The organism is Mariniflexile sp. (genome assembly GCF_052728615.1).
This window is the reverse complement of the sequence record NZ_JBFVFE010000009.1, coordinates 1-57,671: the sequence shown is the minus strand read 5'-3', so window position 1 is coordinate 57,671 and position 57,671 is coordinate 1. Positions and strand designations below refer to the sequence as shown.

The window sequence follows — 57,671 nt, the reverse complement described above, 5'->3', positions numbered from 1 at the left end:
GTAATGGGTTTTAATCTTTTCAACACTTGATTCGCATTATTTATTATTTTAACAAACCACTACAGATTAAAGTTTTGATCTAATTGATATAAAGCTTCATCAAAACGATAAAAATAGGCCCCTTTTCTGGATTCGGACATATCTTTCTCGTTAAGCTTTACCAAGTATTCCATTTGGGATACTTTTCTTCTGAAATTTCTTTTATCGATAACTTCGTCCAAAATACCTTCGTAAAGTGCTTGTAACTGGGGTAAGGTAAATTTAGCTGGCAATAAATTAAACGCTATTGGGGAATTTCTAACCCGTCTTCTCAATCTCTTTATGGCAGAATCCACCATGTCTTTATGATCGAAAACAAGTTCTGGCAACTCATCAATAGGAAACCATTTTGCGTTGTACTTGCTTACCTGTTCTTCATTGTACTCCGATTTTAAAATCATGGCACTATAAGTGGTCGAAACAACGCGACCCGAACTGTCTCTATTCGCTTTACCAAAGGTTTTAACCTGTTCCATATAGATGTTCTGCAACCCGGACAAATCATATAGAACCCTATTGGCGGCATCATCTAAATCTTCATCATTGCCTATAAATTCCCCAATTAAGGACCACTTGCCTATTTCGGGTTCAAAACCTCTGTGTATCAGCAATAATTCCAAACGGTTATCATTGAAGCCAAAAATAATACAATCAACAGCCAGTTTTATTTGTTGTATTTCTTTATATTTTCTTATATCGACACTCATGTTTTTAAAGAAATATTTTGGTAGATGACAAAAAACAGCTAGTTGTTATTCAGGTAGTTTATATCATTGGGGCCCTGCCTATCGGCATACCAAAATTAATTCGGCACAAGCACTCCCCTTGAAAAAAAGGGGAAAAATTGAACCCCTCTGCCTAAAGGCATCTCCCCTTGAAAAAAGGGGAGAAATATATATAACGGATTATTTAATTATTGAATTGGTTTATTTATTTCCTTTTTGGTAATCCAATAAAAACTGTGCCAACCCACTATCTGTTAAAGGGTGCTTTAACAAGCCTTTTATGGCCGATAACGGGCCTGTCATCACATCACTTCCTAATTTGGCACAATCAATAATGTGCATGGTGTGGCGCACAGACGCCGCTAAAATTTGGGTTTCGTAACCATAGTTGTCATAGATTAATCTTATTTCTGAAATCAGGTTTAAACCATCGGTAGAAATATCGTCCAGTCTTCCTATAAATGGGGACACATAGGTAGCACCAGCTTTTGCCGCCAATAATGCCTGACCTGCGGAAAACACTAGCGTTACATTGGTTCTGATCCCTTTGTCCGAAAAGTACTTACATGCTTTGATACCATCGGCAATTAATGGTACCTTAACAACAATTTGTGGGTGCAAAGCGGCAAGCATTTCGCCTTCTTTAACCATCCCTTCAAAATCTGTAGAAATAACCTCGGCACTTACATCGCCTTCAACCAAATCACATATTTTTTTATAATGTGTTAAAATATTATCGTAACCCGTAATGCCTTCCTTGGCCATTAACGATGGGTTTGTGGTAACGCCATCCAATACGCCTAAAGCTTGTGCTTCGGCAATATCCTTTAGGTTTGCTGTATCAATAAAAAATTTCATATTGTTTCTATTTAATTTATTAAACTGTTTTTAAATACTCCATTACATTTTGGCATACTTTTTCTCCTGTAAAGCCAAATTTTTCGTCTAAAACACTTGCTGGGGCAGAATATCCAAAATGATCAACACCGAATACTTTACCATTATCGCCAACAAGACCTTCTAAATTAACGGGCAACCCTGCGGTTAAACCATATAGGGGTTTGTTTTTAGGAATGACGCTTTCTTGATACGATTTGGATTGCTGTCTGAACAACCCTTCTGAAATAATGGACGCTATACTTACTTTTAGGTTTTCCCGAGATTCCAACAAGTGTGCTGCTTCTATTAAGGTAGATACTTCTGAGCCATTGGCAATTAATACCACGTCTGGATCATCTGCTTTTTTAACCAAATATCCGCCTTTTTCTGCAGCTAAAGCGTCTTTATATCTTGAAGACCCCATTGCTGGAACATCTTTAATGTTTTGTCTTGAAAGGATTAAACCAGTAGGCGTTTCATTATTTTCCAAAGCCATTTTCCAAGCTACAGAAGTTTCAGCAGAATCTGCAGGACGCATCGCCAAGAAACTGTTTTTACCACTATGGTTCTTCAATTTTTCCAATAATCTGATTTGGGCTTCTTGCTCAACAGGTTGGTGCGTTGGCCCATCTTCTCCTACTCTAAACGCATCATGGGTCCATACAAACTTTACTGGTAATTCTTGAATACCACTTAAACGAATGGCAGGTTTCATATAATCTGAAAACACAAAGAATGTTGCCACCACCGGAATAATGCCACCGTGCAACGCTATACCATTTGCAATGGCTGCCATTGTTAATTCGGCAACACCCGCTTGTAAAAACGACCCTGAAAAATCGCCTTTTTTAAGGGCCTGTGTTTTCTTTAAGAAGCCATCGGTTTTGTCGCTGTTGGATAGATCGGCAGATGACACGATCATGTTCTCTACTTTTCCGGCTAAATACGCCAGCACATTTGAAGAGGCTATCCTTGATGCCACTCCTGGTTTGTGCTCAATAGATTCGAAATCCAAATCTGGAAGCTTTCCTAATAAAAAGAAATCCAATTTACTGGCAAGTGCTCCATTTTCTTTTCTCCAAGCCTTTATTACGGCTTTCTTTTCTGCAGCTTTTGCTGTTTTTTCAGCAATTATTTTTTTATAAAATTCACTAACCTCAGTAAAAATATCAAACGGATTTTCGGTAGTTGCACCTAAATTTAATAAGGTTTTATTGTAATCTGCCCCAGTATGACCAATAGGCTGACCGTGTAATTCGCAATAACCTTCAAACATACTTCCATCTGCAGCCACAGCCCCTTTACCCATAATGGTTTTCCCAATAATTAAAGTCGGTTTTTCGGTTTCGTTATTGGCATCGGTTAAAGCCTTTCTTATCTCATCATGGTTATGTCCATCAATGGTAACTACGTTCCAACCCCAAGCTTCGTACTTCATGGCCGTATTTTCACTGGTTACCTCATCGGTAGCACTTGATAACTGAATGTCGTTGGAATCGTAAAACATGATAAAATTGCTCAAACCTAAATGGCCGGCAATTCTACCGGCACCTTGCGATATTTCTTCCTGTACCCCGCCATCAGAAATAAAACCATATATTTTGTGGTTCATCCAATCCCCAAATCGTGCCTGTAAAAATTTAGCGGCAATAGCAGCCCCCACGCCCATGGTATGACCTTGCCCCAATGGACCGGAAGTGTTTTCAATACCTCTGGCTACATCTACTTCTGGATGCCCAGGCGTAATGGAGCCCCATTGTCTAAAATTAGCAACATCCTCTTTTTCATAATTACCAAAAAGATAGTATTGCGCATACATCAACGTAGATAAATGGCCTGCATCCATAAAAAAGCGGTCCCTAAAAGGCCATTTCATGTCTGATGGGTCAAAATTAAAGAACTCGGAGTATAGAATGTGCATAAAATCCGCACCGCCCATGGGGCCACCTGGATGTCCTGAATTTGCCTTTTCTACCATGGCCACAGCCAATGCCCTAATATTATCTGCGGCTTGTTGATCTAGTTTTTTGTTCATTTTTATTATGGTTAATTTTTAATAGCCAACTGTTTAGCTGGAAAGCATTACACTGATTTTAGAAATAATTTTGCAAAACTACAAAACATTTGCCCTAATGGCTATTTTTAAATGCAATTATATATTTGCAAATATATACAAATAAAATCATAAGTGTATAAAAAACACTTATGATTTCTCACATTTGATTCGTCAAAAAAACAAACCCAATAAACAATAAGTTCAGAAAGAAATAAAAAAGTGCTCCAAAAAACTGAGAAGCTTTTCCTTTATTGTTCGGGCGGGGAGACTCCCTTCGCCTAACTGAAAGTAAACATGATCCGTAAACTTCTGGTCTACAAATTAATGTTTAGAAGAACACAAATACAAAACTGAAGTGTTCTTCATCCCACCATGTTCCCCATTCCCCGGAACTCAATCTACAGGAATATGTCAATCAAGATTTAAAGACCAATATCATTGTCAAGAAACGGGCAATAAACAAAGAACGGTTAAAGGATACCATTAATGCGAATCAAGAATTAAAATATTGTAACTATTAAGCCGAGTGAAAATTGGAATGCGCGCTTAACTTAGGGGCGTTAGCCATGTAGTAGCAAAATGGGCCATGATGATGGATTGGGAGCTTTGGCCCTGACATCTTTGATAAAACAATTGTGCATGTTTGCCATGTTTATTAAATTTCAGGGGTATATCTTTTTTGTTCATTATCGTGTTATTTTATGGAGATAACAGGGCTACGCCCCTTTTTATTTAATTAACGTTTGTATCTACAACGATTTTAGAGCTAACGCCCCTAATATTGTCTTATAAATCGTAATGGGGTTTAATCTTTTAAACACTTGATTCGCATTATTAATGAATTCATGAACAAAAGAAAAGAGATAAACCGCAAGTGAAAAAATATTTCCACCATAAGCACGCCAAATATGCCGCTTAGAGGTAAAATGAAGTATTTCTTTAAATCTATAAGCGTGGATTATTAATTACAATTCAAATATATATTTGAAATCTAAAGGAAATTTAAAGCTAGAATTGATTGTCCATAAAATGATTTTTGAGAAAAATAGAAGTGAATTCTAAAGTCAAATTAAAGTCATTCTAAAGCAAGAAGAAAAACATAGGACATAGAAAATAAAAGCCCACATCTTTTTGAGACATGGGCTTTTGGCACTCAATCAATCAACTTTGAAAACTCAACTAATCATTATCTTCTTTGTCATTTTCTTTCATGATTTCTTTTTTTACAATGTTACCATTTGCATCAATGGCAATTTCCACCATAATCTCTCCTTTTTTAATCTCAAATTCATAGAGCATTCCGTTTTTAGTTTCTGATATTTCAGATTCCTTGATCTTATATCCAGAATAGGCGCTCATTAATGATGATTTCACGTTTTGTGGCATCTCTTTCTCATCAATCTCATGTTCGGTTTCTTTCCAAGTACCATCTTCAAGATAATTTGCCGAATATTCTGTATTGTTCATTTTGAATTCTGCTTCCCATTCGGTAGCATTTTCTTTATCCCATTTTACTTTTTTGGCAGTAGGGAATTTCTTCGCAAAAGCATCCTTGACTTTTTGTGGCACTTGGTCTCCTGTTGATGAGAAGGCGAACATGGCACCAGCTAAAAATGTTCCTAAAATAATCTTTAATGTTTTCATGTTTATCGTTTTATAAATTAATAATGGTATAAATGTAGTACCTAATTCTAAAGTTGATTTTAAGGAAATCTAAAGTATGTTTCATTTAACATTATTTTAATAAAAAGGGCGCATCCCATAAAAGATACGCCCAAATTAAATAGTGAATTATAAGGGAATTTATTTGCTAATTAATCATTATCTTCATTGTCTCCATCTTCGTTATCTTCAGCTTTCTTTTCTTCTTTTTTTACGATGTTGCCATTAGCATCTATTGCAACTTCCATTTCGTTTTCATCTTTTTCAATACCAAATTCATAGACTTTTCCATCGGCAGTTTCAGAATATTCCATTTCTTCAATTTTATAACCCTCAAAATTTGTTTTAAGTGCCTCCATAACTATTTGGGGAACATCTGCCTCTCCTACTTCATATTCTGTCTCGACCCAAGAACCATCTACCATGAAATTTGAAGAATGTTCCTTACCGTTCATCTTAAATTCTGCTTCCCATTCTTTGTCAGATTCCATATCCCATGTTACATTTGTGGCTGTAGGGAATTTTTTTTCGAATGCATCCTTTACTTTTTGAGGTGCTCCATTTTCTTTGTTACAAGAAGTGAAACTCAAGAGTAGTCCTGTTAATGCGAGTAGTGTAATTTTTTTCATGTCATCTTAATTTTAAATTTATTGAATAAAAATAAACTTCAAATCTAAAAATGGTTTAAAGTAGTAAACCTGAAAGTTATTTTTGAAAATTTATCTGAAATATGTGTTCTCCCTGTCCATTAATGATTGAAGGCTGAAAACGATACGACGGCGTAAATCCATAATGCTCACATATTTTTTTCACAATGGCAAGCCCCAAACCGGATGATTGCGCATTGTTTCCTTCCTTATACAATCTAACAAAAAGCTTTTCTGGGTTGTTTAATGGATGCTCTCCACTATTTTTGATTATCAGGGAATCTGAAGTCGTCACAACATCAATATTTTCTTCGTTTTTGGTATATTTAATGGCGTTGGAGACAAGGTTGTTTATTAAAATGTCCGCAAGAAACGGGTCCATCGAAACGGATAACTTACCATTGGAACTATGTGAAATATGATTTATCTCCAACTCTTTGAAGTTTTCAATTTTTTCATTGATGAGGTTGGTAATATTGACCTCTTCAATATTTACGAATTGATTGTTGTCAATTTTGGTAAGTGTGGTTATTCTTTTATTGAGTTGTTTAAGTCTTTGAATATCCTTTTGAATGGATGTAATCTGCTCAAACTGCTTATCATTTATGGCGTGCTCATTGATGATGTTGTCTATTTTTGCCTGAATGATTGCCAGAGGTGTTTGGATTTCGTGGGATACATTTTCCGTAAACTGCTTTAAGTTTTCGTAATCGACCTTTACTTTATCTGTTAAGAGCAAAATTTGACTTTTCAGCTCCGAGAATTCCAATATATCACTATCCACCAAATGGATGGACTTCTGTGATGTCAATGAAAACGTTTTCATCTGTTCCAGGTTATCGAAAAATGGTTTCCAAAGCTGAAGGTTTCTTGCAGTGTTGAAATAAAACAGAAAAATAAATGCAATTACAAATATGGTTATGTTAGAGAACACAATGGCCATTAGAATATCCTCCGACTCAACCACCAAGGTCCTTACGGTAATATGGTAGTTTACATTGTTTATTCTTTTGTAAGTCGAAAGCTCCCTAAAAAGCTCCATTTCATCTTGGGAAGGGTCATAAATTATGGTGTCTTTTAGCACCATGGGCCTTAAGTTTTCAACCGTTTTAACCTCGGCAACAGGTGGCAATGAAAACACCTGTCTGTTTGAATTAAGTGAAGCTTCCACCCGTGCTTCGGTAGAATACAATTCTTCCTCAACTTCATTTTGCAACAAATTTTTGGTATAAAAATACAAAGCAATGGAACTTAATAGTACCAAAACCAATCCTGTTAAAAGGAAGGTTATGGACGTTTTTCTTATGAGTTTTATTTTTTTGGTCACTTGCTAATCTTCTATAAATTTATAACCACTTCCATAAGCCGTCTTGATATATTTTGAACCTTCGGCAGTTAGTTTTTTGCGTAAATTATTGATGTGCACGTAAATAAAATCAAAATTATCCAACAAATCGCTATCGTCTCCCCACAGATGTTCGGCGATAATTTCTTTGGAAAGTACACGCCCTTTGTTCGAGATAAAGAAAACCAACAAATCGTATTCTTTTTTTGTCAATGAGATTGATTTTCCGTCTATGTAAACGGTTCTGGATTTGGTGTCAATTCTTATTTCATTAAATTCAATCAGCTCATCACCACCAAACTTCCCTCTTCTTAAAACTGCGGTTATCCTTGAGTTGAGTTCTGCCAGATGAAACGGTTTTGTGATGTAGTCATCAGCTCCGAGGTCAAGCCCTTCCAATTTATCGTTGAGGGAATTATTGGCAGAGATAATGATGACACCAGACCTTTTATTTTCTTTCCTCAATAGTTTCAAAACATCTATGCCGCTTCCAGTATTCAGGTTAATGTCTAAAATTATAACGTCATAATCATAGATATAAACCTTATCTGAAGCTTCGTGAAAGTCCGAAGCAACTTCACAAACATGACCGTCGCGCTGTAAATACGTAACTATTGATTGTTGTAAATCGATTTCGTCTTCGGCTATTAAGAATTTCATAGTGATAAATTTAAAACAATAAAATTAGTATGTGATTCTAAAGGAATATTAAAGCAAAAAAGAGAATGGCACAAACGAGTTTAAATTTTCTTTAGAATTATGCCATACATTGCTCTCATATAGCAATATTAACCTAACAATACGTGAATAATGGATAACCCTATTGAGCCGAAAATGTTCCTTTCCCAACCCAAAAGGGTGATACCTTTTCTACATTTCAGGAATTTTTACACCCTTTAGGAAGGGGAAAAAGAAAAATTCAGTCTTAATTTTCTTATACGTTATTCACGTTAATAATAGTTATCTATGCAAACATGCAAAATCAGTTAAAAATACTTATTGAAAAATTTAAAATCTATTTATCTCGAAAGTTAGGCAAACACAATGAAAACCTTCCGTATGTCATTATCATTGCGGTTGCGTCAGTCATCGTTTTGGGTACGACGAAACTTTTTACGGAACTTACCGAAAATTTAAAAACCCATTTATTTACCGATCTTGACTTACAAATCAGCAATTATATCATTTCCTACAGAACTCCGGCCCTCACAAAGTATTTTACTTTCGTGACAAATACTGGAGGTGTCTATGGATATCTTATTGTATTGATTATCTGTTTAATAGTATTTTATTTGATTTTTAAAAATTGGAAATACGTTGTCCAATTGACCATCGTTTTAATAGTGTCCTCGTTCTCCAATGTGATACTTAAACAAATTACAAATAGAGCAAGACCGAACGTTGAGCAGCTGGTACCGGTTGAAACATTGAGCTACCCAAGCGGACATGCCATGACAGCCATGGCGTTTTATGGGTTTTTAATCTATTTGTTCTATACTTTCAAAATAAATGCGATATTTAAAACCGGTATCATTGCGTTTTTTATACTACTGATTTTGAGTATAGGTATTAGCCGAATTTATCTTGGTGTGCATTACCCTTCCGATATTTTAGGAGGCTTTATCGCTGGATTTATTTGGGTTATTTTTTCGATACTAATATTGAATGTGTTGAATATTTTCAGAAAGGACCCAAAAACGTAAAATTGTAAATAGCCTACAATTCCGTAAATCTCAAACTGATATTATTCCTTGATAATTTTCAAAATGGTAGGCAAAACAACAAGCAACAACGGTAACGCAAACACCAACCCTCCTATCACGGCAATGGCCAATGGCTGATGAAGCTGTGCGCCTGCACCAATGCCCAGTGCCAAAGGGGTTAGTGCCATGATTGCTGCAAAAGCCGTCATTAATTTAGGGCGCAGTCGTGCTGCAATTGAGTATTCAATTTTTTCAATATGTGAGAGGGATGCATCACTTTCCTGATACTGTCTGTATGTGAATATCGAGTTTTCCCCAATGATGCCTACAATCATAATGATGCCCGTATAACTTCCAACATTTAAGGGTGTTCCCGTTAAGTACAAACCCAATAAAGAGCCCGCAACTCCTAAAACAGCAATTACAATAATGGCCAAAGCGATTTTTATCTTTCTAAATAGAAATAATATCACGATAAACACCAATAATATGGCTGAAATCAATATCATCATCAACTCTTTAAATGCTTTCTGTTGTTCTTTGTAGGCACCGCCATATTCAATGGAATAACCGGCTGGCAGGGACAGATTTTTTGTTAAATGACTTTGAATGTCTTTGAGCGTTGAGCCCAAATCACGATTGTTGAGTCGTGCCGTAATAACACCCATCGATTTTTGGCTTTCCCTATTGATTTCCGCCACACCTTTGCCCATTTCAATAGTCGCTACTTGGTTGATGGGCACACTGGACCCGTTTGGCAATAAAATATCTGTATTTCTAATATCTGAAACAGACGTTTTGAGGGCGTTGGGATAAATAAGACGGATATCTACCAGTTGTTCTTTATCGATCATCGAGCTTACAACGGTGCCTTCAATTTGCGTTTGCAACTGCAATTGGAAATCGGCAACGGTCATCCCAAATTGTGCGAGTATGGGAACATTTGGAATAATCGATAAACTTGGACCCGCCACAATAATTCCATTGTTAACATCGGCTGTACCTTGTACGGTTTCAACTTCTGTGGCAATTCTTTTAGACAATTCTTCTAGTTTGTTGATGTCATTTCCAAAAACCTTGATTTCTATGGGCTGAACGGAACTCATCAAATCACCCAACATATCGCCAATTACCTGGCCAAAATCAATGGTTAACTGTGGTAATTTTTCTTCAATGCGCTTTCGTATTTCGTCTGAAACCTCTGTTGTAGTCTTGTTACGCTTGTCTTTCAGTTTTATTAAATAATCTCCTCGGTTGGGTTCGGTAATAAAAAAACCCATTTGTGTTCCCAATCGTGCTGAATAGGCTTCTACTTCTGGTTGAGTGTCTAAAACACCGTTCACGATTTGCAACATCCTGTCGGTTTCTTCCAAAGTGGTGCCTGACGGACTATAATAGTCCAATACAATACTGCCTTCGTCCATTTCAGGCAAAAATCCTGACGGTAATTTTGAAGGAACAACTATAAGAATAACAACACAAACAAGTAAAAATAAAATCCCTATAATTGGTTTGCCCAATACGCTATGGATCCATTTTGTTTTTGGTTCGTGCTTACGCTCCACCGATTTGTTTTTTGTAAACAAAATGGATAGTACAGGCACTATTAACCAGGTTGCCAAAAAGGAAGCAGATAAGGCGATAATCATACTAAATGCCAGCACTTTAAAGTAAGCCCCCGCAACACCTGTCATTAAAATAAAGGGAATAAAAATGACCAACGTGCTTAAGGAAGACCCCACCATTGCAGGAAATAGATGCGTTATGGCTTCGTGCGCCACCCAAGGCATGGGCTGTTCTGGATGCTCTTCCCTTATTTTATGTATTTGTTCTATGATAATGACCACATCATCTATCATCAAACCAATGGCAGCCGCAACCGCGCCCAAGGTCATAATATTAAATGTGTAGCCAATGGCATCAAGAACAATTAATGTTAAAGACAAGGACACCGGAATGGTAAACAGCACCACCATACTTGCCGAAAACGAACGCAAGAAAAAAATGACCACCAAAAGTGCCAGTACCAAACCAATCCACAGCACATCTTTGATACTGGCAATACTGGTGTTTACAAAATCGGCTTGTTTGTAATAGGGTTTTAACACGACTCCTTTGGGCAGTATTTTTGAGAGTTCGGCAACCTTCTGTTCTATCGTATTATTCACTTCAATAAGGTTGGCATTAGGTTGCTTTATGACCGCAATGATAGGGACGTTTTTACCGTTGGCAAGGATTTTTACATATTGCTTGACTTCGTTGACTTCAATGGCAGCAACATCTTTTAACCGAATCAATCGGTTGGGACTATTTATGATTACCAGGTTTTGTAAATCGTCAATATCATCCACTGCGTTGTCGGTAAGCGTCAAATACATTCTATTAAAATCTGTGATATAGCCATTAGATTGCAATACATTGGAATTGACCACAGCACTTTGAATCGTTGAAATAGAAATCCCCAATGATTTAATAATATCCGGTTTTAAAATAACCTGAAATTCTTTGTCCTTTCCACCTATTACCGCAATGTCCAAAACACCTGGGGTTGCGGCCAAATAGGGCTTCACCTGAAACTTCGCAATCTTCTTTAAATCTACTTGCAACAAGCCTTCGCCTTCCAATGAATAGCCCATAACGGGCAAGATGGACGGATTCATTTTTTCTACGGAAAAGGTAGTGTTTGGCAAAATACTCCCTTGCGACTGATTGATAAAAGATTCAATTTGGGCTTTGGCCGTATTGATATCCATATTCCAATCCAAAAAAACCGAAATTTCGCAACTGCCACGAGAGGTTGTACTGCGTATGTACTGCAAGCCTTCCGTTCTGCGAATGATGTTTTCCAAAGGAATTGTTACCGTAGTCATCATTTTGTCCACAGGTTGCTGTCCTGCATCGGCAATCACCTTAATTTTAGGGAATGTAATATCAGGAAATAAGCCAATCTTTAAATTCTGATAGGTAAAAACACCTCCAATGAGTATCAAAATACCTATGGCGAGTAGTGGGAATTTATAATTGGAATGCAAGTTTTTCATTGTTTCTTTGTACTTACGATGGTTGAATCTTGCATTTGATAAGCACCTTCAGTAATGACCAGGTCATTTACTTTAAGACCTTCGGACTTTACCTGAACAAGTGAATCGTTTTTAAGTAATGGCAGAACTTTCTGCTTTAGCGCAAGCGAATCGTTTACCACTTTCATCACCCAAAATTCTGATAGCAATTCATTGGTTTGCAAAGCTGTTTTGGGAATGGTCATGGCGGTTGCATCTTCTTTGTAAATGGTCCTAACCTGAACATTCAAATTTTCAGGAAGGTTCGCATTTGGCAAAGCAATTAAAAACACCTGCGATTGTGCCACAGGGTCTATGGTAGGTAAGGTTCCTGTTACTTTTGCAGTAAGTACTTCACCATTTTGCAAGATGATTTCGCACGATGAACCTATTTGAATGGCATCTTCATATTCGTAAGGCACATTTACTCGAATGACCAATGATTTTGGTTGAACAACAGTTGCCAATATATCACCCTCGGCAACATAATCGTTTGACGTAATATTTAGTACAGTTAAAACACCTGTAGCATTGCTTCTTACAGTTATTGGACTCACAAACTTTGATAACGAGCTATCTATTTTCACAGCTTCTTTAAGGGCATCCTGCTCTTTAGTTCTAACAGAAGCAAAGGATTGTCCAATACGAATGTCATCGCCAATTTTAAATTTCATCCTAGAAATATAACCAGTGACATTTGAGCGTATATTTTCTTTTTTTTGATATTGCGTAACGCCATTGAACATGAGGTATTCCTTGATATCGTTTTGCTGAACTGCAACTGCGGTTACATTTATGAGTGCTTTTTTTTCTGAAACTATTTCAGCTTTTTTCTTACAAGCATAAAAATTTATGATTATTGACAAAGCGACTATATATTTAAAATATGTTTTTTTCATAATCGATTACCAGTTTATAAAGTTATATTGGCTTTGCAATAACCAATGGTTGGTCTGCATTTGAAGTTTTGTATAGCCGTTTAATTTGTAATTTTGAATGACATTTAAGTAATCCACAATAGATACTTGTCCTTGAACCAATTTCCCTTTGTAGATTTCCAAAACAGTTTCTTGATTTTTCAATTGTTTTTCAAGCATTTGCATTGCTGTTTCCAACGCCTGAATCTGTTGTTCGATACTTTTTAGATTATTGTCAATCTGTACTTTGGAATTCTCTTTATAAAACTCTAAACTTTCTTCTTTTAAAATACTTTGCTGCGCATTGTACTTTCGCTGCTTTCCGTCATAAATCGGAATCGTCAATCGCAGTCCTGCACTTGCTCCAAACTTATGATAGATATTGGGAATCTCCACGGCATTTAAACCCGTATTTGCATAGGCAGAAACTTGTGGCTTATACTGATTTTCAAAAACACGCTGATTGGCAACGATTTGTAAACTATCATTCTCAAATCTTTTCTCATAGAAAAACTGCGAAGGGTTTTGGTTGTCACTAATTTGAGGCGGTTCTAATTGGTCTGTAAATCCAGAAGGAGTACCACTTAAAGTATACAACTGATTAATCGCTGCGGTGAGGTTGGTTTGAATTTGTTGCAATTCCAATTTCTTGCCGTCAATATACAATTGCAACAACAAATAATCACTTTCCATCAAAATAGCGCGATTTACCAATAATTCTACAACCTGTAATCGATTTTCGAGGTCTTTAAGAATTTGTTTTGTAAAGCTCTCTTGCAGCTGTAATTGATATGCCATTATATAGACATCGGTAATATTTTTAATGATATTATGGGTAATTATTTCGGAAGAAAGCGAGATGGTATTGTTTTGGATTTTATTTTGAAACAATAAATTGTCCGTGATGGCTTGATTGAACAAGTTTTTGGTTACATTGATCTGTGCGGCGTACAAACCTCCATTTGTAATACCCACATCATACCCAAAAGCGGTGCTGGAAGGTGTTGTTGTAACGTCTATAATCTTTCCGTTGTTATCAAAATATGGAGCCACCAAAACTTCTGAAGTCGCATTGAGCAAAAAGGCCTTGTTCTGTGCGATTATAATACTGTTTTGGAGTTCTCCGATCTTCAACAGATTTCCGTTTTCCTTTAAAGCGGGCGTATTTTCTTTTGCTTGATTTAGAAAAAAATTGAGATTGTTCCCATGGTCTTGAGAGAAGCCAGATGAGAATATCAAACAGAAACATAGTGTTAGTTGATACGTTTTCACAAACAATACATAAGAATTTATTCAGCGAAAGTAAATGGCGATTCTAAAGACTATCTTAAGGAAGGGAAATATAAGCGGGAGGAAAAATAGTATTTAGGGGATATTTCAGGAAATCAAATTTATTTACTTCCCGATGCAGTATATTACACTACCCTAATTATATGGGATAAGGTGTTGTGTGTAGTACAGATGTGATACAACACATGGTTTTCAAAAGAAACCAAAAGATTATAAAATCTTATAAAATAAAACCTAAAAATTCCATGATGGTCAGAACAAGTCCAAAATTACAGTACCTTTTAACACCTTACACAACTCAATATTGTTAATTACCTCATCAATAAGCATTACTATTTTCGAACTTTTTTTTATTCAAACAAACCTATGATGCCACTATCATTATGCTCATTGAATGGTGGTTGGGTCAAGAGTTTTCGTCTAAAGTGCCATTGACGTTTAAATAATTAATCAATGTCTGCAAAAAGATGATTTGAATCATTCCTAAATTTTTGTTATAAATGAAGTTGGCCATTAGACTATTTACCGTTATAATATCAAGACCTATCACACTTCGAATAAATTTACCCAATGGCGATTCTCCATATTTTCAATATATTCTTCCTTTTTACCAAGACCTTACTGAAATAGGAAAGATATTTCAAAATAAAAAGCAGCCTTTAGTTCAATCCTCAATTGAAATTATCACAGACCTTTTTTCGCATTGGACTTCGCCAAACTGTCTTATACTGATTTGCTAAATTCGTTAAACAATTTTTAGTTCGTCCCCAGAAGAATGTAAATCAATATATTAATCGCACTTAAAACAATTGCCATCCCTTTTGCATATTTGTCAGGCTTCTTCATTTGCTATCCCATCTATAAGTATGGGTAAACTGGTCTTTTTAATAAGCAGTCGAAAGCCCTCATTCTTTTTTTGTGCTTGTATCGGTAAGAAAAAGATAAAAACTAACAGCAATAATAAATACTTCTTCAAAGCTTAAATTTAAACACTCTAAAAAAGGCGTTTTGAAGTTTTTGGCTTATTTTTAATTTTCTGAAAGACTTAATACAATTAATTCGGCCGGCATAATTGCACCGCCTGTTATGACTTCAATATATTGTTTACCTTTTATTATTTTGTCCATTTTGATAGTTAAAATTTATAAATGTATCCAAGTCTAATCACTTGTGTTTCGTAATAATCGTAACTAGTATAGTAAAAGCCTTGACCGTTAATTTCATTTTTAATTACCATAGTATTTAACAAATCAGTTGCATTTATAAATAATTCTCCTTTTCCCTTTTGAATTGTCTTTTTTAACCCAAAATCTAATGAAAAACGAGATTTTGTTTTGCCTTGTGGTATAATATCTGGTGCTAAATAAATAGCGCTTAATTGTGCATCTATACTTTTAGAAAAATGAAAAGAGTTATTCAGTTTTACATTTCCAGATACTATTTTTTGTTTGTCAGCAGAGAAGGTATGTGAGATTGGATATTTATTTTCAATATTAAAAGCATCTATTTGATTTCTATATGCATTAAGGTTGATGCTGAACGAATATTTATCTGAAATTTCTTGGCTTAGAACCATCTCAAATCCTGTATTATAACTATTATTTACATTCTGAAAAGTGGCATAAATCAAATTACTTCCTTCAACTGTGCTAGAAATCCTTGTAATTGTTCCATTGGCAAATCGATGATAAATAGCGTTGTAAAAACTACCTTTTTTGAAATTAGTTTTAAAACCAATCTCTATTGAATTTGTAAATTGAGGACGTAAGGCAGGGTTTCCAACTTTTATAATTTCTGCATCGTCATACTTTGGAAAAATACGAATATCTACCTCGTTAGGTCGATCAACTCTTCGGTTAAAGAAAATAGAAAGTTTATTATCGTCATTAATTTTATAAGCTAGACGAAAATTAGGAAATGGCTGCGTATAATTGTAACCATCGCTTGCGTAAACACTATGATTTGGATTAACATCATATTGAATATTTACAAACTCAATCCTTAAACCTAATTCTGCTTCCCACTTTTGGTTTTCAAAAATATAATTTCCAAATATTGCAGGAATTAATTCTTTGTAAGTTGCCCAACCACCAGCATCGGTGTCTAACACAGAATTTTCTCCAGGAATAAACTCCATATTTGTTGGTATATTTCTATTTCTAAGCTTAATTCCAGTTTCAATTCGTCCATATTTCAAAGGTTTTATATAGTCTATATTAAAATCGTAAACTTGTTCATCCGATAATAGTTTAAATGCATCTGTACCTGTTGAAGTTGGCAAATAATTATCGTAAAAATATTTTTCATCCTCTCTGTGAAATGTATAATTAAAACCAATATTTAATAAATGCCCAGCTTCCTGAAATTTATGTTGATAATTGGCTGTAGCCATAAGGGTCGTTTTTAATTCGTCTTCCAAAAACTGCCAAAGTCTTTTACGTTCAGAAAGGTCTTCATTATAAAAAGGTTGGTCACCGCGGTCAATTATTTTTTCACCGCCATAAAGCCCTGAAATGGTTAATGAGTTTTGTTCATTTATTGCGTAGTCTATACCCGATTTTAAGGTTGTAAAATGGGTGTTTCTATTACGTTTTAATTGAGAATTTATAATATCACCATCGTCGTAAATTCTGGTAACAAATTCATTTTTGTTTAGCTTTTCAGTGTATAAATAATCACCTTGAAGAAAAATATTGACTTTGTTTTTTCTATAATTAAGTGATAGACTTGGATTTATTTTGGGTGTAAAAGAATATTGAGGTCTTATGTTTGGTAAGTTCTCTTTTCGCACCCATAATGAACCTGCACCTGTTGTAAGTCCTACTTTTCCATTAAAACCGTTTTTATTATTCTTTTTATAAATTATATTAATTATTCCTGCGTTGCCATTTGCATCATACTTCGCAGAAGGATTATTGATAATTTCAATTTTTTCAATAGCAGATGCAGGAATATTATCTAATCCAGTTTGGCTTCCAAATCCTGTTAATGCTGTTTGTTTTCCATCAATAAGTACAGTTACTTTATCGCTTCCCCTCAATTGTATTTTGCCGTCCTGTACAGTTACACTAGGTAGATTTTGCATGGCTTGTAAAACCGAACCGCCACTTTGGTTTATATTATCTTTTAAAGAAAATGTTTTTTTATCCATTTTCTCACTTATTTCGTTTGCCTTATTTGTTATAATTACTTCATTTAATGTTGTCTCAGCTTCTTCTATTTCTATGGTCTGCAGATCTAAATATTCGGAGAGGTTACCTACAAAAACAGCCTGTTTTTTTGTGGAATAGCCCATATACGAAACTTCCAAATAATAATTTCCCGAATTTATTCTTGTCAATGAAAAACGGCCGTCTTCATTAGTAACCGTTCCACTTACAAAAGTGCTGTCTTTCACTGTTTTTAAAATTACATTTACAAAGGGTAAATTTGAATTTGTGGTTTTATCCTTTATTATTCCTGAGATGGTTGTGCTTATTTGTGCATTTGAAATAGAAAAAAGTAATAGAGTTAAAATTAACGCCAATAATGTTTTTGTTTTCATTAGCAAATTGTCTATATATTATTGTTTATGGTTCTGTAAAAGCAACTATTTGGTTGATTGGTTATGTTATTTAAAAATTAAAAAAGCGTTGGCGATGATATTTTATCCGTGACAAAAATTAATACTATTCTTGAATTGAAATACTGACTCAGTTGACGGATATCCACACGAGCACAGTTAACCATTAAGCACCAAAATGTATAGTATGACGCTGATAATCCGTGACAAGAAAGGGATTACTCGCTTATCTCGGGATGATTTAATTTGCACCAAGTAATATATAAATAAGTATGGTAACGACACATAAAGCAATTGACATTCCTTTTGCATATTTCCAAGGTTTCATTTCAAGAATATGTAAATCTTGAATGCTAAACTCTTTATTTGCTGGATAGAAATGTGAAACAATAAGCATTACCGCAATATTCAGTAAAAATTCTATTCCCCAAATGTGTACGAAATGAATATCTACTTTAAATATAAATGTGCATAAAATATAAAATGTAAGCCCCACAAATAATGAAGCTTTAGCTCCTGTAGCGGATACCTTCTTCAAAAAGAATCCAGCTAACATAATGGATGCAATTGGAATAAAAAAGATACCATTCAATTGTTGTAATAGTTGATATAATCCATCTGGAGCATTGGCAACGAAAGGAGCAACCATGATAGCGAAAATAGCAAGAATAGTAGATGTGAGTTTACCAATTTTCACCAAGTTATTATCACTACTTTTTTTATTGATATGTCTTTTATATACATCTATACTAAAAATAGTAGCAGCACTATTTAAAACACTGTTAAAGGTACTCAAAACTGCACCCATGACGATGGCGGCAAAGATACCTACCATACCTACTGGCAATAATTTTTTAATCAACTCCGGATAAATCATATCTTGATTTTCAAATAAAGCGTCACCATAATAATAAAAACCAATCACTCCTGGCAGAATTATAATGATAGGAACCAATATTTTCAATACACCTGTAAATAATAGTCCTTTTTGAGCTTCTACTAAATTTTTGGCTCCAAGTGCACGCTGAATGATGGTTTGATTCATACTCCAAAAATACAATTGATTAATAATCAATCCAGTAAAAAGCACTTCAAAAGGTAGCACGGAATCCTTTGCACCTATGACATTGAATTTTTCAGGCGCATGCTCATAAACTTTAACCAAACCTGTTAATGGATTTCCGTCTCCTATACTTACCAATGCAATCATTGGAATGGCAAGACCTCCAATTAACAATCCAACCCCATTAATTGTATCTGATACCGCAACAGCTTTTAAACCGCCAAAAATAGCATATAGAGACCCCAATAAACCCACAGCCACAACTGTTATCCAAAGTCCTTTTTCTTGTGTGACACCTAAAACTTCCGAAATATTAAAAATACTCTCCAAATTAATTGCACCGGTGTACAATACAATTGGCAACAAGGTCACAACGAATGAAACCATTAAAAATAAGGCGACCAAGGTTCTGGTTGTCCCATCAAATCGTTCTTCAAGAAATTGCGGGATAGTCGTCAATCCCATTTTTAAATATCTTGGAACAAAATATATCGCTGCTGCAACCAAAGCCAATGCTGATGTCACTTCCCATGCAATGACGATAAAACCATTTTTATAAGAAGCTCCATTCATACCTATCAGATGCTCTGTTGAAATATTTGTAAGCAACATTGAACCAGCTATTACCACACCTGTTAAACTTCTTCCACCAAGAAAATAACCATCTTGTGAGCTTAAATCTTCTTTTCGAAGTTTGTACCAAGAATATATAGCCACAAAAGCCGTGAACGCTACAAAAGAAATAACAGTATACATAGTTAATAGTTTATGTGGTTATAATATTTCAGACAGTTTAACCACTCTGTTTTCTTGAAGTGATTTTTTTGCAGCTAATCCAATAGCCAAAGACATGATGCCATCATGCCCCGTCGTTGGAGGTGTTTTATCCACTTTAAGACATTCAATAAAGGCCTTCATTTCGTTAAAATAAGAGTCGGCATATCTATCCATAAAAAAATCTAATGGCAATGCACCATGAATGCCGTTCGCATCATAATAAAAATGATTATCGTGTAATTTATTCTCTGAACCACACATACCGCTTTCCCCTAAAACTTCAAGCCTTTGGTCATAGCCATAAGCGGCTTTTCTACAATTGTCTATAACTGCGATGGTTCCGTTTTTGAACGTAAGTGTTGTCACCGCAGTATCTATATCACCAGCCTTTCCAATTTCAGGATCGACAAAAACAGCTCCTGTTGCATACACCTCTTCCACTTCTTGATTTACCACAAACCTCGCCATATCAAAATCGTGAATTGCCATATCTAAAAACAGACCGCCTGAACTTTTTATATAGCTAATTGGTGGTGGCCCTGGGTCTCTACTTGTGATTTTAACAACTAGTGGTTTTCCTACTTTTCCTTGGGAAACCATTTGCTGTACTTTAGTGAAATTGGGGTCAAAACGTCTATTGAAAGCAATCATTAATTTTACGCCTGCTTCTTCAACAATGTCTAAAACTTCTTTTACAGTTTCTAAAGACAAATCCATTGGTTTTTCACAAAAGATTTGTTTTCCTGCTTTTGCTGCAAGTATTATATGATTCGCGTGAAAATCTGTTGGAGAACAAATTACCACAGCTTCAACCTCTTTGTCGTTTACCAAATCTTCAAACTGTATATACACTTTTGATACTCCAAATTGTTGAGCTAGAGCATTTGTATTTGGGTTTATGTCTGAAATAGCAACAACTTCTGCATCTTGAAACTTGGTAACCAAATTTTCTAAATGGATGCTTCCCATTCTGCCAACCCCAGCAATACCGAACTTAATTTTGTTCATCTTTTAGATATTTATTTTAAGATTAAAACTGACGGGACCAATTTTTTGGCCAACGTTCAATTACTACTTTTGTTTGTGTGAAGAATTCGATTGCATGACGTCCTTGACCGTGTAAATCTCCAAAAAAAGATTCCTTCCAACCAGAAAAAGGAAACATTGCTACAGGTGCAGCCACACCTATATTTATGCCTATATTGCCTGCCATTGTTTCGCTTCGGAACTTACGAGCTGATAATCCATCTTGAGTAAAAATACAAGCCATATTTCCATATCTTCCTTTATTAATAAAATCTATTGCCGTATCTAATTCATTAAAATCAACCAAACTCATAACGGGTCCAAAAATTTCAGTTCCAATAATTTTACCTTCTATGGGTACATCACTTAAAATAGTTGGTGCAATAAAATTTCCTTTTTCAAGTCCATCAATTTTATGATTTCTTCCATCTAACAATAATTTTGCGCCTTCATCTACACCCTTTCCTATTAACTGTTCTATTCTTGTTTTACTCTCGGGTGTAATTACAGGACCCATTTTAATTGATTCGTCCATTCCATAACCCACAGTATGAACTTTGGCTGCTTCTACCAACGATTCTTTAAATCGTCCCTGATCACCAATAGGAATAATTACCGAAGCTGCCAAACAACGTTGTCCTGCGCAACCATATACTGAATCGATAATGATTTTGGTGGTCATTTCTATATCCGCATCTGGCATAATGACCACAGGGTTTTTTGCGCCTCCTTGTGCTTGTACTCTTTTCCCGTATTTTGTACCTTCTGAATAGATATACCTTGCAACATTTGTAGAACCTACAAAGCTGATTGTTTTTACTTTTGGGTGTTGCAACATCGCATCTACAGCATCTTTTCCTCCATGAACTAAACTTAATAGCCCTTTTGGTAAATCCATTTCTTTATCAATCAAATCAAATACATATTGCATTGTCAATGGCACCTTTTCAGATGGCTTAATTACAAATGCATTTCCTGTAGCTATAGCATATGGTAGAAACCAAAACGGTATCATACCTGGAAAATTAAAAGGTGTGATACACCCTGAAACTCCTAAAGGTTGGCGTATCATAAATTCATCAATACCACTGGCGATATTCTCTGAAAATTCTGACTGCATCATGACATGTGTTCCACAGGCTACTTCTACATTTTCTATAGCGCGTTGTAATTCTCCTAAAGATTCTCCGTATGTTTTACCGCATTCTTCAGTAATTAATTTTGCGATTTCTTCTTTATGATTTTCTAATAGTGTTTTAAGCTTAAATAAAGGCTGTATACGTTGCATGGTAGGCACCTCTTTCCACTCTAAATAAGCTTGATGAGCTAATTCAATAGCGTTATTCATATCTTGTGCTGTTGCTTCACCAAAAGGCACTTTACTAATTACTTCTTGATTGGCAGGGTTGTGTACATCTACTGCTTCTGTAGATTTGCTAGATGTCCATTCACCATTTACATAATTTTTTAATACATCCATCTTTTTAATATTTATTAGGTTTAATATATTGTTTTTGACGTTTTTTGTCTTCTACGTACTGTTGTCTTACTTTTTGAATATCCTCAGATATCGAGACTTCAGGAATAGGAACTTCCCACCATGAGTACGCGTAACCAGCTAATTTTCTATCGCGAATAGTCTCCACGTAAATGACCGTAGTTCTGTCATTGGTTTTTGCTTTCGCTAAAGCTTCTTTGTATTCTTCAATTCCTTTTGGTTTATATACAATAGCTCCAAGACTTTCGGCATTTTTGGCTAAATCAACTGGTAAGAAATCACCATCCAACTGTCCTGTTTCTTTATTTCTGTATTTAAAATGGGTTCCGAATCCTTCACCTCCAACATGATTTGAAAGACCACCAATACTGGCATAACCGTCATTATTGATTAGAATCATGGTGATTTTATAACCTTCTTGTATTGTCGTCACCAAATCTGATGGCAACATTAAATACGTAGCATCACCACACATGACATAAACTTCTCTATCAGGATCGGCCATTTTTACACCTAATCCTCCAGGAATTTCGTATCCCATACAAGAATTCCCATATTCTAAATGAAAGCCTTTTGGATTCTTCGTTCGCCATAACTTATGCAGATCGCCTGGCAAACTGCCTGCAGCACATAAGACGACATCTTTGTCATCAACAAAATTGTTTAACGCCCCTATATATTCTGATTGTACAGGATGATTTTCATCTACAGGTTCGTAGGCTGCTGTTACAATTTTATCCCATTCCTCATTATACGTTTTCACGCGTTCTGTATATGAAGCGTCCGTTTTATAATTTCTCAAAGCTTCTTGTAGAATTTCTAAAGTTGCTTTGGCATCACCTTGTAATGGAATGGCACTATGTTTAAAGGCGTCCATTTCGGCAATATTTATATTGATGAAAGTAACATCTGGGTTTTGCCATGCGGATTTTGATGCAGACATAAAATCCCCATAACGTGTTCCAACGCCAATAACAACATCCGCTTCGGCTGCTATCTCATTGGCGCCTTTTGTGCCTGTGCCTCCTACAGCCCCTAAATTTAATGGGTGCTGATAGTGCAATGTTCCTTTGCCCGCATAGGTTTCTGCCACAGGTATGCCTGTGCTTTCAGCAAATTCTTTTAAGATGTTTTCGGCTTCAGAATATAAGACGCCGCCACCCGCAATAAGCATGGGTTTTTTTGCATTCTGTATAACCTCAACGGCTTTACTTATTAAATATTTATCTGGAGTTGGGCGTGGAATATACCATACTCTCTTTTCGAATAATTCTGAAGGAAAATCATAAGCCTCCGTTTGAACATCATGTGGTAATGCCAATGTTACAGCACCTGTTTCAGCAGGTGAAGTCAGCACTCGCATGGCTTCCAATAACGCAGATGCTAATTGTTCCGGTCTGTTAATGCGATCCCAATATTTTGAAATGGGCTTAAAACAATCGTTCGCAGAAATATCTTGAGAAAAACTACTTTCAAGTTGTTGCAGTAAAGGCGATGCTGTACGCTTCGAGAAAAAATCTCCTGGCAATAATAACACTGGCAATCTGTTGATGGTGGCTCCAGCAGCAGCAGTTATCATATTTGTTGCTCCTGGACCAATAGAAGTTGTGCACACAAAGGTTTGCATGCGATTTTTCATTTTGGCATATGCAGCAGCTGTATGCACCATGGCTTGTTCATTTCTGCATTGATAATATTTGAAGTCTGGATTATGTTTTAAAGCTTCTCCTAATCCTGCCACGTTGCCATGTCCAAAAATTCCGAAACAACCTGCAAAAAATGACATTTCAACACCATCCCTTTTTACATGCTGATTTTTTAGGAATTCGATGGTAGCCTGTGCTACGGTTAGTTTTTTTGTTTTCATTTTGATTTAATTTAAAAACCTCCTCTATCTTCAATAAACTTTAAAGATTCATTTAACGTAGGCATAAAATTTGCGCAGCCTTTTTTGGTCACCACTTGAGCGCCACTAGCATTTCCCATTCGACAAGATTTATATAAACTCCATCCTTGTAAAAACCCGTATAAAAAACCTCCAGCAAAAGCATCTCCAGCGCCTAAAACATTTAATACATCAACAATGAAACCCGGGACATCCTCTCTCGAACCATCATCTTTATAAATACTAACACCATCTGGCCCTCTTTTTACCAACAATATTTCTATTCCGGATGATAATAATTGTTTGATAGACCCTTCTATATCGCCTGTGATTTCTGGAGCGGAAATCTGTTGGTCTTTTATTGAGACTTGAGACGCATCACTTAAAGTAGCTGCCAAGATTTCTTCTTCAGTACCAATGGCTATTTTTACTTTGGGAAGAATGGCTCTTACCGTTAAACCAAATGCTCTGTAATCATGCCATTGATCGGCTCTAAAATCTAAGTCCAATACAACATCAACATTCTTTTTTTTGGCTATTTCAGTAGCATAAAATGTAGCACTTCTAGAGGGTTCAATATTTAAAGCGGTGCCGTTAATCAACAAAACTTTATAATCTTGAATATTGGCATTCTGGACATCGTCAATATTTACTTGACTGTCTGCTGCATTATCTCGGTAATAGACCAATGGAAATTTATCAGGAGGTTCAATTCCTAGAACCACCGCACTACTTCTTGAATTATTTTTTATTGGAATGCAATGTGTACCGACTTTTTCTCTATTTAAAAAATCAACAATAAACTCTCCTACTTTATCATTACCAACAGCTGTCAGCAAACTCGTTTTAACTCCTAATCTAGCACAAGCAACTGCAATGTTCAATGGCGAGCCACCTACAAAGGCATCAAATCCTTTTATTTCATTAAAAGGAGCTCCAATATTTTGTGAATATAAATCGATTGAAGACCTTCCGAAAGTTATGACGTCATACTTTTTCATATCTTATTTATAGTTTTTTTATAAATTTTATTTGTTCATGTCTGCCGTTACTAACGGTAGCCTTGGGTCTTGAGATGTCCAAGAATCATAAATCCATTCGTGATCAGGATCGGTAGTATTTGCTAAACACTGATCTGTTCCTGCTAAAAAATTAAGGTAATAACAATTAAATCCGTGGGCAGCAACAACAGGGTGAAATCCCTTTGGAATCATTACAACATTGTTGTGTTTGGCTTTTACTATTTCATCTAAAGCTCTATCTTCTGTATAAACTTGCTGTATGGCATATGCTCCGACTTTTTCAAACTTATAGAAATAGGTTTCTTCTTGAATAGGCTCCAGTACATTTCCTAAATCATCAAGTTTTCTTTCATCATGTTTATGTGCAGGAAAAGAACTCCAATTCCCAGATGGCGTATAAACTTCCCTAACAACTATACGACTGCATCCAAAACCTGGTGGCACTAAATCATTAAATTGACGCGTCGCATTATCACCACCAAAAATCACAACTGGTGTTTCTTCTGGGGTTACAAATTTTGGTTCAAAATCCTTATCTGCGAGACACCAACCGTATCCTATGTCTAAAATATCACTTTGGGCTGTTAATGTGAATTTTGTGTTTCTAGATAAATAGAGCGTATGGGCTACGCCGCTAAAAACATCCTTTCTTCCATTTATAGTTTTCCAAGTTCCTTTATTACTTTCAACCTTAAAATTACCACTTAAGAGTACAATCACTAATTCATTAACCCCGGTATTAAACGACCATTGTTCGTCTTTTCTCATAAGACGTGCCTCAAAATTTAACCATGTCCAATTTGCATTTTCGGGGGTTATACTTTGATATATACCGAACTCTTTTTGAGGTTTTATTAATAGTTTCATTTTAAATCTGTTTTTTAGATACTAAATCTTGTATCCGAATTAGTTTATTTTCTTTAAAGGATTTTGTTAATGCGGTCGCGACTAAAGTTGCTTTTGTTGCATTTTGCATAGTTAATTCTGGTTGTCTATTTTCTAAAACACAATCAACAAAATCTTGAATTTGTAATAAGAATGCATTTTTAAAACGTTCAAAAAAGGTTTCAACACACTCCTGTCTTACACCATATTTATCTGATATCTGCACTCTGTTTTTTAATGGTGGATCTCCAATTTTCAAATTCCCCTCTGTAGCTAAAATCTCTGTTAAGGTATTATGCCCAAAAGATGATACTCGAGACGCTCCTAGAATTGCCGTGGTACCATTGTCCAATTCGCACATTGCAAATGTATTATCAGCGTCACCAGCTTCTTCAAATTCTTTAAATCTATAGGCTCCGCCAAGCGACCATACTTTTGTAATATTTGCTTCTAAATACCAATGAACCAAATCAATATCATGTACATTAAAATCATGGAAAATACCGCCGCCTGTGGTGCAAAATTCAATTTGAAATGGCGCAAATACGTCTTTATCTACAGTTTGTGAACGCACAAAGAATGGTTTTCCAACCAAACCTTCGTTCAACTTTTTTTTGGCATCTGCATAACTTGTGTCGTACCGTCTTACAAAACCAAGCATTGTAATCAATTTTGGATACGCTTCAACAACCTGTTCAACCCTATAGCAATCCTCTAAATTGATTGCCAAAGGCTTTTCACAAAACACATGATACCCAGCCTCTACAGCTTTAATTATCTGATCTGCATGGTGGTTTGTGGGCGTTACGATTACAACCGCATCCATTTGAGAATTGGTAAGCATTTCTTCATAGGATCGATATAGATTTTGTACCCCTAAAACATTTTTAGCATACTCCAATTCTTCATCCAATAAGCTACAGGCTGCGATAAGGTTGGCATTCAATACAGAAAATGCTATGTTTTTAGCATAATCCTTACCTAACCTTCCTAACCCTACGATACCTATGTTTAATTTTTTCATTTTAGAATTTCAACTCTTTTGTTAAATACTCATATCCTTTTTTCGCATATTCAAAAGGGTTTGCAATAGAAGGATCTTGTTCTGCTTCAACAACAACCCATCCTTTATAATTACTTTTATGGATTGTATCTGCTATAGGTTTTAAATCTAAATCGCCATCACCTGGCACAGTATAAACGCCAAGTTTAACTGCTTTTAGAAAACTTAACTGGTCTTTATACGCACGTTCTTTCACGCTATTTCTTACATCTTTTAAATGAATATGTGATGTTCTTGACATGAATTTTTTTAAAGCAGCATGAGGATCTTCATTGGCAAAATAGAAATGTCCGCAATCATAATTTAGTGATACATAACGTTCGTCAGTCTCATTTAATAAGCGATCTACCTCATCCATACTTTCTACCATGGTTCCCATGTGATGATGATAAGAAAGTTTCATTCCAAAGTTATCATGGGCTACTTTCCCTAATTCATTCAGTCCTTTTGTTAAGGCAGACCAATCTTTGTTTGTTGCAGTTTTTCGATTCGTTAATGGCATGTAATAATTACCATGAATGGTATTCCCGCATTCGGCGCCCCCAATGACTTTAGCACCCATATAACTCAAAAAATCTGCTTGTTTTATAAAAGCATCCTTCACGTCTTCAAAGGGTTTTGTACTAAACTCGTAACTAAACCATTGGTTGCAAATTGTAAGTCCTCTGATATCTAAATAGTCCTTTAATAATACCCGATCGTGGGTTGGGTATTTATTGCCAACTTCACAACCTGCATAACCAGCTAGAGCCATTTCGCTAATGCATTGCTCAAAGGTGATATCACCTCCTAATTCAGGCATATCGTCGTTTGTCCAGCCTATCGGTGCTATTCCAAGTTTTATCATTTTTTTATTCTTAATTATTTGTATAAATGAGCTTTTCCTTTATTTCCCAGCATTTTAAATTTTTGTTCTAAAAGATGCTCTATTTCCTGCATGTATTGTTTTCCTGGTTTCAAATGATCCCATTCCCCATTATGATCTCTAAAAAATTCTCTAAAAATACGTAGCCATAACAATCTTAAATCTGTAGCAATATTTAATTTACAGACACCATAAGAAATGGCTCTTTTCACTTCGTCTTCACTTACACCTTTAGCATTATTTTGCAAACCTCCACCAGCATTATTTATCCTTTTCACCTCTTCTAAATCTACCGTTGAAGCACCATGTAATACTATTGGGAATTTTGGTAGTTTGATTTGTATTTCTTCTAACAAATCAAACCTCAACCCTTTGCCTCCAGAAAACTTATAAGCTCCGTGACTTGTACCTACAGCAACTGCTAGACTATCGCAATTTGTTTTTTTTACAAAATATTCAACATCAGAAGGGTCTGTATATAGCGCGTTTTCCTCGTCAATATCCAGATCATCCTCAACACCGCTTAATACCCCTAATTCTGCTTCTACAGATATATTTTTTGGATGTGCTAATGCAATAATTGCTTTTGTACGCTCGATATTTTTTTCTATTGTGTCATGTGATGCATCGATCATTACAGATGTGTATTCCCCCGAATTAATTGCATCATATATATGAGACTCAAATCCATGATCTATATGGACTGCATATACCACATCTGGATATATTTTCGCAGCGGCTTTTATATAATTTAACAGCATTGTTGGATGTGCATATTCTCTAGCTGCCGGTGTTGTTTGCACAATAAAAGGTGCCTGAAACTTTTGAGCTGCAGAAAACAATCCATGTACTTGTTCTGGGTTTGAAATATTTATTGCTGGAATACAGAATTTACCGTATGCCTTTTCAAATAAATACTTTGCTGATACTCTCATTTAATTTTCAAATAATTCGGTAATAGGTTCACCTGTACAAGCATTAGGGAATTTAATGTTTAATAACATAGATAATGTAGGCGCTATATCAGTTATACTATATTTTTTTACAGAAAACCCTTTTCGAATTCCATGCCCATACCATAATAATGGTACGTGAGTATCATAGCTATAACCCGTACTATGTTCTGTACCATATTCCCTTTTTTCAGTCCAAGAAGGGTCAAATAAAACCACAATGTCTCCTGATCGTTTTAAATGAAAACCACGCTGTACCATCCCCTTATGTTCATTTGAAAACTCCATTTTTTCAAGATCGGGTCGCAATAATACTTGAAACACACCTTCCATGGTTAATAGTTCTTTTTTGCTTTCTTCTAAAACTTTATTAAAATCAAGTCCATTTGTTTTTATAGCTTCTAAATCGAAATACAACTGCCCGTTGGACATGATTTCTATCAAATTATTCACTTTAAAAACTTCCGCTAAACGTGTATTAACTTTGTTCAACATAATATCTGTATCAATATAACCTGCAGGTATTTTATTATTAATTAAATATTGGGGTACATCTGTTGCGGCATGATCTGCTGTTAAAAACACAGTGTAATTTCCTTTACCTACCTGTTTATCCAAGTCATCTAATAATGAAGCGATATCTTGATCTAATCTTAAATAAGTATCTTCTACTTCAATGGAATATGGTCCAAATGCATGCCCTACTTTATCTGTACTTGAAAAGCTAATGGCTAAAAAATCTGTTTCTGTGCTTTGTCCTAATTTCTCGTTTTCAAGTGCTTCATAAGCCATCATTGCCACTATTGTATTTCCAAAAGGTGTTTCCTGAAATATTTCATATTGATCTTTATTCGATAGTCCTTTAAATTCATAGGGGAAAGAGGCGTTAGTCTTATGATCAAAGACTTTCTCATAAGCTTGTTCATCTGTAGTACTTTCTTTATAGGTCTCAATTGGTACTAACGTATGCCAACCATTTTTTAATAATGATTTTACATGCCCCTGTTTATTGAATTTTTCAACCCATATAGGAAGTTCTTTTTTAAAATAGCTACTCGTAATAAAATTTCCCGTAGAAGTATCATACCAGTAGGAACCATCTGACATATGGCCTCCTGGTAAAATAGCACCTCTGTCTTTTAAAGAAATACTGATAACTTTAGATCTACCTATGTTTGATAATTGCAATTCATCAGTAATTGTTGTTGCTAACATTTTATGAGGTGAACGTTGTCCGCTAGACTCGGTACCACCAATTGCATGCGTACTATAGTCATCAACATTATTAACTTCCTTTTTTAATACTCTATCATACCATGAATTAGCTATAATACCATGGTATTTAGGGGTTGTTCCTGTATATACAGATGCATGCCCTGGAGCTGTTTTGGTTGGAATGTAATTGTAATGTGTATTTTTAAAATTAAACCCTTCATTCATCAATCGTTTAAATCCATCATTAGAAAATTTATCTTGAAATCTATATAAATATTCCGCTCTCATTTGATCGACAATAATACCTACAACTAACTTTGTTTTCTCCTCAGATGATTGACTTTGCGCAAAACCGTTAGGGTTAAAGCAAAAAAGTATTAATACTATAACTGTGTATCTATAAATAATACGCATAATTTAAATTGTTTTTAATGGGGGAACCCCCCAACTGATTATCTTGATTTTAAATCGTTTCCTGCAATATCTCTCCAATCATAAATATGATATGTTTTATCTGTAGACATTCCTACAAACATACCACTTGGATATTCTGGACCTAGGTTAACCGAAGTCACCTCAGAACCATCACTTTCCAGAGTCATTAATTCAATAGATTTTATTAATTTATGATTATGTGGATCATCTTGGGAACCTTCACGAGGAAACACATTAAATGTATTTTGTTGTTGATCTGATATTAAAATATAACCGGTACCATCATCCATTTTGTAGATACTAATCCCTTCAATATCTCTACCAAAATCTTTAGTACCAAATAAAGCCAGTTCCTCATCACCTTTAGCAGGGTCTGCATAATATTTTCGAACTCCAAATGCTTCATCAGAATAATACACATAACCTAATTCATTATCTACAGCTATAGCTTCAATTTCCTTAACACCACTATAGTTTCCAAAATCTCGTATTTTAGTTAACTTAACGTTCCCTCTGCCTGCATTATCTATTCTATATTGTGTTAAATATCCTGTAGATGGACCATCTTTTGGACCGACAATGGCATAAATAGCGCCGTCTTTTGGATTGGTATATAGTGCAATTCCCATCGGGTCCTTTATATCTCTATCAACAAACACTGGTAGCCCGCCGCCATCTATCGGTTTCATATCTGGTAAACTAAATACACGTAGTTGGTTTTTACTTCTTTCAGTGGTTACGGCTATATCAACCTTTTTTCCTCCTAAATTAAAATCATAAGCAATATCAACATTGTTTGGTCTATCAAGGTTAAGCACACATTTATCTTTAATAATTTTTCCTTGTAAATCGAAAGCGTATAAGCCACCACCATCTTCTTTATCTGTACCTAAAATGATACTTTTTGAGGGATCATTTTTATTAATCCAAATTGCCGGATCATCAGAATCGAACACCACTTTATCTGTAATATATTTTGGTTGGATGGCATTTTTAGTATGCTCTGGTAAACCATCGGGAGCAATAATTAAATCGTCTCCAGCAATATCTTCCCAAGCATATAACTGAAAGGTTTTATCGTCAGACATTGCGACGAACATTCCTTTAGGAAATAAATCTCCCAATGAAGCATTTGTTACTTCAGACCCATCACTATTATTCGTTGAAACATCAATAGATTTTATTAATTTATGACTATGAGGATTTTCTTTGGTTCCTTCTCTTGAAAATAATTGAAATTTATTGGCACTTTGATCTGAAACTATAATATAACCCGTACCAACGTCTGTTGGGTATATACTTAAACCTTCATGATCTTTAGTAAAGCCTTCCGTTGCAAAAAGAGCGAGTTCTTCATCACCTTTATCTATATCAGCATAATATTTTCGTACACCTACACCTTCATCAGAATAATACACATAACCTAAATCATCATCTACAACTATTGCTTCAACTTCCTTAATTCCACTATATTTACCAAAGGCTCTTACTTTTTCCGCAACAATGTTTCCTTTATCATCTCCTTTTAGTAGATATTGCCAAATATAACCATCCTTAGGTCCAGATTTTCTCCCAACAAATGCATATACATTGTCGTCGGCATTTTTATACAATGAGATTCCCATTGGGTCTCGTTGTTCTTCTCCTACGAAAACTTCGATACCACCGTTATCAATCGGCGTCATTTCCGGTAGCCTGAAAATCCTAAGTTTATTCGTTAACCTTTCTGTAACCACAGCAATGGAGAATTCTTCATCGCCCATTTCAAACTCCTCAATGTCAACATTGTTTGGTCGTTTTAAACCTCTAACCGTCTTATCTTCAATGATGTTCCCTTTTAAATCGAAAACATATAAGGCACCGTCCTCATTTTTATCGGTCCCAAGTATTAAACTTTTGGAAGGGTCTTTTTCATTTACCCAAATGGCTGGATCATCAGTATCATGTTTTACAGCCTGTGTAATGATTTTAGGTTTTATAGCATTCTCTGAAATTGTTGGTTTTGATCCACAAGCGCTTATTAACAATACGCTTATTAAACTTAAAAAACTGTTTGTTGGATGTGTTCTTCTCATAATGTTAAATCTTCTTTCTTAAAATTTTTCCTGCTTCGTTAAAAAGTATATCGTAAATTTTATCACCTTTCTGAAGGTCTATTTCGTACAATATTTTATTATCCGCTGTTTTTACTAGCTCAATATCGATAATTGTATAATCGTTTAATTTTTCAGTTACTGTGTTTAAAATCTCTACTGGAAGTTCACTTCTATCAATTTCAGATTCAGTTTCTAGCCAGTTTCCGTCTTTATCAAAATAAGACGTGTATTTGTGTTCATCTAGCGTGTAATACGCTCTATATAAATGTTTATTTAAACTCCAATCTATATTGTGGGCTGATGGCTCTAATTCTAAGAATTGAATTTGAACCGCTCTTGGCAATGTTTGTTCATTACATGAACAAAACATGAACCCTATTACTATTATTGAAATTAACTGCTTCATTTATTTTGTGATTATGTAAAACTATAGGTTAAATCTGTAGATAATCTGTCTTGAAAATTAAAAATTCAAGTCAAAATTATGTAAGCCGTTCTCATAGGTATATTTAAGCTGAATATTATTTAATAAACAAATTTTGCTGATGATAGAGAGACCTAAACCTAAAGAATTCTTATTTGATTTATTAAACCTTTTAAATTGATTAGTATCAATCTGAGATTTATTACCGCTATTTGAAAATCTGATACTATTTTTTGAGGTTATAATCTGTATTGAGCCATTTGAAATATTATGTTTAATGGCGTTTCTTATCAAATTTGATATTAAAATCTCTATGAGATCTGGGTTAATATTAAAATGTATTTGTTGTTTTAATTCTGTTTTAATAGATAGCTGGTTGAGTTCAACAGCTTCTATATAATGTTCAACTTGATTCTTTAATACATTTGTAATATTTATTTTATTTGAATTATCATAAGCACCAGATTCAATCTTGGCAAGCAATGTAAGGCCATGGTTTATTTTTGACAATCTTAAGCAACTATTGTATATGGATTTAGTGTGCTTCAATTCATTGTCGCTAAGTTTTTCCGACTGTAATAATATTTCACATTTATTGCGAATAATGGCTAAAGGTGTTTGGATTTCGTGTGCGGCATTCTCGGTAAATTCTTTAAGGTTCAAATAATCATAGTGAATTTTCTTTATCATACTATTTAACATAGTATTTAGCTGATTAAATTCTTGCGTTTTTGTCTCACTGAATTCTATAGATTTTGTGCTTCCTAATTCATAATTTTCTAAAGTGATAAGTGTCTTTTTAAATGGTTTCCATAAACCTCTTGAAATAATCAAGTTACCAAGAATAAGAAATATAAGAAGCCCTAAAAAAACGAATAACATCGGTTTTAGTATCTCAGTTATCAACAGGTTTGATTCTATTAATGACTTGAATATGGTAATGTCGTAAAAGGTGGGTCCTATTTTTCGAATGACATTCAATTTTCTGTACGAATGGAATGCATCATCTATAATATCATATACTATAGTGTCTTTGAATATTAAATTGTCAATTTCTTTTTTGTTCTTTACAATCTTGATTATTTGCTCATAGTTGTTCAATGCTGCAACAGGAATATCATTGACAATTTGTGTGGTAGCAATTTCTTCTCTATTGATAAGAAAGTCATTTATATCATTATCAATAACATCATTAAAGTTAAAGAGAATAATAAAACCGGCTACGGTAAAGAATAGTAACGAAGCGATGGCATAATACAATGATGTTTTAACTAATAATTTCAAGTTCTTTGGAATTTATACCCCACGCCATAAATTGTGGAGAGGTAATCGTTACCGCCAGCATTGACAATTTTCTTTCTCAAGTTTTTTATGTGGCTATAAATGAAATCGAAAGAATCGAACATGTCTGTATCATCTCCCCATAAATGTTCAACAATTGACTCTTTTGTTATGACCCGGTTTTCATTACTGATTAAAAAAAGTAACAATTGATATTCTTTTTGGGTTAGGATAATTAATTGATTGTTTACGTTAACTTCATGCGAGTCTGTATTTATTACAATATCTCCAAAATCTATATTATTACTTCCATGAAAGTGTTTCCTTCTAATTATTGATTTTATTCTTGCATTCAATTCGTTAAAATCGAAAGGTTTTGTAAGATAGTCATCAGCTCCAAGATTTAAACCCGAAATTTTATCATCTATTGAACCACGAGCGCTTAAAATAATGACCCCGGTGTCTTTATTTATTTTTTTTAGATATTCTAAAACCTCAAGTCCGCTGCCATCTGGAAGACCTATATCTAAAATGATGGCATCATAATCATGCATATATACTTTTTCTTTGGCAATAGATGCAGTGGATACAGCCTCACATAAAAATTTTTCCCCTTTAAGAAATTCAATTAAATCATCTTGAACTTCCTGCTCATCTTCTATAATTAATAGTTTCATTGTAGTCTGTATTAACTCCTGTTTTTTAATGATATGTTTATCAGAAAGATATTAAAATATTTCGACCTTTATAAGCAATAAGAAAAGAAAAAAAAGGTTAGACACACATCTAACCTCTTAATTGCAAACTCAAATAATCAATCTTTATTCTTTTTTAATTTCAGTGGTGTAAATTATATTTCCTTTATAATTTATGACCTGCACCAACATGTGTTCTTTAGTTATTGAAACCGCCATAAAGCCCTGAACAGAAGCTGCAAATTTTGACATACCTTCTATCATTCCTGTTCTTCTAACTTCTGAACCTGCACCGGAAATAAAATGATGGGTCCTGCCTTCAGGCTTAATATATTGTAAATCGTGCTCATGCCCTGCAAAATAAACATCGGCGTTGCTCCTCTTTAAAATGGGCTGGAGTGAATTTCTTATTTGTTCTGTGTCCTCAATCCGTTTTCCTCCAGAATATAATGGATGATGACCTGAAAAAATAGTCCAATCTGCTTTTGGCTTGGAGATCATAAGACTGTCCAACCATTTTATCTGTTTCGTAGAATCTTGAGTCTTAACATTAGCATAGGCATCTTCAGTATAATATTTCTTTTCAAGTGGACATGTGTCCAAAAATAAAAAATGAACATATAATCCTGTTTCTTCATCTGTAAACTCATAGTCAAAATATCGTGATGGCATATTCCATCGTTGACTTTTATTGGTATAATCTACTTGTGCCTGAGGGTTTCCTCTGTAATCATGATTACCCAAAACTACATGCCAAGGGATTTCAAGATGATACCCTTTATAAACATTTTCATAAGAAAACATCCAGTTAGGGTCATCAATACTTGCTACACCATTTGGATAGAAATTATCTCCTAATGCTATAACAAATTCGGCATCCATCCGTTTAGCTGCTTCGTCCATTCTGTTGGCCACATCTTGTTGATGGTAGTCTCCTTTTCTTCCCCAATCTCCAATGACTAAAAAATGGAGTGCATCATCCCAAACAACTAAGCTATCTGTTACAGCATAAACACTCTCACTTAATTTAGAAGAATTTACTTGAACCTCTCTTAAAGAAGAGCAACTAATAGCAACTCCCAAAACACTTATTAGTGAAAGTACAATTAAACTTTTTTTGATGTATCTCATTATTGAAAATTCTAAAGGTTCAAACCAAACAATTAATTAAAAATTGAATCTTACCCCGAGTCTTCCCCAACTACCATAACGTTGTCTTTCTTTTGGAGTTGCCAAATTGTTATAAAGCTCAATTTGATTTTCGTCGTTTAAGTTAACAAGTTCCATATAGACAGTCATACGTTTTTTAGCAAAGGTTTGACTTGCTGAAAAATCAATTTGAACTCTATTGTCTATTCGAATTGCATCACCGCCATCAAATTCGCTTGTGAAAGCTCCATTAAAATTTAGTGATAGCCTTGCATCAAACCCACCCTTGTTATAGCCTAAAGCCGCATTACCGATATGTTTAGCTTGCCCTGGCAAATCAATCTCTACAGCTTCCTCATCACTTTCGGTAAAATTTGTAACTTCTGCTTTAGATTCTGTATACGTATAATTGGCATATACTACAAAGCCTTTTAAAAATCCTGGTAGAAAAGTCAGTTTTTGTTGATAACCTATTTCAAAACCTAATAAATCAGCAGTATCTCCATTAACAGCTTGTGTAACTTCTACATCTGGTATGCCTCTAAATGTTCGGTCGATGGTCGTTTGGTATATAAAATTGTCAAGTTTTTTATAAAACACACCACCACTTAACAGACCTATTGTGCCAAAATAGTGTTCTCCAAATAAGTCTAAATTAATGGCTTCTACTGGGACAAGGTCTGGATTTGAAATTGAAGCTTCCAAATCTGCGGAGTTAAATACGGCTCCTTGTGCTAAATCTTGAAAGTTTGGTCGAGAATAACTTTGTGTTGCTGATGCTCTTAAAATGGTGTTATCACTAAAGTTGTATTTTAAATGCACCATTGGTAACAAGTAATCATATTTTGAAGTACCGTTTGTTTTAATTGCAGCTTCCTCCTCTTCGTCATATATTCCTGACGCGTATCTGAATTTTGTTAATTCGTATCTCAATCCACTAAGTAACATTAATTTACCAAAATTAATTTTACCCATAGCATAAGTTGAATATACATCTTCAGAGACAATGTATTCTTGAGAAATAGTCTCTTCAATTGACGCGGCAGTGTCTTCTTCAAAATCACTAAAATTTGAATTAAAGAAACTACTAAAGGCACTTGGAGAAGGAAATGCTCCCAATGTCGTATTAAATTCGTTGTCCATAAATCCATTACCAACAAAGCCATCTGAAAAGTTATTTAATGTTAAATCACCATCGTACTCATATAAACTGAAAGATCTCACATCAAACTCTTTGTCTTTAAAACGCATTTTACCGCCAAACTTTATTTCGCCTGTGTTATCAGAAACTTTAAAAGGCATCGCTATATTCGTTTTTAGTGTAATGTTTCTGTCATCTGCTCTGGTGCTTTCTTGTTCCATTTCTTTAAATTCTAATATACTATTGTCTGTCAGTGGATTACTACTCGCTGGTGACCCATCAAAACTAATTAGTTTCGGGCTTAATCTGTCTGACAAATCAAATTCAAAAGCAGAGCCTTCGTTTTCGAATACATATTGATTGTTTCTCGGAGTGTCTTGCCATGCTTCCGAATATGAAAATTCATAATCAAATTTCACATTGGGAGATATTGTAACCCCTCCTAAATTCAAGCTAAATATCCCTTGGTTTTCTTGCCTGTCTTTAAGCTCTTTAGAATAAACATATTCTATATCGCCTTCATCTTCTTGGGCTTCTAAGACTATTCTACGCCGTAATTCAACCTCCTTTAATTCACTATATAACACTCGGGCATAAACGTTCGTTTTCTCTCCTTTATAATCTAAAGTCGTACTTGCCCCATAGCGGTTTCTTTCAATTTCGTAATCTGAAATTTCTACTTGCTCAACATCATTAGTACCAGCATCACCCCAACCATCAAATCCATATCTATCAGTAGCCTTTTGGCTACCGGCATAACTACCATTTACTATAAAACCAAATTTACCATTTTCAGATCGTTTACTTACAGATATATTACCTTGACCCGTTGTTTTTTCAGAGCCATCATTATACTCTAAAGCCGCCGCCCCACTAATGGTTAATTTTCTTTTGGTAGCCATAGGGGTGGTTAAGTTGATCGATCCTCCAATAGCATCTCCATCCATATCGGGTGTAATAGATTTACTGACCTCTAAAGACGCTAATTGGTTTGAAGGGATTGCATCTAATGCCACAGACCTAAAGCCCCCTTCTGGTGATGGTATTTGCTCGCCGTTAACACTAATATTGGTAAATTGTGGCGCTAAACCACGTACTAAAACAAAACGCCCATCTCCTTCATCTCTTTGTAGATTCACACCGGAAACTCTTTGCAAAGATTCTGCCGAGTTCTGATCAGGGAATTTCCCCATTTCATCGGCAGAAACGACATTTTTTAAATTATCTGCAGATTTTTGTTGATTCAGTGCCTTACGCTGGCCATCAAGTGAACCAGTCAAGACCACTTGATCTAATGCCATCGCTTCTGGCTCTAACTCTATATTTACAGTTTTGGTTTCCCCTGCAGCAATTTCAACAGTTATTTTTTTCGTTTTATTCCCTATGTAGCTAACTTCAATTTCAAATTTACCAGAAGAAACAAAAAGCGTATACCCGCCATTAAAATCTGTTGTAGCACCATTTGATGTTCCAACAACAATTATGTTTGCTCCGGGTAGTGGTCCTTTTAGTTCTGTATCTGTAACTATTCCTTTTATTACGGCTCTTTCTTGTGAAGATACTTTTTGGAAAGATAGTAAAGACATGAAAAGAAATATGCCATAAATTAAATGCTTGGTAAGTTTAGTTGTTTTTTTCATTTGTTTTATTAGTTAAAGAAAGTTTTTCAAACATAAAATGAAAATCTGTACAAAATCTGTATTGATGTTCAATTTTATGTTATAAAATTGTAAAATTGGATTAGATGATTTTGAGGATATTAGACAATAGGATGAGTGTCTTAAGTCAAATCTCCGGTAGAAAAAAGTAAAAATTACAACAATTTTTTAATTAAGGTTGTTCACATAACCCAATACAATAAGTAACAATCCTTTAAAAACAGTGCCTTAGAGACTTCGGGCTGTAAAAATGGTGTAAACTTTTGATTTCTTTTAATATTATTATAGTATCTATCTAACAAATTTGCTTTTTCTATTAGAAGCTAATATACTTTTTAAATCGAGTTTGATTTGCTTCCTATACTCAAAAATTAATGTAATAAGATGTATTTCGTCCATCTCCTTCAACTTTGAAAACTTTTAACTCCACTAATTTTTGTAAATCCCTTGTAGCTGTTGGTTTAGATGTTTAGGTAACCCGAATATTTTTTAGCAGTCAGACCTCCTTCAAATCCTTTTGGTCCTTCTTCAAGCATACGTTCAATTACTTTAAATTGACTTTTAATTATATAAATGACTCAAAAACGCATAAAATAATGAGCCGATTAACCAAACTAATCGGCCCATTATGGATTAAATGATGTTTTTACTATTATCTATCTTAAAAAATTACTGTTTTTTTGTAGAGATAGATTCCCTCCCTTCTTAGGACACCTTAAAATTTGACAAATAGTTTTTATTGACTCAAACAGTGTTTCTATTGAAAATATTTGAATGCTAACTATAATATTTGCAGTTTTACCGAATCTTAATAGAGCTTAAAAAAAGCATTTATGAATCTGGAGTTCTTAGACAAACGAAATTCAAAGAGTTTTGAGTTAATTTTTATTTCATCCTTTTGGGGGTTACTATTTACCGCACCACTATTCTTTCAGTGGATTAATAAAGACACGATAAACTGGAAAATAATTTTTAATATTTGGTTTGATTACTTACCATTGTTTATTATCTTTTGCATAAACAGATATATTTTAATTCCCCTGTTTTTGTTTAAATCGCGCCCGTCTTTTTATCTACTTTTTGCAACCCTATTAATTGCACTAACCGTACTAGGTTCTATAACCATCCGAAAACAGTTAAATCCGCAACAAACACCTCCCTCACATGGAGAGGCTTTACTGCAGTTTCCTGATTCTAACAAAGCCCTAAAACAAAGAATGACTGGAAAGGAAGAAACTCCTATGTCTACAACACCGCCCTATATAAACCTTATATTATTATCCATTTTATTTGTAGGTTTTGATACTGGAATGAAACTTTCTGTAAAATGGGCGCAAGCACTACAGCAAAAAGCCGAGATAGAAAAAGAAAACATTAAAAATGAATTAGCTTTTCTACGAAATCAAATTAGTCCACATTTTTTAATGAATACGCTCAATAATATTCATTCACTAGTTGATTTCGACACTAAAGAAGCAAAAAGTTCTATTGCCAAACTTTCGGTATTAATGCGTCATCTTTTATACGAATCTGACGAAACCCCAACTGCTTTAGTTAAAGAAATAAATTTCATCAACAGTTATATTGAACTTATGAAATTGCGCTTTTGCGAAGAGGTAGATATTCAATTCAATTCACCAGAACAACTACCCGATATTACTATTCCTCCATTACTTTTTACGAATATTCTCGAAAATGCATTTAAGTATGGAATAAGTTATGAGAAAAAATCATTCGTTCATATTAGTTTACTTATTCATAATAACGAACTTGAATTTAGTGTCTCTAACAGCGTGCATAAAAAAATAAAAACCACACAACAGTCTGGGATAGGTATAGAAAACACTGAAAAGCGCCTCAAATTACTTTACAACACGAATTACACTTTTACGCATACTGAACAAGAAAATGTATTTATTTCAACTATAAAGATACCTATATGATAACATGTATAGCAGTAGACGATGAACCTCTGGCACTTAGACAGATTGTTTCTTATATTGAGAAAACTCCCTTTCTGCAACTTTCTGCAAAATTTTCTAATGCCACCTTGGTAAAGGAGTACCTAAAAAACAATGAAGTAGATTTACTATTTTTGGATATCAATATGCCAGACCTAAGTGGTATGGAATTGGCCAAATCACTCGAAAATCCTCCCAAAATAATTTTCACTACAGCTTATAGTGATTATGCCATAGAAGGCTATAAGGTAAATGCGGTAGATTATTTGCTAAAACCAATTGAATACCAAGATTTCTTGTTGGCATCAACCAAAGCGGAAGTTCTTATAAAAAAAGAGAGGCTTCTTAAAACAGAAATAAAAAAGACAGGCGATTATCTGTTTATTAAATCAGGGGCAAAGCATATTCGGATCAATTTTAACGACATCGAATATCTTGAAGCTCAAAAAGAGTACGTCTATATTTATTTAATAAATAGTGGTGAGCCTGTAAAAACATTAATTCGACTTAAAAATATCGAAGAAGTAGTACCCAAGGGCAATTTTATGCGTATTCACCGCTCCTTCATTGTTAACCTCAATCATATTGTTACAGTAGAACGTAACAGAATTATTTACAGTGACAAAAGATTCATTGTAGTGAGCGATACTTACCTTAATCAATTTAAGGAATTTATTAGTAATAATTTTTACAACTAAGGTTCTATTGATTAAATGCTGCCTTCCATTGATAATGCTTTTTTTTGATTCATGACTTTAAGTTCTTTGTAGTAAGTTAATATTTAAATCAAAGAGATGATAAATTATAGCAAAAAACTATTTATGGCACTTGGTATATTTGTGTCAGTTATTTTAGTAGCAAAAGGTCAATCTACTTATCCCATTGTAGATACAGGGGTGAAAGCGTTTTATAACGATGAGACACTAATAACAGCACCCACCAAGGGGCAAGCCTATTACGGGCAAGATGCAACATATACCGGCAATCAACCGTCTTACACAGATAATAACGACGGTACAATTACTGACCTTGTTACAGGCTTGGTATGGGAGAAGGATATGGGGGTTAAATTAACTTTTAAGCAAGCCTTTGCAAAAGCTCAAAAATCAAATCTCGGAGGACATACAGATTGGCGAGTGCCAACGATAAAAGAATTGTATTCACTCATCTTATTTACAGGTAAAGTAAAAGGTGCTGTTTCTATAGATAAGTTTATTGATACAAAATATTTTAATCAACCACTTGGAAATACAAGTATTGGTGAACGTGAGATTGATGCGCAAACTTGGTCCGCAACAGAATATGTAGGGCGTACAATGAGAAAGGATGAAACTGTTTTTGGCGTCAATTTTGTTGATGGACGAATTAAAGGATATCCTAAATATAAGCCTAAAACGGGTGATGAAAACACCATGTATTTCCGTTTAGTAAGAGGCAACACTACATATGGGAAAAATAATTTTATTGATAATAGAGATGGTACAATAAGTGATTATGCTACGGGATTGATGTGGCAAAAAGCTGATGATGGCAAAGGACGAGATTGGGAAGCGTCTTTAGCGTATGCCGAAAATATGGAACTAGCAAGCCATTCCGATTGGCGCTTACCTAATGCAAAAGAATTACAAAGTATTGTTGATTACTCCAGATCGCCTCAAACAACAAACTCCCCAGCAATAGACCCCATCTTTAACACAACAGAAATAAAGGATCCGGATGGGAAAACGGGACAATACCCATTCTTTTGGACAAGCACAACCCATTTAGATGGTAGAAATCCATTTGCTAGTGCGGCGTATATTGCATTTGGCGAAGGACAAGGAAAAATGAGAGGAACATTGATGGATGTCCATGGAGCAGGCTGTCAAAGAAGCGATCCTAAAAGTGGAAATGAAAACAGCTATCCTCAGTTTTTTGGTCCTCAAGGAGATGTTCGATATGTGTGCAACTTTGTACGATGTGTGAGAACAATAAAAGAATAATGCTTTGATTTTTCTTAAATATAGCATTTCATTGATTTAATCCTGCTTTCCATTGATACCATTTCTATTTAAAACCTGCTCTAAGTAAATTTGACTATTATAAATAAATAAAAACAACTATTATGAATATTAAACACATTAAATTTTCGGCAATACTACTACTTACAATTGCATTTTTTTCATGTAGTAAAGACGACTCAGAAATAGAAGTTGATGCTCCAGTTGTGGTTACAACAACTAATCTAACTTACCCAATTGTTGATACCAATGTTTCTGAGTTTTACAGTGATATTGCTTTAATAACAAACCCAACTGTAGGACAGTCTTATTACGGACAAGATGCGACCTACTCAGGAAATCAATCATCGTACACCGATAATGGTAACGGAACGGTTACCGATAATGTAACTGGCTTAATGTGGCAACAAGATATGGGAAGCAAAATGTCCTATGATGCAGCTATAGCATTAGTAGAAACTATAAATTTGGGTGGGCATACAGACTGGAGAATACCTACTATAAAAGAGCTTTATTCATTAGCTCAGTTTACAGGCCAATGTTTTGGCGATGATTCTGTAAATATGTTCATTGATACAAAATACTTCGAACAACCTATTGGAGATGAGTCTATAGGCGAAAGAGAAATAGATGGACAAACATGGTCCAAAACACAATATGTGGGACGTATAATGAATGGAGATGAAGCTATTTTTGGTTATAATTTTGTTGATGGTAGATTAAAAGCATACCCTAAATACAAGCCAGCAACTGGTTCCCCTAATACTATGTATTTTAGAATGGTGAGAGGTAACGAATCTTATGGCAAAAACAACTTTACAGATAATGGTGATGGAACAATTACAGATAATGCAACAGGTTTAATGTGGCAACAGGCTGATAACGGAAGTACTTACGACTGGGAAAATGCACTAGACTACGCAGAGTCACTTACTCTTGCCGGTCATGATGACTGGAGAATGCCGAACGCTAAAGAATTACAGAGTATTGTGGATTATACGCGAAGCCCGTCAACCACTTCTTCACCAGCAATCGATCCCTTGTTCTCTTGCACCCCAATCATTGATACCGATGGTAATTCAGGGCAGTATGGTTATTATTGGTCAAGTTCAATATTAAAAGATGGACCAAATCCGTATAGCGATGCAGTATATTTCTGTTTTGGAAAAGCGCAAGGCGTAATGAATGGTAGTCTAATGGATGTGCATGGTGCCGGAGCGCAACGTAATGATCCAAAATCTGGTGCTTCAGCAAATTTTCCTGATAATTTTGGTCCACAAGGCGATGTTCGTTATGTGTACAATTTTATCAGATGCGTAAGAAATATAGATTAAGAACTATCTATTGAAAATAATATTAAAGTATAACCTAATAATGATTTGAAAACAGTATCAGCTAATAATTCATAGGATAGCGCACTTTTTAAATTAGATCTGCTAAATAACAAGCAAAAGCATAATAGAAATATGAAACACTTAAAAATTTTTATTGCTATCATCGCGAGTTTTTTAATTTTCTCTTGCGAAAAAGATTCGAATAGTAATAATATAGAAACACCGATAGAAGATACAGTAAGTAAACTTAGTGATGGATACGTTCTTTATTCTTTTATGGGAGATAAAACGATACATTTAATTGATACAATAGGGAATGATGTTAAAACGTGGACATCGGCGTATAGGACTTCCGGAGGATATTATTTATCTAAAAATAAGACGCTTCTTCGTTTAGGTTCAACACCCGAAGCTAGTACAGGAATTTTTTCTGGTGGTGGTGCTGTTGGAGGCGTTATCGAAGAACTTGACGATAATAGCAATGTAATTTGGTCTATTCGTAAAGACAGTAACTCTGCTACATTTCATCATGATTTTAAAGAGGTAGATGAAAATACAATAATTGCTCTTACATGGGAACTTGTAGCATACAATGGAAATGAATACTGGAATGAAAACATATTGCTAATAGACAAAACCAGTGATTCGATTATTTGGGAATGGAACGCTATAAATGATGGCGCCCTTATTCCAAACGAGAATGATAAAACAGACTTTCTCCATTTTAATTCTATTGATTATAAAAACGGCTCTATTTTAATAAGCTCCAGAGGCCAAAATAAACTCTATTTAATCAATAAAGAAAGCAAGGAAATAACAGCAACGCTATCTGTTAATGGTACTTTATCTGGTCAGCATGACGCGACCCTTTTAGATAATGGAAATATCTTAGTCTTTAATAATAATGCAGGTAACAATAAATCAGAGGTGTTAGAAATAACAAAGTCGGATGCCCTTATATGGCAATATTCAAATAATTTTTATTCTGATCATATATCCGGAGTTTATCGTTTAGAATCAGGTAATACGATTATTTGTTCGGGTATAGAAGCACGTATTATAGAGGTTACCCAAGCTGGGGAAGAAGTATGGGATTACACACCAGAGAGCACTAATACAACTAAGAGTTCTGAAATATTCAAGATTAGAAAATATTCTAGTTATTAATATTAAATGGGCGTTATGGTTGTTACTTGTCACGGTATAGACTTTCCTATTTGAAAGTGAATTACAATATATCCGGTACTAAGCTTACAAGTAAGTACTAGTAAAAATAATCCAACAACAAAAAATCATTGACCGATTAACCTTTTTTAAAAATCAATAGTCATAATAAAATAAACAAATAAAAATAGAATTTATATGAAATCAAAATATATTAAAAACTGCGCCGTAATAATAATCTTTTTAAGCCTAATTAGTTGTAGTGAAGATGATAAGGTAATTACCACTGAAACTATAGAAGTTCCTGCTGTATATTCAAAAATTTATGGAGCAACAAGTATTACAAGCGATGGAACTTATATTACCATTAAAACAAATGGTACACCAGACCATAAGAGTGTTTATTATCCAACTTCAAATGAATTATACGAGGGTTTTAGCGGTACAACTTTTGAGGGATATACTTTCAAAAAAAATCCCAATACAATAGCTTCTTTTGACTACACTTTCAAAATACCTTTAAACCCAACAGTAGCTACTAACCATGTAGCGACACCACTTGGAGCCATAGGTGTTTCTTTAAACGGTGTGCCCTTATTTAATCAATATGCAGGACCCAATCAACCGCTTACCGACGAGTTTCAAAGTTTTGATAAATATTGGGGACACCCAACAGCAAACGGAACTTTTCATTATCATATTGAACCACTATATTTAACAACCGTAACAGCAAGTAAGTCTGCCTTACTTGGTTTTTTATTAGATGGTTTTCCTGTTTATGGTCCTGAAGAAAATGGCTCAGACGTTACTGGATTGGATGCGTATCATGGCCATAACCATGCTACTGAAGATTATCCTGAGGGTATTTATCATTATCATATTACCAATACAGCCCCTTATATAAACGGAAACGGATTTTATGGAACGCCTGGAACTGTAACACAGTAATGAAATACGTTTATTTAATTTCCCTGTTTATTTGTATGTGTTCGTGTAAAAACGAAACAAATGAAACTGCTTTGAAATACAAAATTCCAACGTCATTTGTTTTAAAATCAATGACTACAATAAAAGCCAGTTTACTTTATGTAGAGGATAAAACCTATTCAGGTTTTGTTTACGAATTACACCCAGAAACCGCAGATACACTTTTAATAGAAAGTTATTACAAAGGATTAAAAGAAGGTGTTGCTAAAAAATGGTATGATGATAATAAATTAATGGAATTGCGACATTATGCTTCCGGACAAAAAAACGGTAAGCAAATTGCATTTTGGGAAAACGGTAATAAAAGATTTGAATATACCGCCAAAAATGATGCGTACGAAGGCGAATTAAAAGAATGGAATATAGATGGATTGTTATTCCATTTAGCTCATTATAGCAACGGACAAGAAGAAGGTTCGCAAAAACTATGGTATGATAACGGGAAAATTAGAGCAAATTACGTTATCATTAATGGGAAAAGATATGGATTGTTAGGAACTAAAAATTGTGTAAATGTATCGGATAGTATTTTTTTTAATAAGTAGTGTTTTATTTACAGGTTGCAAAAACAGCAACAAACAGGAGCATCATACAGAGCAGCACTTAGCTTTGCCTTACTATAATGACCCGACTTTTACACCTGTATTTATTCAGGATGCATCTAGCGTTCCAAACGAAATTACGCATACTATTGATGATTTTGAATTTTTAAATCAAGACAGTGTTTTAGTGAATCAAGATATTATTGAAAATAAAATACACGTTGCTAATTTTATTTTTACAAGTTGTGGTAGTATTTGCCCCATCATGACAGACCATTTAAAAATAGTAAGCGATAGCTTACAAAACAATAAAGACATTATTTTTTTATCTTATTCTGTTACGCCTTGGATAGATACGCCTAGCGTATTAAACGCATACAAGAAAAACAATGACATAACAAACACGAATTGGCAATTCCTAACAGGTTCAAAAAGTGAGATCTATAAATTGGCTAGACAGTCTTATTACGCAGAAGAAGATATTGGCTTCAATAGAGACAGTACAGAATTTTTGCATACAGAGCATTTCATTTTAGTAGACAAAACCAAAAGAATTCGAGGTGTTTATAATGGCACCTTAACTCTAGACATGAAAGCCCTTATAAATGATATAAACACTTTACAAAATGAAAGATAATACTTTTGATAACAAAGTATTATTTATTGCTTTGGCAGTACTTATCTAGTAAATTCTGACCTGTCATGAAATAAGGCTACATAATTCTAAACATTTTGTAAATATATTTTTTTGGTGTAAATTTACATCAAAAACGAATCTCGTGGCACGACAAAGCATTTCATTGACACAACCAAATGACGAATGGTTAAAAACTCAAGTTGAGACTAACGAGTATTCCAGTAAAAGTGAACTTGTAAATGACCTAATAAGACAGGCAAGAAATCAACAACGACAAATTGATTGGATAAGCTCGAAATTAGAAAAAGCTGAAAATAGCGGTTTTACAAATGATAGTAAAGAGCAAATTTTAGCAAAATCAAAGTCTTTATTGAATGGCTAAATACCAGTTAAGTAGCGTAGCTAAAGATGACTTAATTAGAATTCATCATTACGGCGTAAAGAAGTTTGGCATAACACAAGCTGACAAATACATAACACAAGCTGACAAATATTATAACTCATTTTTTGAGTATTTTGACATTATTGCTCAACGTCCATTCTCGTTTGAATCGGTTGACTTTATTAAATACGGATATAGACGCTGTGTCTGTGGAACTGACAGCATTTATTTTAAAGTTAATCATGACATTGTAGAGATAATGGCTATAATTGGAAGGCAAGATTTAAAAAATATATTATAAAAATTACAGTTGGCAACAAAGAACAGAGTTATACGAATTAAATTCTATTTTATTTTATTTTATTTTATTAAAATAAACGAAAAGATACAACTCCAAACAAAATCGCAACTATAAAAACCACAACCGCCCAAGTAGGATATATTTTGGCTTGCTTTATTTTACTTTCAAAACGGTTTTCAAATCGTTCCATAAAAACTTTGTGTGATGCCATTTCCTGCTGATGTATTTCAATAATAGACTTATACCCTTTTAAATCCATCTTGATTTTTGTCTCTTTTAATTGATTGTTAATTTTATACAGTAAAATTCAAAAATGAATGTTAAAATGTTTTTTTATTTCTAACCGATTGTTTAGTTTTGTCCAGTGATTAAAAACAATGGCAAGAAAAAAGGAATATAAAGAAGAAGAGGTTATCGAAAAAGCAATGCGCTTATTCTGGCGTAATGGCTATGAAAACACCTCTATGCACATGCTTGAAAAAGAAATGGGCATCAATAAGTTTTCTATATATTCCAGTTTTAGCAACAAGCATGGGGTTTTCCTTGAAAGTCTAAAATGTTACAAGGCTAAAACAAATACTATGTTTGAGAAATTTAAAAACGCCTCAAATGGTGTGGAAGACATCAAGCAGTTTTTTTATGACTCTGTAAGTATCTGCAATCAAGAAGGCAATGAAAAAGGTTGTTTATTGACTAATACGTATAATGAATTTTCTGGAAGTGAGGACGCATTAGTAAAAGAGCAGATGACTTCCTTTATGGATAATTTAAAAAACTTATTCATTGAAAAATTAAAAATGGATACCTCAAAAGATAAAGAGACCATTTTAAAGCAGGCTAACTTTTTGGTATTGGCAAAGCATGGTTTGGTAGCTGCTACCAGAGTGAATACACCAAAAGAAATTGAAGATTATATAGAAATGACATTTAAAAGTATTTAAAACATTTTTTTAACTGAAATCTAAACGATTGTTTAGATATAACATATTAATAATAAATTTAAAAACAGAAATTATGACAACCTTAAAAGTTCACAACATTGAAACTGCTCCGGAAGGCAGCAAAGCATTATTAGAACAATCTCAAAAAGCATACGGCATGATTCCGGGTTTACATGGTGTATTGGCAGGAGCTCCAGGAACTCTTGAAGCCTACCAAACATTACATGAATTATTTGTTAACTCTTCATTTAACGAGGAAGAATTAACCGTAGTATGGCAGTCCATTAATGTAGAACATGCATGTCACTACTGTGTACCGGCACATACAGGTATTGCAAAAATGATGAAAGTAGATGACGGTATTACAGAAGCATTACGTAACGAAACAGCTCTTGAAAATCCGAAATTAGAAGCTTTGCGCACCATGACTTTAACGATAGTTCGGAATCGTGGACATGTAACACAGGAAGACTTAAACACTTTCTATGCTGCGGGATATGGTGAAAGACAAATAATGGAAATCCTTTTGGGATTATCTCAAAAAACAATAAGTAATTATGTAAATCATATTGCTAACACACCTGTAGATGCAGGATTTAAAAAGTTTGCTTGGTCTAAAGAAAATGTGGTTTCTTAATCCCTAAAAACCGCAGATTTTGATTGATAGCGATAAACCTTCCGTTAATTCGGAAGGTTTAGTTTTAAAAAGTAATTACAAATGAACTCATCTTGACTTTTTGTTTTTGATCGAAAATGAGCTGAAATTTGTTCAGATGAGACTATTTTTGAAATAGATAGCATCGCTACGCATGAAAAAATAGACAAAATATGGGCGAATTTAAGCCATTTTTTAGGGAATAGAAAAAGTCGAGATGAGTTCAATAATATAATAATAAACTAAAAGTTAAAACATGATCAAATTAACAGTAATGTATCCAAATACTCCAGATGTAAAATTCGATAAGAAGTATTATACAAATCAACACAGTCAATTACTTAAAGAGTTATTAGGTGATTCAATCCTATCATCTAACATTAATTTCGGAATTGCTGGAGGAAGTCCAGAACAACCTGCACCTTATGCTGTAATTGCAAATTTAGTTTTTGAATCTATGGAATCTTTCCAACACTCTTTTGGTGCAAATGCCGAATCCATTTTAGCTGATCTTCCAAATTTCACCAACGCGCAACCACAGGTTCAAATTAGCGAAATTTTATAATCCCCTATTAACACTAAAAAATGGCAGATAAGATTAAAATAGATATCGTTTCAGATGTGGTATGCCCATGGTGTACCATTGGATTCAAACGTTTAGAAAAAGCAATCGCAGATTTGGGTATTCAAGATCAGGTAGAAATTGAATGGCAACCTTTTGAACTAAATCCGAATATGCCCGTTGAAGGACAAAATGTACAAGAGCATATTGCAGAAAAATATGGTTCTACTTTAGAACAGCAAAAAGAATCGCAACAACACATGGTAGAAGCTGGTGCTGAACTAGGTTTTACATTCGATTATTATGACGAAATGCGGATGGGAAACACCTTTGATGCGCACGTACTTCTAGATTATGCTAAAGATTTTGGAAAGCAAACCGAATTAAATATGCGTTTAACAACAGCCTTTTTTAGTGAGCGAAAAGATGTATCTAAAAGAGAAGTTTTAAAACAAGCTTTAAAGGATGTAGGTTTAAATGCCGAAGAAGCTTTAGCAAAACTAGATGATGATGACGCACGTTATGAAGTAAAAAGCAAAGAAAGTTCTTGGCAAAGTTTAGGAGTAAGCTCTGTACCAACTATAGTATTTAACAGAAAAAGTGCAGTAACAGGTGCACAACCCGTTGATGTATTCAAGCAAGTACTAACCGAAGTAATTAAAAACAATAAGTAAAATGAAAAACATCAAAGACCAAATTATCAATATTATAGCAATACTTATAATGGCCTTTTTTGCAATGCCTAAATTATTGGGAAAACCACAAAGTATTGCTGGTTTTAAGCAATTTGAAAATGCCATTCATATAGATGCTGGTTTTTTTCGAATGTTTACTGGTATTTCAGAATTAGGGTTAGCGCTTCTTGTGTCATTTTTTGCAATCAGTAAGAACAAAACTATTGGAAAAATAGCTTTTTCTTTTTTACTAATTACCATGATTACAGCATTAGAATTAGAATTTTTTGCAAGACCAGAGCCTAAAAAACCATTAGTAATTATAGCTGTAATACTAGCATTGTTAGCTGTTTACAAATTAAAAACTATTAACCAAGCCTTTAACTAAACATTATAATGAAAAACAACAGAAGAAACTTTATAAAAAATATAGGAATTATGGGAACAGCAGGAATACTATTACCAAATGATATTTTGGGAAATACACAAGAAAACAAAAATATGAACCTCCAAAAAATAAGACCTAAAGTTTTATTCTTTGATGTAAACGAAACGCTACTTGACCTCGCTCAAATGAAAAAACAAGTGGGTGAAGCATTGGGAGGAAGAGAAGACTTAATGTCATTATGGTTTACCACGATGTTACAATACTCTTTAGTCACTTCAGCAAGTGGACAATACGAGCATTTTGGCAATATAGGTGCAGCTACACTACAAATGGTAGCAGCCAATAATAGTATTTCCATTTCGGAGGCAGAAGCACGAAAAACCATTGTTGAATCTTTAAGAGGTTTGCCGGCACATCCAGAAGTTAAAAATGCATTAGCTGAATTGAAAAAAGATGGTTACAAATTAGTATCGTTTACAAACTCATCCAATGAAGGCGTAAAAAAACAGTTTGAAAGTGCTGGATTGACAAAGTATTTTGATGAACGATTAAGCATAGAAGATGTTGGAAAATTCAAACCATTTAGAGACACTTATGATTGGGGAGCTCGTAAAATGGGTGTAAAACCTGAAGAATGCATGCTTATTGCAGCTCACGGATGGGATGTTGCAGGAGCTCTTTGGGCAGGTTGGCGCGCTGCATTTATCAATAGACCCGGGCAACAATTATTTCCATTGGCACCAAAAACCGAAATTGTAGCATCGGATTTACAAAAGGCAGCAGATATTTTAGTTACGTATTCTTAAGAACTGTTAATCATTAAAAAAGAAAAGTAATTTGATCCTGTTCTCGAATTTCAAATCCAATAATCTCGACACTCAACGTTACGATTTGCGGGTTTAATTACCATCCAATAATTTATTATCTTTTCATTCACAAATCAGAACTACGTTTAACCATTAGCGGGCTGTCATTCCGATAACGATAACATGAAAATAACAGGAAACACAGACGAATTTATTGAACTAACAGAACTCAGTTCTGATTCTCGCTCAATTTTTAAAAACCCAGAACCAAGTAGCTTAACCATACTTTGGTTTCAAACCGATAATAATGAGTTTATTATTGACGGTCAAACGTATGCCTTTTCTAAAAATCAAATTATTTTTTTAACCGAATTTCATAAGGTTACCGTTAATAAAAAGGGAGAAACAAACTATTTGAGATTTAACAGACCCTTTTATTGTATTATCGACCACGATACAGAAGTAAGCTGTAAGGGAGTCCTATTCTTCGGTTCATCTCAATTACCTATCATTCAAATTCCTGATGAAGAAATAGAGCATTTTGAAACCCTTTGGAAAATGTTTACTATAGAAATGAAATCAAAAGACAACCTTCAAATAAGTATGTTGCAAATGATGTTGAAAAGATATTTGATTCTTTGTACCCGATTGTATAAACTTCAAAAACAATTCCCCAATGAAAAAAATGAAACGGATGTGATCAGGGAATTTAATTTCTTGGTGGAACAACATTTTAAAACAAGACATACTGTTGCTGAATATGCCGACTTACTTCATAAATCACCTAAAACGATATCTAACATTTTTTCAAAAATAAGCCCTAAGTCGCCCTTAAAATATATTCAAGAACGAATTTTGTTGGAAGCAAAACGTTTGCTGTACTATTCGGATAAGCCAATAAAAGAAATTGCTTATGAAATTGGCTATGAAGATATCCAAACCTTCAGTCGATTTTTTAAGAATCAAGAAGGTAGTTCCCCTTCAAAATATCGCGAAAACCCCTATTCGGGATAAATTGCCAACTTATAGGGAAAACCTACCTAGCAAAGCACACTATTCTGTTCGCATCTTTGCACTATCAATAATGATAAACAATAATAAAAACAGAATATTATGACAACTTTTAAAGTACCAACAAGAGAAGAAGTTTCTTCAAACAATCAAGTAATTTTTGACAACCTAAAAAAAGCAGTAGGTTTTATGCCTAACATTTATGCCACCATTGCATATTCAGATACTGCTTTAGGCAACTACTTACCATTTGAGAGTGCAAAATCTTCACTTTCAAATAAAGAAAAAGAAGTAATCAATTTAATAACCAGTCAGGTAAATGGCTGTAGATATTGTCAATCGGCTCACACTGCCATTGGAAAATTAAATGGTTTTACTGACGAACAAGTTTTAGAATTAAGACAAGGATTTTTTTCTTCAGATAAAAAATACGATGCACTCGTTAAAACTGCCCAACAAATCACTTTAAACAAAGGAAAAGTTGATGATGTGACTTTGGAAGCATTTTTTAATGCAGGCTATACAAAAGGGAGTTTGGTAGATGTTATCTTAGTTGTTAACGCCGTTAGTGTAACAAATTATATACACAATTTAACTCAAGTTGAAATTGATTTCCCAATTGCTCCAGAGCTAGAAACCGTAATTGCATAAGTATAAAAGTTAGGTAGGGGAAATGCCTACTCGTAGGAAAATAGCTGTGGTTTAAATGGCTATAAGGCTGTATCAGTGCATTTTATAATGATAACAAATCATTCTTTTTCTACAAAAGAAGTTGTTACAGAAATAAAAAAAATCATTGTTGTCCGGCAAAAGAATCAAGACCGCTACGCTTCTAGAACATAGAATCAAGACTGGATTTTAACTAACAGATAATCAGTCAATATTGGATTTGTCATTTTAGAAAACCTTTATTTTTTAATTTGTTGTAAAAGCAAGGTCCATTTCATATTAAAATCTTTTAACCCATAGCCAATCTATTGTTCGGGCTGTTTTAAACATTTTTATCGGACACTACTGAAAAAAAATAAATACTTTTTAGATAAAACAACGAATTCAAAGTGCGAGTAATATACTTGCACTTTTTTATTTTCTGTGATTGGATTTATGTTTTCAAAGTAGAAAATAGAAGGGATTTTCAATGTTGACGAAGTCAAATGCTTCTCTATATACACTAACCTTAATCCTCTCTTTTTGTTCTTTCTGGTTTAAAACTTAAATTTAATATCTTTATTCAAAATTAAACTTAGGATAAACGTTATATGCAATTCCCCACATCACGGAAAACCGAGATTAATTTCTACAGCTAACGTCAAATCTTTAGACTTTTTTTAAAAAATTCAGAGCTTAAAAATTGGCAAAAGCCTATGAATAAAGGATTATAAACAAAATTTAACTAAATTTGACGTTAGTCAGAATTTTGAACAAACATTGAACTAAAATGAAGAAAGCGACCTTATTGATATTATTTATTGCATTACTTTTTGCCTGCAATGAACGAAACGAAATAAGTTCTATAAACCCAGAAAACTGGTCAAAGAGAACTGCCAACCTAAACACAAAGGATTCGCTGGAATCCGGAAAATCCTATTTATCAATTTACTCACAGATCTACAGTTTATCGGAACACAAAACACATAATCTTACCGCAATGGTTAGTTTGAGAAATACAAGCGATTTAGATACAATCTATATATTGAAAGCTGAATATTATGACACACACGGAAAATCTGTTCGAAAGTATTTTAACCAGCCAATATATTTGGCACCTATGGAAACAACAGAGATAATCATAGATGAAACTGATGTTACTGGAGGAACCGGCTCGAATTTTATTTTTGAATGGAAAATCCCAAAAAACTGTTCGGAACCTTTATTTGAAGGTGTTATGAATTCGACATTGGGACAGCAAGGTTTGTCTTTTACAACACAAGCAATACGTATCAAATAATATGGCTGAATATATAACAACACTTTTTTTTATTTTTGCGGTAATTGACCTCTATGTACGGGCTATAACGGTCTGGTATAGGTGCAGAATGGGAGAGAATATACCCCAACCGGCTGAGCACAAACACCCGTATTGTGCCTATTTGTTGGCTGCTGTGCTTTTTTTTCAATCGATGGTTTAAAAAATTCTTATGGTTTTGCCCACAGTACTTACAGTTATTACTTCCTGTGTGTTGTGAGCTGTTAATATACAACCTTTTTCAATCGGTTGTATTCCCTTATTTTATTACCATCAATTTCTTCAGTAATATGCGTGATTATTCTACATTGTTGCAAAAAACATCAAAATTGGTAACAAGCGTAAATACCAGACGATAAATATTTAAGCCTAGACCTTTTATATTTTCTGTGTTTTAAGTGTTTTGTAAACTTCATCAAAAATTTTAGGTCTGTCAGCAAGAACAATTAGTGTGTCTTGTGCTTCAATTTTTGTTAAACCGTTTGGAATTATATAGCTGCCATCTCTTTTAATCATAGCTATTATCGCATTTTTTGGAAAGCCTAACTCGACGATTTTCTTATTTACTGCAAAGCAGTCTGAAGTTATTAAGAGTTCTTTCATTTCAGCTTTGGGATTTTCTGCCAATAGCAAATCAGTTGCGGTCAATTTCTTTTGTTTTTCCGGTAATCCTACATGTAACCATTTTGCAACAATGGAAAGGGTAGTTCCTTGGATTAATATGGAGGTAACCGAAATAAAAAACACAATGTTAAAAATCATGTGTGCTTTGTCAATTCCTGCCAAAAGCGGATAAGTAGCAAACACAATAGGGACCGCACCACGCAGCCCAACCCAAGAAATATAAAATCTTCTTCTCAGTTTCATTTTGAAGAATATAAGGCTGATAAATACGCCTATAGGTCGGGCAACAACTATCAGGAACAATGAAATGAGTAGTCCAATACCCATATATGGAACGATTTGAGAAGGAAAAACAAGTAAGCCTAAGGTGAGGAACAGCACAATTTGCATGAGCCAAGCCAAGCCATCAAACATTTTCAAAATGGTTTTTTTGTGTATCAGGTCTTGATTGCCCAAGTAAACCGCACAAATGTAAATGGCAAGAAACCCGTTACCCCCTACAAAATCGGTGGCAGAAAATGTGATGAACATCAGGGCAATCACTAAAACTGGGTAGAGCCCTTCAAAGTCTAATTTTATTCTGTTTATGATGTACTTACTAAGTACTCCAAAAGCAATACCTAGAATACCACCTAAAATCATTTGTTGTAAAAACAAGGGGATTATGGACAAAAAACTTTTGTCTTGATTGATTACCAATGTTAAAAATGCAATGGTCAGCACATACGCCATCGGATCGTTACTTCCGCTTTCCAATTCTAAAGTGGGTCTTAGGTTGGTTTTTAACGCAAGGCTTTTTGAACGTAGGATTGAAAATACAGCGGCTGCATCTGTTGAAGATACAATCGAACCTAATAACAGACTCTCATAAATGGTAAAGTCGGTAACAAGCCATACAAAAATGCCAAGAGAAGTCGCTGTCAATAAAACACCTAGTGTCGATAGTGCAATTCCTTCCCGAAGAATGGGTTTAACGGCTGTCCAATTGGTATCAAGTCCACCTGAAAACAATATAAAGTTAAGGGATACTACGCCAATGAACTGGGCAAGTTTTGGGTCATTAAAATGGATACCTCCAATACCATCAGAGCCCGCCAACATGCCTATTGCCAAAAAGAGCAATAAAGTGGGAACGCCAAACTTATAAGAAGTCTTACCTGCAATAATACTAACAAGAAGTAATAAAGAGCCAACTAATAGTATATTTTCAATCGTTAAATGCATTCTTTTTCCTAACATATCTCATGCCTCAAAGGTATTTCTTTTCGTCAAATAAGTTGGTAAAATTGTCGATTTGTTTATCTCTTTGGCAATCCGCATTCTGTCAGCTTACACTATGTTGTTTCGGAGTTGTTCAGCATTGCAACCAATACAGGCAGGTATAAATATAATTTCTATTTTTGGTCTAACAAAGGCTGTTGCTATTTTGTCACTTCTTCTTTTCCTGCTGAAAATCCTTATAATGGGGCCACTCCAAAAAGGGTCAAAAGCTTTAACAGGGTGAATTTGATCGTAATCCTTCAATCTATAAAGAATTTTTGGTTTAACCTGTATAGTAAACCCGATTAACCTGAATACAAATCTAACTTTAGAATATTTTAAATGTTTAATTGGGGAATTATAATTGCTGTATAAAATTTACTTTATAGGTATAAGCGTTTAGGTCGCAATAAATTATCTTTGTCAAATGACAGAGCGCAATATTTTTAGAGGAGTGAATT

At 34.4% G+C, this 57,671-nt stretch carries 49 protein-coding genes and 1 pseudogene; 20 read left to right on the top strand and 30 right to left on the bottom strand.

Features of this window, described 5'->3' with window-relative positions:
* Positions 1 to 59: 59 nt before the first annotated feature.
* The 7 genes from ACU1LP_RS05535 to ACU1LP_RS05505 all read right to left on the bottom strand — a co-directional run bounded on the left by ACU1LP_RS05535 (position 60) and on the right by ACU1LP_RS05505 (position 8,013).
* Entirely contained in the window at positions 60 to 746 is a 687-nt protein-coding gene (locus ACU1LP_RS05535; protein ID WP_445731442.1) for an NUDIX hydrolase, read from the bottom strand.
* 219 nt (positions 747 to 965) lie between these two features.
* A complete protein-coding gene (gene fsa / locus ACU1LP_RS05530) occupies positions 966 to 1,622 on the bottom strand; it encodes a fructose-6-phosphate aldolase (RefSeq protein WP_445731443.1) in 657 nt (218 codons plus the stop codon).
* A gap of 19 nt (positions 1,623 to 1,641) precedes the next feature.
* Entirely contained in the window at positions 1,642 to 3,678 is a 2,037-nt protein-coding gene (locus ACU1LP_RS05525; RefSeq protein ID WP_445735790.1) for a transketolase family protein, read from the bottom strand.
* Between the two features lie 1,200 nt (positions 3,679 to 4,878).
* Positions 4,879 to 5,343, bottom strand: a complete 465-nt coding sequence (locus ACU1LP_RS05520; RefSeq protein WP_445731454.1) for a PepSY-like domain-containing protein — start codon at positions 5,341 to 5,343, stop codon at positions 4,879 to 4,881.
* A gap of 170 nt (positions 5,344 to 5,513) precedes the next feature.
* A complete protein-coding gene (locus ACU1LP_RS05515; protein WP_445735789.1) occupies positions 5,514 to 5,990 on the bottom strand; it encodes a PepSY-like domain-containing protein in 477 nt (158 codons plus the stop codon).
* 76 nt (positions 5,991 to 6,066) lie between these two features.
* On the bottom strand, positions 6,067 to 7,335 hold the full coding sequence (locus ACU1LP_RS05510) for a sensor histidine kinase (protein WP_445733647.1): 1,269 nt from the start codon (positions 7,333 to 7,335) through the stop codon (positions 6,067 to 6,069).
* A 3-nt stretch (positions 7,336 to 7,338) separates the two neighbouring features.
* Positions 7,339 to 8,013, bottom strand: coding sequence for a response regulator transcription factor (locus ACU1LP_RS05505; protein WP_445731457.1), 675 nt, complete (start codon positions 8,011 to 8,013; stop codon positions 7,339 to 7,341).
* A gap of 314 nt (positions 8,014 to 8,327) precedes the next feature.
* On the opposite strand from ACU1LP_RS05505, the gene ACU1LP_RS05500 reads away from it, so the two are divergent.
* Complete coding sequence (locus ACU1LP_RS05500) at positions 8,328 to 9,056, top strand: phosphatase PAP2 family protein (protein ID WP_445733646.1); 729 nt, start codon at positions 8,328 to 8,330, stop codon at positions 9,054 to 9,056.
* Between the two features lie 41 nt (positions 9,057 to 9,097).
* Here the strand turns inward: ACU1LP_RS05500 and ACU1LP_RS05495 are convergent, their stop codons facing one another.
* From ACU1LP_RS05495 to ACU1LP_RS05395, 21 genes and pseudogenes are all read right to left on the bottom strand, one after another.
* On the bottom strand, positions 9,098 to 12,097 hold the full coding sequence (locus ACU1LP_RS05495) for an efflux RND transporter permease subunit (protein WP_445733645.1): 3,000 nt from the start codon (positions 12,095 to 12,097) through the stop codon (positions 9,098 to 9,100).
* A complete protein-coding gene (locus ACU1LP_RS05490) occupies positions 12,094 to 13,014 on the bottom strand; it encodes an efflux RND transporter periplasmic adaptor subunit (RefSeq protein WP_445733644.1) in 921 nt (306 codons plus the stop codon). Before ACU1LP_RS05490 ends, ACU1LP_RS05495 begins: the two co-directional genes overlap by 4 nt.
* A 6-nt stretch (positions 13,015 to 13,020) precedes the next feature.
* On the bottom strand, positions 13,021 to 14,271 hold the full coding sequence (locus ACU1LP_RS05485; protein WP_445733643.1) for a TolC family protein: 1,251 nt from the start codon (positions 14,269 to 14,271) through the stop codon (positions 13,021 to 13,023).
* 1,186 nt (positions 14,272 to 15,457) lie between these two features.
* The gene (locus ACU1LP_RS05480) at positions 15,458 to 17,866 is read right to left on the bottom strand and encodes a TonB-dependent receptor domain-containing protein (protein ID WP_445733642.1); all 2,409 of its coding nucleotides are present in this window, start codon (positions 17,864 to 17,866) and stop codon (positions 15,458 to 15,460) included.
* A 259-nt stretch (positions 17,867 to 18,125) separates the two neighbouring features.
* Positions 18,126 to 19,703, bottom strand: a complete 1,578-nt coding sequence (locus tag ACU1LP_RS05475) for a solute:sodium symporter family transporter (RefSeq protein ID WP_445733641.1) — start codon at positions 19,701 to 19,703, stop codon at positions 18,126 to 18,128.
* Positions 19,704 to 19,721: 18 nt separating this feature from the next.
* The gene (gene iolG, locus ACU1LP_RS05470) at positions 19,722 to 20,732 is read right to left on the bottom strand and encodes an inositol 2-dehydrogenase (protein ID WP_445733640.1); all 1,011 of its coding nucleotides are present in this window, start codon (positions 20,730 to 20,732) and stop codon (positions 19,722 to 19,724) included.
* 22 nt (positions 20,733 to 20,754) lie between these two features.
* Positions 20,755 to 22,230, bottom strand: a complete 1,476-nt coding sequence (locus ACU1LP_RS05465; RefSeq protein ID WP_445735788.1) for a CoA-acylating methylmalonate-semialdehyde dehydrogenase — start codon at positions 22,228 to 22,230, stop codon at positions 20,755 to 20,757.
* Positions 22,231 to 22,234: 4 nt separating this feature from the next.
* Entirely contained in the window at positions 22,235 to 24,115 is a 1,881-nt protein-coding gene (iolD, locus tag ACU1LP_RS05460) for a 3D-(3,5/4)-trihydroxycyclohexane-1,2-dione acylhydrolase (decyclizing) (protein ID WP_445735787.1), read from the bottom strand.
* Between the two features lie 11 nt (positions 24,116 to 24,126).
* The gene (gene iolC, locus ACU1LP_RS05455; protein WP_445735786.1) at positions 24,127 to 25,134 is read right to left on the bottom strand and encodes a 5-dehydro-2-deoxygluconokinase; all 1,008 of its coding nucleotides are present in this window, start codon (positions 25,132 to 25,134) and stop codon (positions 24,127 to 24,129) included.
* Positions 25,135 to 25,161: 27 nt separating this feature from the next.
* Positions 25,162 to 26,022, bottom strand: a complete 861-nt coding sequence (gene iolB / locus ACU1LP_RS05450; protein WP_445735785.1) for a 5-deoxy-glucuronate isomerase — start codon at positions 26,020 to 26,022, stop codon at positions 25,162 to 25,164.
* A 1-nt stretch (position 26,023) separates the two neighbouring features.
* Positions 26,024 to 27,064: a Gfo/Idh/MocA family oxidoreductase gene (locus tag ACU1LP_RS05445; RefSeq protein ID WP_445735784.1), complete on the bottom strand. Its 1,041-nt coding sequence runs from the start codon at positions 27,062 to 27,064 to the stop codon at positions 26,024 to 26,026.
* A gap of 1 nt (position 27,065) precedes the next feature.
* Entirely contained in the window at positions 27,066 to 27,950 is an 885-nt protein-coding gene (iolE, locus tag ACU1LP_RS05440; protein WP_445735783.1) for a myo-inosose-2 dehydratase, read from the bottom strand.
* 14 nt (positions 27,951 to 27,964) lie between these two features.
* Positions 27,965 to 28,903, bottom strand: coding sequence for a class II fructose-bisphosphate aldolase (locus tag ACU1LP_RS05435; RefSeq protein ID WP_445735782.1), 939 nt, complete (start codon positions 28,901 to 28,903; stop codon positions 27,965 to 27,967).
* Complete coding sequence (gene pafA, locus ACU1LP_RS05430) at positions 28,904 to 30,550, bottom strand: alkaline phosphatase PafA (protein ID WP_445735781.1); 1,647 nt, start codon at positions 30,548 to 30,550, stop codon at positions 28,904 to 28,906.
* Positions 30,551 to 30,588: 38 nt separating this feature from the next.
* Positions 30,589 to 31,527 (bottom strand): phytase, encoded by a 939-nt coding sequence (locus ACU1LP_RS05425; RefSeq protein ID WP_445735812.1) that lies wholly within the window; start codon positions 31,525 to 31,527, stop codon positions 30,589 to 30,591.
* Positions 31,528 to 31,614: 87 nt separating this feature from the next.
* Positions 31,615 to 32,646, bottom strand: a pseudogene (locus ACU1LP_RS05420) (phytase); the annotation flags it as partial.
* 4 nt (positions 32,647 to 32,650) lie between these two features.
* Positions 32,651 to 33,010, bottom strand: a complete 360-nt coding sequence (locus tag ACU1LP_RS05415) for a PepSY-like domain-containing protein (RefSeq protein ID WP_445735780.1) — start codon at positions 33,008 to 33,010, stop codon at positions 32,651 to 32,653.
* Between the two features lie 120 nt (positions 33,011 to 33,130).
* The gene (locus ACU1LP_RS05410) at positions 33,131 to 34,375 is read right to left on the bottom strand and encodes a sensor histidine kinase (RefSeq protein ID WP_445734357.1); all 1,245 of its coding nucleotides are present in this window, start codon (positions 34,373 to 34,375) and stop codon (positions 33,131 to 33,133) included.
* A complete protein-coding gene (locus ACU1LP_RS05405; protein ID WP_445735779.1) occupies positions 34,372 to 35,049 on the bottom strand; it encodes a response regulator transcription factor in 678 nt (225 codons plus the stop codon). The genes ACU1LP_RS05410 and ACU1LP_RS05405 overlap by 4 nt, the downstream gene beginning before the upstream one ends.
* A 144-nt stretch (positions 35,050 to 35,193) precedes the next feature.
* Entirely contained in the window at positions 35,194 to 36,198 is a 1,005-nt protein-coding gene (locus ACU1LP_RS05400; RefSeq protein WP_445734354.1) for a purple acid phosphatase family protein, read from the bottom strand.
* Between the two features lie 36 nt (positions 36,199 to 36,234).
* Entirely contained in the window at positions 36,235 to 38,997 is a 2,763-nt protein-coding gene (locus tag ACU1LP_RS05395; RefSeq protein WP_445734353.1) for a TonB-dependent receptor, read from the bottom strand.
* An 851-nt stretch (positions 38,998 to 39,848) separates the two neighbouring features.
* Between ACU1LP_RS05395 and ACU1LP_RS05390 the strand changes: the two genes are divergently transcribed.
* The 10 genes from ACU1LP_RS05390 (at position 39,849) to ACU1LP_RS05345 (ending at position 48,323) form a co-directional block, all read left to right on the top strand.
* Positions 39,849 to 40,958: a sensor histidine kinase gene (locus ACU1LP_RS05390; RefSeq protein WP_445735778.1), complete on the top strand. Its 1,110-nt coding sequence runs from the start codon at positions 39,849 to 39,851 to the stop codon at positions 40,956 to 40,958.
* The gene (locus ACU1LP_RS05385) at positions 40,955 to 41,674 is read left to right on the top strand and encodes a LytR/AlgR family response regulator transcription factor (RefSeq protein WP_445735777.1); all 720 of its coding nucleotides are present in this window, start codon (positions 40,955 to 40,957) and stop codon (positions 41,672 to 41,674) included. Before ACU1LP_RS05390 ends, ACU1LP_RS05385 begins: the two co-directional genes overlap by 4 nt.
* A gap of 123 nt (positions 41,675 to 41,797) precedes the next feature.
* Positions 41,798 to 42,958: an Lcl C-terminal domain-containing protein gene (locus tag ACU1LP_RS05380; protein ID WP_445735776.1), complete on the top strand. Its 1,161-nt coding sequence runs from the start codon at positions 41,798 to 41,800 to the stop codon at positions 42,956 to 42,958.
* A gap of 122 nt (positions 42,959 to 43,080) precedes the next feature.
* Positions 43,081 to 44,310 (top strand): Lcl C-terminal domain-containing protein, encoded by a 1,230-nt coding sequence (locus ACU1LP_RS05375; RefSeq protein WP_445735775.1) that lies wholly within the window; start codon positions 43,081 to 43,083, stop codon positions 44,308 to 44,310.
* 132 nt (positions 44,311 to 44,442) lie between these two features.
* Positions 44,443 to 45,477, top strand: coding sequence for an arylsulfotransferase family protein (locus ACU1LP_RS05370; protein WP_445735774.1), 1,035 nt, complete (start codon positions 44,443 to 44,445; stop codon positions 45,475 to 45,477).
* Between the two features lie 195 nt (positions 45,478 to 45,672).
* Entirely contained in the window at positions 45,673 to 46,422 is a 750-nt protein-coding gene (locus ACU1LP_RS05365) for a YHYH protein (protein WP_445735773.1), read from the top strand.
* 110 nt (positions 46,423 to 46,532) lie between these two features.
* Positions 46,533 to 47,006, top strand: a complete 474-nt coding sequence (locus ACU1LP_RS05360) for a toxin-antitoxin system YwqK family antitoxin (RefSeq protein WP_445735772.1) — start codon at positions 46,533 to 46,535, stop codon at positions 47,004 to 47,006.
* Positions 46,975 to 47,640 carry an SCO family protein gene (locus tag ACU1LP_RS05355; protein ID WP_445735771.1) on the top strand — a complete coding sequence of 222 codons (666 nt, stop codon included), beginning with the start codon at positions 46,975 to 46,977 and terminating at the stop codon, positions 47,638 to 47,640. The genes ACU1LP_RS05360 and ACU1LP_RS05355 overlap by 32 nt, the downstream gene beginning before the upstream one ends.
* 142 nt (positions 47,641 to 47,782) lie before the next feature.
* A complete protein-coding gene (locus ACU1LP_RS05350; protein WP_445735770.1) occupies positions 47,783 to 48,022 on the top strand; it encodes a ribbon-helix-helix domain-containing protein in 240 nt (79 codons plus the stop codon).
* Positions 48,015 to 48,323 (top strand): type II toxin-antitoxin system RelE/ParE family toxin, encoded by a 309-nt coding sequence (locus tag ACU1LP_RS05345; RefSeq protein ID WP_445735769.1) that lies wholly within the window; start codon positions 48,015 to 48,017, stop codon positions 48,321 to 48,323. Before ACU1LP_RS05350 ends, ACU1LP_RS05345 begins: the two co-directional genes overlap by 8 nt.
* A 67-nt stretch (positions 48,324 to 48,390) precedes the next feature.
* Here the strand turns inward: ACU1LP_RS05345 and ACU1LP_RS05340 are convergent, their stop codons facing one another.
* Complete coding sequence (locus ACU1LP_RS05340) at positions 48,391 to 48,615, bottom strand: DUF6730 family protein (RefSeq protein WP_445735811.1); 225 nt, start codon at positions 48,613 to 48,615, stop codon at positions 48,391 to 48,393.
* 85 nt (positions 48,616 to 48,700) lie between these two features.
* On the opposite strand from ACU1LP_RS05340, the gene ACU1LP_RS05335 reads away from it, so the two are divergent.
* The 9 genes from ACU1LP_RS05335 (at position 48,701) to ACU1LP_RS05295 (ending at position 55,308) form a co-directional block, all read left to right on the top strand.
* The gene (locus ACU1LP_RS05335) at positions 48,701 to 49,264 is read left to right on the top strand and encodes a TetR/AcrR family transcriptional regulator (RefSeq protein WP_445735768.1); all 564 of its coding nucleotides are present in this window, start codon (positions 48,701 to 48,703) and stop codon (positions 49,262 to 49,264) included.
* A gap of 73 nt (positions 49,265 to 49,337) precedes the next feature.
* On the top strand, positions 49,338 to 49,901 hold the full coding sequence (locus ACU1LP_RS05330; protein WP_445735767.1) for a carboxymuconolactone decarboxylase family protein: 564 nt from the start codon (positions 49,338 to 49,340) through the stop codon (positions 49,899 to 49,901).
* Positions 49,902 to 50,175: 274 nt separating this feature from the next.
* Positions 50,176 to 50,484: an EthD family reductase gene (locus tag ACU1LP_RS05325; RefSeq protein WP_445735766.1), complete on the top strand. Its 309-nt coding sequence runs from the start codon at positions 50,176 to 50,178 to the stop codon at positions 50,482 to 50,484.
* A 20-nt stretch (positions 50,485 to 50,504) separates the two neighbouring features.
* Complete coding sequence (locus ACU1LP_RS05320) at positions 50,505 to 51,155, top strand: DsbA family oxidoreductase (protein WP_445735765.1); 651 nt, start codon at positions 50,505 to 50,507, stop codon at positions 51,153 to 51,155.
* A 1-nt stretch (position 51,156) separates the two neighbouring features.
* Positions 51,157 to 51,543, top strand: coding sequence for a DoxX family protein (locus ACU1LP_RS05315; protein ID WP_445735764.1), 387 nt, complete (start codon positions 51,157 to 51,159; stop codon positions 51,541 to 51,543).
* Positions 51,544 to 51,551: 8 nt separating this feature from the next.
* On the top strand, positions 51,552 to 52,349 hold the full coding sequence (locus ACU1LP_RS05310; RefSeq protein ID WP_445735763.1) for a haloacid dehalogenase type II: 798 nt from the start codon (positions 51,552 to 51,554) through the stop codon (positions 52,347 to 52,349).
* A gap of 183 nt (positions 52,350 to 52,532) precedes the next feature.
* Positions 52,533 to 53,363, top strand: a complete 831-nt coding sequence (locus ACU1LP_RS05305; protein WP_445735762.1) for a helix-turn-helix domain-containing protein — start codon at positions 52,533 to 52,535, stop codon at positions 53,361 to 53,363.
* A gap of 99 nt (positions 53,364 to 53,462) precedes the next feature.
* Positions 53,463 to 54,011, top strand: a complete 549-nt coding sequence (locus ACU1LP_RS05300) for a carboxymuconolactone decarboxylase family protein (RefSeq protein WP_445735761.1) — start codon at positions 53,463 to 53,465, stop codon at positions 54,009 to 54,011.
* Positions 54,012 to 54,798: 787 nt separating this feature from the next.
* Positions 54,799 to 55,308: a DUF3124 domain-containing protein gene (locus ACU1LP_RS05295; protein ID WP_445734465.1), complete on the top strand. Its 510-nt coding sequence runs from the start codon at positions 54,799 to 54,801 to the stop codon at positions 55,306 to 55,308.
* Positions 55,309 to 55,704: 396 nt separating this feature from the next.
* On the opposite strand, the gene ACU1LP_RS05290 is transcribed toward ACU1LP_RS05295, so the two are convergent.
* Positions 55,705 to 57,174, bottom strand: a complete 1,470-nt coding sequence (locus tag ACU1LP_RS05290) for a potassium/proton antiporter (RefSeq protein ID WP_445734466.1) — start codon at positions 57,172 to 57,174, stop codon at positions 55,705 to 55,707.
* Positions 57,175 to 57,671: the final 497 nt, after the last annotated feature.

Bases quoted from the DNA above. Each gene is read 5' to 3' on its own strand.
- ACU1LP_RS05445 (WP_445735784.1), bottom strand. From the start codon at position 27,064: ATGAAAAAATTAAACATAGGTATCGTAGGGTTAGGAAGGTTAGGTAAG.
- iolG (WP_445733640.1), bottom strand. From the start codon at position 20,732: ATGAACAAAATTAAGTTCGGTATTGCTGGGGTTGGCAGAATGGGAAGC.
- ACU1LP_RS05495 (WP_445733645.1), bottom strand. From the start codon at position 12,097: ATGAAAAACTTGCATTCCAATTATAAATTCCCACTACTCGCCATAGGT.
- fsa (WP_445731443.1), bottom strand. From the start codon at position 1,622: ATGAAATTTTTTATTGATACAGCAAACCTAAAGGATATTGCCGAAGCA.
- ACU1LP_RS05305 (WP_445735762.1), top strand. From the start codon at position 52,533: ATGAAAATAACAGGAAACACAGACGAATTTATTGAACTAACAGAACTC.
- ACU1LP_RS05385 (WP_445735777.1), top strand. From the start codon at position 40,955: ATGATAACATGTATAGCAGTAGACGATGAACCTCTGGCACTTAGACAG.
- ACU1LP_RS05315 (WP_445735764.1), top strand. From the start codon at position 51,157: ATGAAAAACATCAAAGACCAAATTATCAATATTATAGCAATACTTATA.
- ACU1LP_RS05435 (WP_445735782.1), bottom strand. From the start codon at position 28,903: ATGAGAGTATCAGCAAAGTATTTATTTGAAAAGGCATACGGTAAATTC.
- ACU1LP_RS05395 (WP_445734353.1), bottom strand. From the start codon at position 38,997: ATGAAAAAAACAACTAAACTTACCAAGCATTTAATTTATGGCATATTT.
- ACU1LP_RS05490 (WP_445733644.1), bottom strand. From the start codon at position 13,014: ATGAAAAAAACATATTTTAAATATATAGTCGCTTTGTCAATAATCATA.
- iolB (WP_445735785.1), bottom strand. From the start codon at position 26,022: ATGAAACTATTAATAAAACCTCAAAAAGAGTTCGGTATATATCAAAGT.
- ACU1LP_RS05505 (WP_445731457.1), bottom strand. From the start codon at position 8,013: ATGAAATTCTTAATAGCCGAAGACGAAATCGATTTACAACAATCAATA.
- ACU1LP_RS05375 (WP_445735775.1), top strand. From the start codon at position 43,081: ATGAATATTAAACACATTAAATTTTCGGCAATACTACTACTTACAATT.
- ACU1LP_RS05370 (WP_445735774.1), top strand. From the start codon at position 44,443: ATGAAACACTTAAAAATTTTTATTGCTATCATCGCGAGTTTTTTAATT.
- ACU1LP_RS05480 (WP_445733642.1), bottom strand. From the start codon at position 17,866: ATGAAAACAAAAACATTATTGGCGTTAATTTTAACTCTATTACTTTTT.
- ACU1LP_RS05295 (WP_445734465.1), top strand. From the start codon at position 54,799: ATGAAGAAAGCGACCTTATTGATATTATTTATTGCATTACTTTTTGCC.
- ACU1LP_RS05360 (WP_445735772.1), top strand. From the start codon at position 46,533: ATGACTACAATAAAAGCCAGTTTACTTTATGTAGAGGATAAAACCTAT.
- iolD (WP_445735787.1), bottom strand. From the start codon at position 24,115: ATGAAAACAAAAAAACTAACCGTAGCACAGGCTACCATCGAATTCCTA.
- ACU1LP_RS05520 (WP_445731454.1), bottom strand. From the start codon at position 5,343: ATGAAAACATTAAAGATTATTTTAGGAACATTTTTAGCTGGTGCCATG.
- iolC (WP_445735786.1), bottom strand. From the start codon at position 25,134: ATGAAAAAGTATGACGTCATAACTTTCGGAAGGTCTTCAATCGATTTA.
- pafA (WP_445735781.1), bottom strand. From the start codon at position 30,550: ATGCGTATTATTTATAGATACACAGTTATAGTATTAATACTTTTTTGC.
- ACU1LP_RS05535 (WP_445731442.1), bottom strand. From the start codon at position 746: ATGAGTGTCGATATAAGAAAATATAAAGAAATACAACAAATAAAACTG.
- ACU1LP_RS05380 (WP_445735776.1), top strand. From the start codon at position 41,798: ATGGCACTTGGTATATTTGTGTCAGTTATTTTAGTAGCAAAAGGTCAA.
- ACU1LP_RS05365 (WP_445735773.1), top strand. From the start codon at position 45,673: ATGAAATCAAAATATATTAAAAACTGCGCCGTAATAATAATCTTTTTA.
- ACU1LP_RS05390 (WP_445735778.1), top strand. From the start codon at position 39,849: ATGAATCTGGAGTTCTTAGACAAACGAAATTCAAAGAGTTTTGAGTTA.
- ACU1LP_RS05500 (WP_445733646.1), top strand. From the start codon at position 8,328: ATGCAAAATCAGTTAAAAATACTTATTGAAAAATTTAAAATCTATTTA.
- ACU1LP_RS05335 (WP_445735768.1), top strand. From the start codon at position 48,701: ATGGCAAGAAAAAAGGAATATAAAGAAGAAGAGGTTATCGAAAAAGCA.
- ACU1LP_RS05405 (WP_445735779.1), bottom strand. From the start codon at position 35,049: ATGAAACTATTAATTATAGAAGATGAGCAGGAAGTTCAAGATGATTTA.
- ACU1LP_RS05300 (WP_445735761.1), top strand. From the start codon at position 53,463: ATGACAACTTTTAAAGTACCAACAAGAGAAGAAGTTTCTTCAAACAAT.
- ACU1LP_RS05400 (WP_445734354.1), bottom strand. From the start codon at position 36,198: ATGAGATACATCAAAAAAAGTTTAATTGTACTTTCACTAATAAGTGTT.
- ACU1LP_RS05290 (WP_445734466.1), bottom strand. From the start codon at position 57,174: ATGCATTTAACGATTGAAAATATACTATTAGTTGGCTCTTTATTACTT.
- ACU1LP_RS05310 (WP_445735763.1), top strand. From the start codon at position 51,552: ATGAAAAACAACAGAAGAAACTTTATAAAAAATATAGGAATTATGGGA.
- ACU1LP_RS05320 (WP_445735765.1), top strand. From the start codon at position 50,505: ATGGCAGATAAGATTAAAATAGATATCGTTTCAGATGTGGTATGCCCA.
- ACU1LP_RS05330 (WP_445735767.1), top strand. From the start codon at position 49,338: ATGACAACCTTAAAAGTTCACAACATTGAAACTGCTCCGGAAGGCAGC.
- ACU1LP_RS05525 (WP_445735790.1), bottom strand. From the start codon at position 3,678: ATGAACAAAAAACTAGATCAACAAGCCGCAGATAATATTAGGGCATTG.
- iolE (WP_445735783.1), bottom strand. From the start codon at position 27,950: ATGATAAAACTTGGAATAGCACCGATAGGCTGGACAAACGACGATATG.
- ACU1LP_RS05475 (WP_445733641.1), bottom strand. From the start codon at position 19,703: ATGTATACTGTTATTTCTTTTGTAGCGTTCACGGCTTTTGTGGCTATA.
- ACU1LP_RS05325 (WP_445735766.1), top strand. From the start codon at position 50,176: ATGATCAAATTAACAGTAATGTATCCAAATACTCCAGATGTAAAATTC.
- ACU1LP_RS05515 (WP_445735789.1), bottom strand. From the start codon at position 5,990: ATGAAAAAAATTACACTACTCGCATTAACAGGACTACTCTTGAGTTTC.
- ACU1LP_RS05355 (WP_445735771.1), top strand. From the start codon at position 46,975: ATGTATCGGATAGTATTTTTTTTAATAAGTAGTGTTTTATTTACAGGT.
- ACU1LP_RS05345 (WP_445735769.1), top strand. From the start codon at position 48,015: ATGGCTAAATACCAGTTAAGTAGCGTAGCTAAAGATGACTTAATTAGA.
- ACU1LP_RS05465 (WP_445735788.1), bottom strand. From the start codon at position 22,230: ATGGATGTATTAAAAAATTATGTAAATGGTGAATGGACATCTAGCAAA.